Annotated in this window: 53 protein-coding genes (2 of these 53 running past the window's edge); 22 read left to right on the forward strand and 31 right to left on the reverse strand. The window is 63.6% G+C overall.

The window, feature by feature from the left end:
* The 6 genes from ACVWZ4_RS03205 to ACVWZ4_RS03230 all read right to left on the reverse strand — a co-directional run.
* Positions 1-1,400, reverse strand: the 5' portion of a protein-coding gene (locus ACVWZ4_RS03205; RefSeq protein ID WP_456739835.1) for an acyl-CoA dehydrogenase. Its footprint begins 868 nt before the window's first position; the window shows 1,400 of its 2,268 coding nt (coding positions 1-1,400); it begins with the start codon at positions 1,398-1,400; its stop codon lies beyond the left edge, outside the window.
* A 167-nt stretch (positions 1,401-1,567) separates the two neighbouring features.
* Positions 1,568-2,191, reverse strand: coding sequence for a flavin reductase family protein (locus ACVWZ4_RS03210; protein WP_456737828.1), 624 nt, complete (start codon positions 2,189-2,191; stop codon positions 1,568-1,570).
* A gap of 173 nt (positions 2,192-2,364) precedes the next feature.
* A complete protein-coding gene (locus tag ACVWZ4_RS03215; RefSeq protein ID WP_456702006.1) occupies positions 2,365-2,964 on the reverse strand; it encodes a TetR/AcrR family transcriptional regulator in 600 nt (199 codons plus the stop codon).
* Positions 2,965-2,997: 33 nt separating this feature from the next.
* Entirely contained in the window at positions 2,998-6,135 is a 3,138-nt protein-coding gene (locus ACVWZ4_RS03220; protein ID WP_456702005.1) for an efflux RND transporter permease subunit, read from the reverse strand.
* Positions 6,136-6,313: 178 nt separating this feature from the next.
* Entirely contained in the window at positions 6,314-7,420 is a 1,107-nt protein-coding gene (locus ACVWZ4_RS03225; protein ID WP_456737826.1) for an efflux RND transporter periplasmic adaptor subunit, read from the reverse strand.
* Between the two features lie 125 nt (positions 7,421-7,545).
* The gene (locus tag ACVWZ4_RS03230; RefSeq protein ID WP_456702003.1) at positions 7,546-8,883 is read right to left on the reverse strand and encodes an MFS transporter; all 1,338 of its coding nucleotides are present in this window, start codon (positions 8,881-8,883) and stop codon (positions 7,546-7,548) included.
* Between the two features lie 66 nt (positions 8,884-8,949).
* Between ACVWZ4_RS03230 and ACVWZ4_RS03235 the strand changes: the two genes are divergently transcribed.
* Positions 8,950-9,384 (forward strand): ribosomal maturation YjgA family protein, encoded by a 435-nt coding sequence (locus ACVWZ4_RS03235; RefSeq protein WP_456705192.1) that lies wholly within the window; start codon positions 8,950-8,952, stop codon positions 9,382-9,384.
* Between the two features lie 119 nt (positions 9,385-9,503).
* On the opposite strand, the gene ACVWZ4_RS03240 is transcribed toward ACVWZ4_RS03235, so the two are convergent.
* The 4 genes from ACVWZ4_RS03240 to ACVWZ4_RS03255 form a co-directional block, all read right to left on the reverse strand.
* The gene (locus ACVWZ4_RS03240) at positions 9,504-10,664 is read right to left on the reverse strand and encodes a winged helix-turn-helix domain-containing protein (RefSeq protein ID WP_456763573.1); all 1,161 of its coding nucleotides are present in this window, start codon (positions 10,662-10,664) and stop codon (positions 9,504-9,506) included.
* A gap of 116 nt (positions 10,665-10,780) precedes the next feature.
* Positions 10,781-11,008 carry a hypothetical protein gene (locus ACVWZ4_RS03245; protein WP_456739837.1) on the reverse strand — a complete coding sequence of 76 codons (228 nt, stop codon included), beginning with the start codon at positions 11,006-11,008 and terminating at the stop codon, positions 10,781-10,783.
* Between the two features lie 122 nt (positions 11,009-11,130).
* On the reverse strand, positions 11,131-11,376 hold the full coding sequence (locus ACVWZ4_RS03250) for a hypothetical protein (RefSeq protein ID WP_456705191.1): 246 nt from the start codon (positions 11,374-11,376) through the stop codon (positions 11,131-11,133).
* 256 nt (positions 11,377-11,632) lie between these two features.
* Positions 11,633-13,045 carry a caspase family protein gene (locus tag ACVWZ4_RS03255; protein WP_456763572.1) on the reverse strand — a complete coding sequence of 471 codons (1,413 nt, stop codon included), beginning with the start codon at positions 13,043-13,045 and terminating at the stop codon, positions 11,633-11,635.
* A 520-nt stretch (positions 13,046-13,565) separates the two neighbouring features.
* On the opposite strand from ACVWZ4_RS03255, the gene ACVWZ4_RS03260 reads away from it, so the two are divergent.
* Positions 13,566-14,207, forward strand: coding sequence for an OmpA family protein (locus ACVWZ4_RS03260; RefSeq protein WP_456701999.1), 642 nt, complete (start codon positions 13,566-13,568; stop codon positions 14,205-14,207).
* 60 nt (positions 14,208-14,267) lie between these two features.
* Here the strand turns inward: ACVWZ4_RS03260 and ACVWZ4_RS03265 are convergent, their stop codons facing one another.
* A complete protein-coding gene (locus ACVWZ4_RS03265) occupies positions 14,268-15,533 on the reverse strand; it encodes a phospholipid carrier-dependent glycosyltransferase (RefSeq protein ID WP_456739838.1) in 1,266 nt (421 codons plus the stop codon).
* 212 nt (positions 15,534-15,745) lie between these two features.
* On the opposite strand from ACVWZ4_RS03265, the gene ACVWZ4_RS03270 reads away from it, so the two are divergent.
* Together ACVWZ4_RS03270 and ACVWZ4_RS03275 are read left to right on the forward strand one after the other, a co-directional pair.
* Positions 15,746-16,444: a FecR family protein gene (locus ACVWZ4_RS03270; RefSeq protein ID WP_456739839.1), complete on the forward strand. Its 699-nt coding sequence runs from the start codon at positions 15,746-15,748 to the stop codon at positions 16,442-16,444.
* Positions 16,445-16,446: 2 nt separating this feature from the next.
* Positions 16,447-17,604, forward strand: coding sequence for a hypothetical protein (locus ACVWZ4_RS03275; RefSeq protein ID WP_456739840.1), 1,158 nt, complete (start codon positions 16,447-16,449; stop codon positions 17,602-17,604).
* Between the two features lie 138 nt (positions 17,605-17,742).
* Here ACVWZ4_RS03275 and ACVWZ4_RS03280 read toward each other — a convergent pair whose 3' ends face one another.
* The 3 genes from ACVWZ4_RS03280 to ACVWZ4_RS03290 all read right to left on the reverse strand — a co-directional run bounded on the left by ACVWZ4_RS03280 (position 17,743) and on the right by ACVWZ4_RS03290 (position 19,329).
* A complete protein-coding gene (locus tag ACVWZ4_RS03280) occupies positions 17,743-18,231 on the reverse strand; it encodes a VOC family protein (protein ID WP_456737818.1) in 489 nt (162 codons plus the stop codon).
* A 26-nt stretch (positions 18,232-18,257) separates the two neighbouring features.
* Complete coding sequence (locus ACVWZ4_RS03285; RefSeq protein ID WP_456739841.1) at positions 18,258-18,686, reverse strand: VOC family protein; 429 nt, start codon at positions 18,684-18,686, stop codon at positions 18,258-18,260.
* A 127-nt stretch (positions 18,687-18,813) separates the two neighbouring features.
* Positions 18,814-19,329, reverse strand: a complete 516-nt coding sequence (locus ACVWZ4_RS03290; protein WP_456701993.1) for a cupin domain-containing protein — start codon at positions 19,327-19,329, stop codon at positions 18,814-18,816.
* 127 nt (positions 19,330-19,456) lie between these two features.
* On the opposite strand from ACVWZ4_RS03290, the gene ACVWZ4_RS03295 reads away from it, so the two are divergent.
* Positions 19,457-19,675: a CsbD family protein gene (locus tag ACVWZ4_RS03295; RefSeq protein WP_456701992.1), complete on the forward strand. Its 219-nt coding sequence runs from the start codon at positions 19,457-19,459 to the stop codon at positions 19,673-19,675.
* A 66-nt stretch (positions 19,676-19,741) separates the two neighbouring features.
* On the opposite strand, the gene ACVWZ4_RS03300 is transcribed toward ACVWZ4_RS03295, so the two are convergent.
* The 5 genes from ACVWZ4_RS03300 to ggt form a co-directional block, all read right to left on the reverse strand.
* Positions 19,742-20,206 (reverse strand): FKBP-type peptidyl-prolyl cis-trans isomerase, encoded by a 465-nt coding sequence (locus tag ACVWZ4_RS03300; protein WP_092227328.1) that lies wholly within the window; start codon positions 20,204-20,206, stop codon positions 19,742-19,744.
* A 60-nt stretch (positions 20,207-20,266) separates the two neighbouring features.
* The gene (locus tag ACVWZ4_RS03305; RefSeq protein WP_456739842.1) at positions 20,267-22,558 is read right to left on the reverse strand and encodes a xanthine dehydrogenase family protein molybdopterin-binding subunit; all 2,292 of its coding nucleotides are present in this window, start codon (positions 22,556-22,558) and stop codon (positions 20,267-20,269) included.
* Positions 22,559-22,560: 2 nt separating this feature from the next.
* Entirely contained in the window at positions 22,561-23,577 is a 1,017-nt protein-coding gene (locus ACVWZ4_RS03310) for an FAD binding domain-containing protein (RefSeq protein WP_456739843.1), read from the reverse strand.
* Positions 23,578-23,580: 3 nt separating this feature from the next.
* Positions 23,581-24,144, reverse strand: a complete 564-nt coding sequence (locus ACVWZ4_RS03315; protein WP_456701989.1) for a (2Fe-2S)-binding protein — start codon at positions 24,142-24,144, stop codon at positions 23,581-23,583.
* Positions 24,145-24,360: 216 nt separating this feature from the next.
* Positions 24,361-25,947 (reverse strand): gamma-glutamyltransferase, encoded by a 1,587-nt coding sequence (gene ggt, locus ACVWZ4_RS03320; protein WP_456701988.1) that lies wholly within the window; start codon positions 25,945-25,947, stop codon positions 24,361-24,363.
* 184 nt (positions 25,948-26,131) lie between these two features.
* Here ggt and trhO point away from each other — a divergent pair, with 184 nt between their 5' ends.
* Both trhO and ACVWZ4_RS03330 read left to right on the forward strand, forming a co-directional pair.
* Positions 26,132-26,899: an oxygen-dependent tRNA uridine(34) hydroxylase TrhO gene (gene trhO, locus ACVWZ4_RS03325; RefSeq protein ID WP_456737814.1), complete on the forward strand. Its 768-nt coding sequence runs from the start codon at positions 26,132-26,134 to the stop codon at positions 26,897-26,899.
* A complete protein-coding gene (locus tag ACVWZ4_RS03330) occupies positions 26,889-27,107 on the forward strand; it encodes a SlyX family protein (RefSeq protein ID WP_456701986.1) in 219 nt (72 codons plus the stop codon). The genes trhO and ACVWZ4_RS03330 overlap by 11 nt, the downstream gene beginning before the upstream one ends.
* 24 nt (positions 27,108-27,131) lie before the next feature.
* Here ACVWZ4_RS03330 and ACVWZ4_RS03335 read toward each other — a convergent pair whose 3' ends face one another.
* On the reverse strand, positions 27,132-29,036 hold the full coding sequence (locus tag ACVWZ4_RS03335) for a diguanylate cyclase (RefSeq protein ID WP_456701985.1): 1,905 nt from the start codon (positions 29,034-29,036) through the stop codon (positions 27,132-27,134).
* Positions 29,037-29,201: 165 nt separating this feature from the next.
* The gene (locus ACVWZ4_RS03340; protein ID WP_456701984.1) at positions 29,202-29,417 is read right to left on the reverse strand and encodes a hypothetical protein; all 216 of its coding nucleotides are present in this window, start codon (positions 29,415-29,417) and stop codon (positions 29,202-29,204) included.
* A gap of 112 nt (positions 29,418-29,529) precedes the next feature.
* Here ACVWZ4_RS03340 and hemE point away from each other — a divergent pair, with 112 nt between their 5' ends.
* Complete coding sequence (gene hemE, locus ACVWZ4_RS03345; protein ID WP_456738454.1) at positions 29,530-30,564, forward strand: uroporphyrinogen decarboxylase; 1,035 nt, start codon at positions 29,530-29,532, stop codon at positions 30,562-30,564.
* Positions 30,565-30,730: 166 nt separating this feature from the next.
* Here the strand turns inward: hemE and hemC are convergent, their stop codons facing one another.
* The 3 genes from hemC to ACVWZ4_RS03360 are packed head-to-tail and all read right to left on the reverse strand — an operon-like array spanning position 30,731 to position 34,006.
* On the reverse strand, positions 30,731-31,711 hold the full coding sequence (gene hemC / locus ACVWZ4_RS03350; protein WP_456739845.1) for a hydroxymethylbilane synthase: 981 nt from the start codon (positions 31,709-31,711) through the stop codon (positions 30,731-30,733).
* Positions 31,712-31,736: 25 nt separating this feature from the next.
* A complete protein-coding gene (locus ACVWZ4_RS03355; protein ID WP_456737811.1) occupies positions 31,737-33,362 on the reverse strand; it encodes a GMC family oxidoreductase in 1,626 nt (541 codons plus the stop codon).
* Between the two features lie 53 nt (positions 33,363-33,415).
* Positions 33,416-34,006: a TetR/AcrR family transcriptional regulator gene (locus ACVWZ4_RS03360; RefSeq protein WP_456739846.1), complete on the reverse strand. Its 591-nt coding sequence runs from the start codon at positions 34,004-34,006 to the stop codon at positions 33,416-33,418.
* A gap of 201 nt (positions 34,007-34,207) precedes the next feature.
* Between ACVWZ4_RS03360 and ACVWZ4_RS03365 the strand changes: the two genes are divergently transcribed.
* Together ACVWZ4_RS03365 and ACVWZ4_RS03370 are read left to right on the forward strand one after the other, a co-directional pair.
* The gene (locus ACVWZ4_RS03365; RefSeq protein ID WP_456701979.1) at positions 34,208-34,573 is read left to right on the forward strand and encodes a YybH family protein; all 366 of its coding nucleotides are present in this window, start codon (positions 34,208-34,210) and stop codon (positions 34,571-34,573) included.
* Positions 34,574-34,886: 313 nt separating this feature from the next.
* Positions 34,887-36,848, forward strand: a complete 1,962-nt coding sequence (locus ACVWZ4_RS03370) for a putative bifunctional diguanylate cyclase/phosphodiesterase (RefSeq protein ID WP_456739847.1) — start codon at positions 34,887-34,889, stop codon at positions 36,846-36,848.
* A 160-nt stretch (positions 36,849-37,008) separates the two neighbouring features.
* On the opposite strand, the gene ACVWZ4_RS03375 is transcribed toward ACVWZ4_RS03370, so the two are convergent.
* The 4 genes from ACVWZ4_RS03375 to pgm all read right to left on the reverse strand — a co-directional run bounded on the left by ACVWZ4_RS03375 (position 37,009) and on the right by pgm (position 41,729).
* Complete coding sequence (locus ACVWZ4_RS03375) at positions 37,009-37,989, reverse strand: PDR/VanB family oxidoreductase (protein ID WP_456739848.1); 981 nt, start codon at positions 37,987-37,989, stop codon at positions 37,009-37,011.
* A gap of 7 nt (positions 37,990-37,996) precedes the next feature.
* Positions 37,997-38,743, reverse strand: coding sequence for a GntR family transcriptional regulator (locus ACVWZ4_RS03380; RefSeq protein ID WP_456701976.1), 747 nt, complete (start codon positions 38,741-38,743; stop codon positions 37,997-37,999).
* Between the two features lie 3 nt (positions 38,744-38,746).
* Positions 38,747-39,796 (reverse strand): aromatic ring-hydroxylating dioxygenase subunit alpha, encoded by a 1,050-nt coding sequence (locus ACVWZ4_RS03385; RefSeq protein WP_456701692.1) that lies wholly within the window; start codon positions 39,794-39,796, stop codon positions 38,747-38,749.
* 286 nt (positions 39,797-40,082) lie between these two features.
* Entirely contained in the window at positions 40,083-41,729 is a 1,647-nt protein-coding gene (gene pgm / locus ACVWZ4_RS03390) for a phosphoglucomutase (alpha-D-glucose-1,6-bisphosphate-dependent) (protein ID WP_456739849.1), read from the reverse strand.
* A gap of 303 nt (positions 41,730-42,032) precedes the next feature.
* Between pgm and ACVWZ4_RS03395 the strand changes: the two genes are divergently transcribed.
* Together ACVWZ4_RS03395 and ACVWZ4_RS03400 are read left to right on the forward strand one after the other, a co-directional pair.
* Positions 42,033-42,803, forward strand: coding sequence for a transglycosylase SLT domain-containing protein (locus tag ACVWZ4_RS03395; RefSeq protein ID WP_456789964.1), 771 nt, complete (start codon positions 42,033-42,035; stop codon positions 42,801-42,803).
* Between the two features lie 355 nt (positions 42,804-43,158).
* Positions 43,159-44,313: an acyltransferase family protein gene (locus ACVWZ4_RS03400; RefSeq protein ID WP_456789965.1), complete on the forward strand. Its 1,155-nt coding sequence runs from the start codon at positions 43,159-43,161 to the stop codon at positions 44,311-44,313.
* 68 nt (positions 44,314-44,381) lie between these two features.
* Here ACVWZ4_RS03400 and ACVWZ4_RS03405 read toward each other — a convergent pair whose 3' ends face one another.
* A complete protein-coding gene (locus tag ACVWZ4_RS03405; RefSeq protein ID WP_456739852.1) occupies positions 44,382-45,266 on the reverse strand; it encodes an aldose 1-epimerase family protein in 885 nt (294 codons plus the stop codon).
* A gap of 830 nt (positions 45,267-46,096) precedes the next feature.
* Here ACVWZ4_RS03405 and ACVWZ4_RS03410 point away from each other — a divergent pair.
* The 4 genes from ACVWZ4_RS03410 (at position 46,097) to terL (ending at position 50,317) form a co-directional block, all read left to right on the forward strand.
* Entirely contained in the window at positions 46,097-46,885 is a 789-nt protein-coding gene (locus tag ACVWZ4_RS03410; RefSeq protein ID WP_456789966.1) for a hypothetical protein, read from the forward strand.
* 190 nt (positions 46,886-47,075) lie between these two features.
* Complete coding sequence (locus tag ACVWZ4_RS03415) at positions 47,076-48,422, forward strand: DNA modification methylase (RefSeq protein ID WP_456789967.1); 1,347 nt, start codon at positions 47,076-47,078, stop codon at positions 48,420-48,422.
* Between the two features lie 12 nt (positions 48,423-48,434).
* On the forward strand, positions 48,435-48,887 hold the full coding sequence (locus tag ACVWZ4_RS03420; RefSeq protein WP_456701969.1) for a DUF5681 domain-containing protein: 453 nt from the start codon (positions 48,435-48,437) through the stop codon (positions 48,885-48,887).
* Positions 48,884-50,317 carry a phage terminase large subunit gene (terL, locus tag ACVWZ4_RS03425; RefSeq protein ID WP_456789968.1) on the forward strand — a complete coding sequence of 478 codons (1,434 nt, stop codon included), beginning with the start codon at positions 48,884-48,886 and terminating at the stop codon, positions 50,315-50,317. The genes ACVWZ4_RS03420 and terL overlap by 4 nt, the downstream gene beginning before the upstream one ends.
* Positions 50,318-50,589: 272 nt before the next feature.
* Here terL and ACVWZ4_RS03430 read toward each other — a convergent pair whose 3' ends face one another.
* Entirely contained in the window at positions 50,590-50,817 is a 228-nt protein-coding gene (locus tag ACVWZ4_RS03430; RefSeq protein ID WP_456701966.1) for a hypothetical protein, read from the reverse strand.
* Positions 50,818-50,918: 101 nt separating this feature from the next.
* The gene (locus tag ACVWZ4_RS03435; protein WP_456701965.1) at positions 50,919-51,314 is read right to left on the reverse strand and encodes a hypothetical protein; all 396 of its coding nucleotides are present in this window, start codon (positions 51,312-51,314) and stop codon (positions 50,919-50,921) included.
* Positions 51,315-51,545: 231 nt separating this feature from the next.
* Here ACVWZ4_RS03435 and ACVWZ4_RS03440 point away from each other — a divergent pair, with 231 nt between their 5' ends.
* The 6 genes from ACVWZ4_RS03440 to ACVWZ4_RS03465 all read left to right on the forward strand — a co-directional run.
* Positions 51,546-52,406, forward strand: coding sequence for a YqaJ viral recombinase family protein (locus ACVWZ4_RS03440; RefSeq protein WP_456789969.1), 861 nt, complete (start codon positions 51,546-51,548; stop codon positions 52,404-52,406).
* Complete coding sequence (locus ACVWZ4_RS03445; protein ID WP_456789970.1) at positions 52,390-53,424, forward strand: ERF family protein; 1,035 nt, start codon at positions 52,390-52,392, stop codon at positions 53,422-53,424. The genes ACVWZ4_RS03440 and ACVWZ4_RS03445 overlap by 17 nt, the downstream gene beginning before the upstream one ends.
* A 152-nt stretch (positions 53,425-53,576) precedes the next feature.
* Complete coding sequence (locus tag ACVWZ4_RS03450) at positions 53,577-53,930, forward strand: hypothetical protein (RefSeq protein WP_456789971.1); 354 nt, start codon at positions 53,577-53,579, stop codon at positions 53,928-53,930.
* Positions 53,931-54,193: 263 nt separating this feature from the next.
* Positions 54,194-54,541 carry a hypothetical protein gene (locus ACVWZ4_RS03455; RefSeq protein ID WP_456789972.1) on the forward strand — a complete coding sequence of 116 codons (348 nt, stop codon included), beginning with the start codon at positions 54,194-54,196 and terminating at the stop codon, positions 54,539-54,541.
* A 466-nt stretch (positions 54,542-55,007) separates the two neighbouring features.
* Complete coding sequence (locus ACVWZ4_RS03460) at positions 55,008-55,514, forward strand: NUDIX domain-containing protein (protein ID WP_456789973.1); 507 nt, start codon at positions 55,008-55,010, stop codon at positions 55,512-55,514.
* A gap of 652 nt (positions 55,515-56,166) precedes the next feature.
* On the forward strand, positions 56,167-56,407 hold the 5' portion of the coding sequence (locus tag ACVWZ4_RS03465; RefSeq protein ID WP_456789974.1) for a hypothetical protein. 77 nt of this gene lie beyond the right edge of the window; the window shows 241 of its 318 coding nt (coding positions 1-241); the start codon lies at positions 56,167-56,169; the stop codon falls past the right edge of the window.

Genomic DNA, 56,407 nt, shown 5'->3' on the forward strand with positions numbered 1-56,407 from the left:
AACGCATTCATCTCGTCGAGCAGATAGGGATGGGCGCGGATCGCGCCCTGGCCGAACACGATGAGATTGCGGGTGAGGATGTTGGCGCCCTCCACCGTGATGCCGACAGGCACGGCGCGGTGCAGATTGCCGAGATAGTTTTGCGGGCCGTCGATCACGGCCTTGCCGCCGTGGATGTCCATCGCGTCGTCGATCGCGATCCGCATCCGCTCGGTCGCATGCAGCTTCATGATGCCTGATATCACGGCGGGATGGACGCCGGCGTTCAGCGCCGCACAGGTGAGCCGGCGCGCCGCGTCGAGCTGGTAGGCAGTCGCCACGATGCGCGCGAGCGGCTCCTCGACGCCTTCGAACTTGGAGATGGAGATGCCGAACTGCTCGCGGATGCGGGCATAGGCGCCGGTGGTGCGGGCGGCATAGGCGGCGCCAGCGGCCGAGAGCGATGGCAGCGAGATGCCGCGGCCGGCGGCGAGCGCGGTCATCAGCATCTTCCAGCCTTGTCCCAAGCGATCCTGGCCGCCGATGACATAGTCGAGCGGGATGAAGACGTCGCGGCCCCAGTTCGGGCCGTTCTGGAACACCTGCATCGACGGCAGATGGCGGTGGCCGATCTCGACGCCGGGAAGATCGGTCGGGATCAGCGCCACCGTGATGCCGAGCTCTTCCTGCCGGCCCACGAGATGGTCGGGATCATAGGCCTTGAAGGCGAGGCCGAGCAGCGTGGCGACGGGACCAAGCGTGATGTAGCGCTTGTGCCAGTTGAGCTTGAGGCCCGTGACCTCGCGGCCCTCGAAGGTGCCCTTGCAGATGATGCCGGTGTCAACCATCGAGGCCGCATCGGAGCCGGCCTCCGGGCTGGTGAGACCGAAGCAGGGAATGTCGCGGCCATCGGCCAGGCGCGGCAGCCAGCGCTCCTGCTGTTCCCTGGTGCCGAAGCGCATCAGCAGTTCGCCGGGACCGAGCGAGTTCGGCACCATCACCGTGACGGCGGCCGCGATCGAACGCGTCGAGATTTTCCGCACCACTTCCGAATGCGCATAGGGCGAGAAGCCGAGGCCGCCAAATTCCTTCGGGATGATCATGCCGAAGAATTTTTCGCGCTTGATGAAGTGCCAGACATCGGGCGGCAGATCGCGCCATTCCCAAAAGATCTTCCATTCATCGAGCATGGCGCAGAGCTCGTCGACGGGACCGTCGAGGAAGGCCTGCTCCTCCTCGGTCAATGTCGCCTGCGGGATCTTCAGCAGCTTCGACCAATCAGGGTTGCCGGCGAAAAGATCGGCATCCCACCAGACGTCACCGGCCTCCAGCGCCTCGCGCTCGGTATCGGACATCGCCGGCAGCACGCCGCGCGCCCATGAGAAGATCGGCTTGGTCAGGGTGTCGCGGCGGAAGCTCATGGCGGACCTCATGCAACGGCGCTGATGTGGGCATTTTAGCGGAAAGTGGCCGGCGTGCGTGAACACTTCGCCTGAAAAATCATGCGAATTGACGCGGCCGGGCGGCCGCCCCGGCGCACATAACGGCCAGGGCGCGGTGGCAGTTCCGGGTTACGGGCTCGCCCGGTCTAATCCGGCCGGACCATCTCGAACATGTTTTCCGGCTTGATCTCGAAATAATCGCCACGGCGGCCGGCGCGCACGATCGGGCGGGCAGCGGCCGTCTGGTAGACGCCGTCCTTGATCATGGCCTTGTCGATGTGGACGGCGACGACCTCGCCGAGGGTCAGCCAGGCGTCGGCCTCCCTGCCGTCGGCGCCCTTGAGGCGGACGATGTCGGATACCTTGCACTCGAAGGCGACCGGGCTTTCGCCGACGCGTGGCACATTGACGAGCTTGCCGGGGACGGCGGTGAGGCCCGCGATCTCGAACTCGTCGACTTCGGAGGCGACATGCGCGGCGGTCGCGTTCATCTGCCTGGCCAAATCCATGGTGGCGAGATTCCAGACGAACTCGCCGGTCTGCTTGATGTTCTCGACCGAGTCCTTCCAGTTTGTGGAGGAAAAGCCGATGATCGGCGGCACATAGCAGAACGCGTTGAAGAAGCTGTAGGGCGCAAGGTTGACGTGGCCCTTGGCATCGCGCGACGAGATCCAGCCGATCGGTCGCGGCGCGATGATGGCATTGAAGGGATCGTGCCTGAGGCCGTGGCCTTTGGCGGGCTCATAGAAGTGCAGGTCTTTGTCGGTCACGCGCTGCTTCCCTTTCGTCATTTGCGCGCGAAGCAATCCAGAATCCCTCGTCGGAGACAAGTCAGGTTTGCTTCGCTTCGCTCGCCATGACGGAGTGCGTTGACGGGTCCTCGCTCGCCATCCGCCGTCGAGGGCGCCGCGAACCGGATTATAGGAGTAATCCCGCCGCCCGGTCAGTGGCGCGGCGACAGAGCCGCGATGACGAAATCTATCATCTGGTCGATCGAGGGGCCGGGCTTGGTGGCGCACTGCGCGATCATCTGGGGGTGGAAGAAACGCATCATGGCGGTGCAGGCACAGAGCGAGGCCAGTTGCAGGTCCGGTACCTCGAACTCGCCGGAGGCGGCGCCCTGCGCGATCATCTGGCCGATCACACCGGCAATGCACTCCATGTGGGTGACGCAGACCTCCCAGTCTTCCTGCATCGCGATCTCGACCATCTCGTGCAGCTTGTTGTCATCGACATAGCGCTCGGTATTCATGCGGTTGATGGTGGTGAGCAGTTCGCGGAAGCGCGGGATCACCGCACCGGGCCTTGCCAGGATGCGCCGGGCCTCGAGCTCGACCTCGCCCATCAGGCCCCGAGCCACCGATTGGTGGATCGCTTTCTTCGATTCGAAGAAGCGATAGACGTTGGCGGGACTCATCCGGAGCTCTTTGGCGATGTCCCCGACCGTGGTCTTCTGATAGCCGATCTGGCGGAACAGCCGCTCGGCCACCTCGAGAATACGATCCCGGGTGTCGCCTTCGATATGTTCCGAAACCAGTGTCATGCGTCAGGACTCGTCCATTGCTAGTTTTCTCATTTATTCAGCCGCTTCAGCAAGCGGAATTGCGTGCTCGTCATCGCTCCCATGCTGCGGCGCGGCAGGCTGTTCCGTCGTACCGCCCTCGTCGAGGCTCTTCCTGAACCAGAGGGCATAGAGGCCCGGCAGATACAGCAGCGTCAGGAAGGTCGCGACGAACAGGCCGCCCATGATGGTGATCGCCATGGGGCCCCAGAAGGCCGAACGCGACAGCGGGATCATGGCGAGGATGGCGGCGAGCGCCGTCAGCACCACCGGACGGGCGCGGCGGACGGTCGCCTCGACGATCGCCTCACGCCGGGTCAGACCATGCGAGACGTCGGTCTCGATCTGGTCGACCAGGATGACCGTGTTGCGCATGATCATGCCGGCGAGCGCGATCAGGCCCAGCAGCGCCACGAAGCCGAACGGGGCGTTGGCGACGTTGAGGCCGAGGGACGCGCCGACGATGCCGAGCGGCGCGGTCAGGAACACCAGGAACAGGCGCGAGAAGCTTTGCAGCTGGATCATCAGCAGCGTCAGCATCACCATGACCATGACAGGGAAGAGGATGAAGATCGAAGCGTTGCCCTTGGCAGATTCCTCGAACGCACCGCCCGCCTCGATCCGGTAAGCCGGCTCGAGATGATCCTGAATCTGCTTCAGCTTCGGCGCAATCTGGCCAGTGACGTCGGGCGCCTGCACGCCGTCGACGACGTCGGAGCGCACGGTGATCGCCATGTCGCGGTTGCGCCGCCACAGGATCGGCTCCTCGTGGGAATATTCGATCTTGGCGATCTGCTGCAGCGGGACCGCGACGCCATTCTTCGAGGTGATGGTAAGATCGCCGACACCGCCCAGATCGAGACGTTCGGACGGAATCGCGCGGGCGACCACGCCGACCTTCTCGATGCCGTCGCGCACGGTCGTGACCTGTGCGCCCGAGATCAGCATCGACAGCGCCTGCGACACGTCCTGCGGGGTGAGACCCATGGCGCGGGCGCGATCCTGATCGACGACCAGCTTGAGGTAAGGCGACTGCTCGTTCCAGTCGAGCTGGACGTCCTTGACGTTCTTGTTCTGCCGCATGACGTCGCGAACCTGGTAGGCGATCTCGCGCACCTTGTTGGCATCGGGGCCGATCACGCGGAACTGCACGGGGAAGCCGACGGGCGGGCCGAAATTGAAGCGGTCGACGCGGACGCGCGCCTCCGTCAGCATGCCGTCGGCAACTGCGCCCTCGATCTTGGCCTTGACCCGCTCGCGCGCCTCGACGCCCTTGGCGACGATGACGATCTCGGCAAAGGCCTCGTTCGGAAGCTGCGGGTTGAGGCCGAGCCAGAAGCGCGGCGAACCCTGGCCGACATAGGCGGTATAGGTCTCGATATCCTTGTCGTCCTTGAGCAACGTCTCGGCCTTCTTCACGGCCTTCTCGGTGACGTTGAAGGCGGTGCCTTCGGGCAGGCGCAGCTGCAGGAACAGTTCGGGCCGCTCCGACAGCGGGAAGAACTGCTGCTGCACATGGCCGAAGCCGACGATCGAAGCCACGAAGACACCCACGGTCGCGACCACCACCGTGATACGATGATTGACGCACCATTGCACGACGGCGCGCAAGCCGCGGTACATGCGGGTCTCATAGACCGCATGCGGGTCATGATTGCGGTGAACCTTGATCTCCGGCAACAACTTGACGCCGATGTAAGGCGTGAAGATCACCGCCACGAACCACGAGGCGACCAGCGCGATCGCCACGATCCAGAAGATGCTGCCGGCATATTCTCCGACCGCGGAATTGGCAAAGCCGATGGGGAGGAAGCCAGCGGCCGTAACCAGCGTTCCCGTGAGCATCGGAAACGCAGTCGATTCCCAGGCAAAGGACGCCGCGCGCATGCGGTCCCAGCCCTGCTCCATCTTCACCACCATCATCTCGACCGCGATGATGGCATCGTCCACCAGCAGGCCGAGCGCGATGATCAGCGCGCCGAGCGTGATGCGGTGCAGGTCGAGCGACATCACGTTCATGACGATGAAGACGATGCCGAGCACGAGCGGCACCGACATGGCGACCACGATGCCGGTGCGCCAGCCCAGCGCCAGGAAAGACACGAACAGCACGATGACGAGCGCTTCCATGAAGGAGTGCACGAACTCGCCGACGGCGTGCTCGACCACCTTCGGCTGATCGGCGATCAGGCTGACGTCGACGCCCTGCGGCACCGCCTTCATGAACTCGGCCGTTGCCTTCTCGACCTCCTTGCCGAGCTCGAGGATGTTGGCGCCCTTGGCCGTGACGACGCCGATGCCGATGGCGGGCTTGCCTTCCTGGCGAACGATGAAGCTCGGCGGATCGACATAGCCGTGGGTGACGGTGGCGATGTCGCCGAGGCGGAACACGCGGCCGTTGCTCTCGACCGGGGTCTCGGCCACGGCCTTTGCGCCGTCCAGTGCGCCGGTGACGCGCAGCGGCACACGCTGCGACGAGGTTTCGACCGTGCCGGCCGGCGTGACGTTGTTCTGCTTGGCGAGCGAATCGAACAGCGCCTGTGGCGTGATGCCCAGCGTCGCGAGCTTGGCGTGGCTGAACTCGACGTAGATGCGCTCATCCTGGTTGCCGTAGACGTCGACCTTGGTCACGCCAGGAACCTTGAGCAGGCGCTGGCGGAAGCCTTCGGAGACCTTCTTGAGCTGGGCGTAATCAGCGCCGTCGCCGGTCATCATGTAGAGGATGGAGTCCACGTCCGAGAATTCGTCATTGACGACGGGTCCCAGGATTCCGGCGGGCAGCTGCCCCTGCACATCGACCAGCTTCTTGCGCAGCAGATAGAAAAGGTAAGGCACGTCCTTCGGCGGCGTGGAATCGCGGAAGGTCACCTGCAGCGCGGTGAAGCCAGGCTTGGAATAGGTCTGCACCTTCTCGAAGTAAGGCAGCTCCTGGATCTTCTTCTCGATCGGATCGGCGACCTGGGTCTGGATTTCCTGCGCGGTCGCGCCCGGCCACATCACCGAGACGTTGACCACCTTCACCGTGAAGAACGGATCCTCGGCGCGGCCGAGCTTCTGATAGGAGAAGAAGCCGGCGACGCCGAGCACCAGCATCAGGAACAGAACCAGCGTCGGATGGCTGACGGCCCAGGCCGAAAGGTTGAAGCGCTTCATCGCTCTCTCCGAAAAGTCGATCCAATTGCCAAAAACGACAGCCGCCCTGTTCAAGGCGTCGTCGCGAGGCAGCGAAGCAATCCAGGGGGCTGGGCAGGTTCTGGATCGCTTCGCCGCTTCAGCCCGTGCATTTGCGCGTCGGGCCGAAACTCGCCTTGCAACAACGGACGCGTAAACTCTAGAAAGACAGTGACGACACGACCCGCACCTTCTGGCCGGGATCGAGCTTCTGGACGCCGAGGGCGACGATCTTGGCGCCCTCGTCGACGCCACCGGTGATGACGACGTCGTTGCTGTCGTAAGCCTTCACCGCAACCGGCTTCAGCGTGACCGCACCATTGTCATCGACGACGTAAAAGGACGGCTTGCCGCCTTCGTTGAACAGTGCCGACAGCGGCAGCCGCGCGACACGTTCGGTGGCGGCGTCCGACAACGTCAACGTCGCGGTCATGCCGAGCGAAACCTTGTCGTCGGCTTCAGGCAGCGAAAACTTTGCGAGATAGGTGCGCGTCGCCGGATCGGCGGTGGGCGCGATCTCGCGCAGCTTGGCCGTATATTTCTTGTCCGGCTCCGACCAAAGAGTGACGCTGGCGACGCCCGACTTGGCGCGTGCAACCAGCGTCTCAGGGATCGCGACGACCGCTTCCTTTTCAGCAAAGCGGGCGACACGGATCGAAGCTTGGCCTGCGGCGACCACCTGGCCGGGCTCGATCAGCGTTGCGGTGACGACGCCACGGGCGTCGGCATTGAGCGTCGCGTAGGAAAGAGAATTCCTGGTCAGTTCGACCGAACGGATGGCGCGGTCGAGGCGCGCACGGGCCTCGTCGGCGGCAGCGCGGCTCGAATCCATCGCGGCATCCGTGGTCCAGCCCTTGGCCTTCAATTCCTTGGCGCGCTGCTCGGCGGCGGCGGCCTGGGCCAGCACGCCGGTGGCGGCGGTCTGCTCGGCGACGGCCTGCTCGGCCTGGAGCTTCAGATCGACCTCATCGAGGGTCGCGAGGGCCTGACCGACTTCGACGGTCTGTCCGACCTCGACCAGTCGCTTGTCGACTTTGCCCGCGACGCGGAAACCAAGATCGCTCTCGATCCGGGGCCTGATCGTGCCGACGAAGCTGCGCTCCGGGGTCTCGGCATCAAAATGGGCAGTTGCGACCAGAACCGGCCGCGGAGGCTCGGCCTTTTCGGCGACGGTGTCATTGCACCCGGCCAGCGCAGCGGCCATCAAGGCCAGCGAGACACCAGCCAAGAGCCTGGAATAGCTGGACAAAACGGACCGAACGAACATCGGAGGACACTCCTGCGTCTGCAATGAGAGGAATGTCGACTAATCACTGATGAAAGTCAATAATCATCAGTCATCAGGAAACCGTGATCGTTGAGGGGACCTCTGCCCGTGGCCGGCGATGTTTGCTACTGGCGTTCGGCGAACTCGTGCTTGCTCTCGTGGCCGCCGATGAAGACCAGGATGCCGGCGATCAGGGGCAGCACCGCGAGCACGAGCAAGCCGGTCGAGGTCTGCCCCGTCGCTTCCTTGACCCAGCCGATGAGATAGGGGCCGCCGAAGCCTGCGAGGTTGCCGACCGAGTTGATCAGCGCGATGGCGCCGGCAGCAGCGGTGCCCGAGAGCCAGGCCGTCGGCAGCGTCCAGAACACACCGAAGCAGCAGAATACGCCGATCGCGGCGAAGGTCAGCACCACCATCGTCATCGTGGGATCGGTGAGGTAGCTGGAGACGGCGAGCGCGACGGCGGTCAGCAGCAGCGGCGCGCCGACATGCATCACGCGCTCGCGCGTCGCGTCCGAATGCCGCGCCCACAGGATCATCGCGATGGTGCCGAACAGATACGGGATCGCCGTGACGAAGCCGGTCTGGGCGTTGGTGAGACCGAACGCCTTGACGATCTGCGGCAGCCAGAACTGCATGCCATAGAGCGCGCCCACGAAGCCGAAATAGACCAGGCTCAGCATGATCACCTTCGGCGAGGACAGCGCTTCGCCGAGGGACAGATGCTTGACCGCCTGCTTGGCGGCAATCTCGGAATCGAGTCGAGCCTTGAGCCACGCCTTCTGCTCGGCCGAGAGCCAGTCAGCCTTCTCCGGCCTGTCGGTGAGGTAGAACCAGGTGACGATGCCGAGCAGCACGGAAGGGATGCCTTCGAGGATGAACAGCCACTGCCAACCCTTCAGACCCATCGCGCCGTCGAGGCCGAGCAGCAGGCCCGAGATCGGCGCACCGATCACGGTCGAAACCGGCACGGCGATCGCGAAGGCCGCAAGGAACCGGGCGCGATATTCGGCCGGATACCAATAGGTGAGATAGAGGATGATGCCGGGGAAAAAGCCGGCCTCGGCCACCCCGAGCAGGAAGCGCAGAACGTAGAAGCTGGTGACGCCGCCCGTGAGCGCCATCAGGGCCGAGATGATGCCCCAGGTCACCATGATGCGGGCGATCCAGCGGCTAGCCCCGAACTTTTCCAGCGCGAGGTTGCTCGGCACCTCGAAGATGAAATAGCCGATGAAGAAGATGCCGGCGCCCCAGGAGAAGATCAGCGGCGTGAACTTCAGCTCCGCGTTCATGGTCAGCGCGGCGAAGCCGAGATTGACGCGGTCGAGATAGGAGAAGAAGTAGGCCAGCACCAGGAACGGGATCAGGCGCCAGGAGATGGCACGGATCGTCGAGGTCTCGATGTCCGACCTGTTGGTATTCTTGGCTCCCGTGGAACCGGTATAGGCTGTGGTCTGGCTCATGGCGTCCCCCCCTATTGTTGCTTTTGTGAGCTAAAGGCGGTTTTGAGCATCGCGGGTAAAGAGTCAATGGAAGCAATGCAGCCAGTCAACACCCTTGCGCTGCGGCAGACGTCGCTGATCCGCGTCGCCCTGGCGCTGGTCGTGATTGCCTGCGGGCTGTCTCTCCGCCGGTACGGCTTTCCGCTCGGCCTTCCCGCCTTCGTGGTGAAGTATGGCGGCTCGCTGCTGTGGGCGACGATGGTGTTCTTGCTCGTCGGGCTGTTGCTGCCGCGGCTGCCCCGGAGCCAGCTCGCGGTGATCGCGATGGCGGTCGCGGCGGTGGTCGAGTTTTCCCGGCTGGTGCATACGCCATGGCTCGATGCGTTCCGCCTCACCACCGCCGGCGCCTTGCTGTTGGGCCGCATCTTCTCGCTTTGGAATCTGGCGGCTTATGCGGTTGGAATCGGGTTCGGTATCTGGCTGGATCGGCTCATGGAGATACGCAGGGTAACTGAAGGCTAGTCTCGTCGAGGCCGGTGATCGACAAGGCATTTGAGCAAGCAAAGGATGCCCTCGGCTATCTTGCAAAAGGCAGGGCCAAGGGAAAAGTCGTTGTCCAGATGAGGTGAGTCGCCCCACGCTCACTCCGCCAATTGAAACCGCTCGAACCGATCGAGTTCGTCCTCGATCTCCTGCTTCAGTTCCTTGCGCCCGGCGGTTTTCTTCCCCTGCCCGAGCCAGGTCCATTTCTGCATCAACAGCTTCCTGGCCTGCCGGTCGGTCTTGAGGTCGAGCGCCGCGACGATCTCGTCGCCGACCAGCACGGGCAGCGCGAAATAGCCGAGCTTGCGCTTGGCCTTCGGCACATAGGCCTCGAACAGATGATTGTAACCGAAAATGAGATTGGTGCGCTTGCGCTGGATGATCAGCGGATCGAACGGCGAGAGGATGTGGACGAGATCCGGCGACAATTCATGCGGCTCCAGCGCCGCCGGCATGGCCCAATGCTCCTGCTTTCCCGCGCCTTCGACCGCGACAGGCAGGAGCTCGCCGCGGCGGACGCGCGAGGCGATCAGGCCCGCGACGACCTTCTTGCTGGGCGCATCGAGATAGCAGATCGAATCGAGGCTGACCACGCCTTGCGAGCGCAACGCGCGGTCAAGCAGATAGGCCGTTATCTCTTTCGCCGAAGCGGGTTTCGGCAGCTTGTCCCAGCCAAAATGGCGCGTCATCAGATCATAGGTCTTGAGCATGCCCTGGCGCGCGCTGATGGTCGCGACACCGGTATAGAAGGCAAGCTGAAGTGCCCGCTTCGAAGGCTTGCGGCTCTGCCACAGATGCTCCTTCTCGGTGAGCACGTCGTCCTCGATGTCGCGGATCGTTAGTGGGCCGGCGCGGAGCAGCCGCATCACCTTGCGCGAGTCGGCCGGCTTGACCGAGGCGTACCATTTGTGACCCTCGCGCTTGTGCTCGCGCATCGCCGGCAGGAAGAAGCGAAAATCATCTGACGGAACGTAGGACAGCGCATGGGTCCAATACTCGAACACGCTTTTGTCGACGCTCTGGGCATGACGCAGATCGGCGCGGCGGTAGGACGGGATGCGGCTGAACAGGATGTGGTGGTGACACCGCTCGATCACGTTGATGGTGTCGATCTGCACATAGCCAAGATGGGCGACCGCATCGGCAACCGCCTGCGCGCCCTCCCCGAACGGCTCGCGCGTATCGAGCCGCTGGGCGCGCAGCCAGATCTGCCGGGCCTGTCTCGTCGAGAGCGGGAGGGGTTTTGGTGGGCGGGACATTGCGGGAGGCAATGTAGCGGGATTCGCGAGGGGAGAAAGAAGCGGCAGATGAATCGCAAAATAAAAAACCGCGCCGTCATCTGCCGACAGCGCGGCGGAAATGATGCGGCCGAAGCCTACTTCATCGACATGGCCTTCTGCGCCTTCATGTAGTGCATGCAGCCGCTCTTCATCTTGCCCATGCTCATGTCCGTGTTGGCCATGGCCATTTCCTTGTTCGCCGCCATCTTGGCGGGCGTGTCGGCGGGACCGGACATCGCGGCCGTCGACTTCATCAGATTATCGCTGGTGCACGGCATCATCGCGGCGGACGCCAAAGCTGCCGCGGTAAGCAAGGTCTTCAACGAAAAGTCTCCTGAAGTAAAACGAAGCCGGCGTCATGCCGGCCTTCGCAACTACGTAGTCTCTGGCGAGAACGTTTCGTGGAGAAGGCAATTGTCTTGCTGCAGCGCAAAGCGAGACGGCGTTAGCGGCCGTCCTTCGGCACCTTGGGCCGGTTGCTGAGGCTGCCAGTGGCGATATCAGGCTCGCAGGAGGCCCTGCCGCGCCCTTCCGACTCGCAACGATAGACGCTGCCGGTGAGGCGATCGACCAGCCACACGGTCTCGTCGGTCGGAGCTTGGAGGCCGGTATACCGGGAGGTCACTCCCGTGATCAGCGTGGAGAGCAGGATCGCGACCGCGATCATCGCCGCGCCGATGTAGATGGGCATGGCATTCAGAGACACGGCCCGATCCGGCGGGCCACTGCGATGGTAGTCACGCTGATAGTCACTTGGCCTCGGCACTGGATGGAACTCGGCTCCCCTCGCCTGCGATGTCGGATGAAGGTGTCTGCTAGGCGCGCATCTGGCCGAAAACTTGTTCGCAGCCAGGCGGTCACGCGACGGCTTTGCGACGAACGATGAGCGCAGGTTTCCGACAGCGAAGACGGTCCCGATCGAGCCGCTCCCCGTCGCCCTTTGCCTCTCAGCGGCGGCCGAACAATCCACCCATCATGCCGCCAAACAGACCGCCGGGGCCGCCCGTCGGGGCGCCGACGCCACTACTATGATGGCGCCGGCCACCACCGCCGAAAGACCGGCGACGCACCGGCTCATCGTCTGCCTGCTCGGAGGCGGCCGCGCGGGCCGAAACGATCTCCGACAGCAGAGCCTTGTGCTGGAGCTTGTTGAGGTAACCCGTGGCGGGATAGCCACGTGCCGCCTGCCATCGCTTCATCACGGAACGGGTGTCGTCGTCGAACTTCCCGGTCACCTTGACGTCGAAGCCGAGCCCGGTGAGGCGACGCTGCACGTCTCGGCGCTGTCCCTTGTCGAGACCGATCTGGTCTTCGGAGATCTGGCTGGCCTCTTCGGTGAAAGTCGCGGGATCGATCCCGGCCGACAGGTTGCGGGTGGTGTTGGACGGCCCATCCTGCAGCGCCGCGATGCGGGCGAGTGCGATCGATTTGAACGTGCCGTTCGGATAGTTGGTGAGATAGGCGTTGAGCTCTTCCACCTTGTTGGTGTCCTTGATCGAGCGCCAGAACTCGAGCTCGATGTCGGCGCCTTGCCTGGTCGCGGCCGATACGGGCGCGTTCGACGGATCGATTGTGGCCGCAGCCGGCGCGCCAACCGGATTGAGATAGACGTTGCCGGTGAGGTTGGTGTGCCCCCGAGGCAATTGGCCCTTGCTGGTCTCGTCACTGACCTGGGCACGAACCTTGGTCATGGCCTCTTGGATCTCGACTCCCGGCTGGGCAATGTTGGCGACGAGGGCGCGGGTGAACGGGCTGTTGGTGCCGGCCTCGCCGTCGAGCGCGGTCTGGCCGGGGCCTGTGGCAAAGGCAATCAGCGTGCCCTCGCCCGACTTCATCTCGGCGAGGCCAGTCTGCACATTGACGGAGCGGGTGGCCTTGGCCGACCGGATCTTTGCTGCGAACGGGTTATCACGGCAGGCGTCCAGGAATACGAGCTTCACCTTCGCATCCGCCATGGTCTGATCGAGCGTGATGTCGACATTGATCGCAGCACCGAGCTTGACGTCCATCTCGGATTTGAGGTCGGCATCAATAGGCAGCAGATAGTTGATACCATTCACGGCAATCCCGTGGCCGGCATAGAAAAACACGGCGACATCGGCGCCTTCGCTCTTCTTGCCAAACTCCAAGAGCTTTGCAGTCATGGCGTCGCGCGTGAGGTTGGAGCCCTCGACGACATCGAAGCCGACATTGCGCAGCACCCTCGCCATCGCCTTGGAATCGATCGCCGGGTTGGGGAGCTGCGGGACATTCTTGTAAGCGGCGTTGCCGACTACGAAGGCGACGCGCTTGTCGGCAAAAGCTGCGTTGCCGCTGACGAGAAATGCTGCGATTGAAATTGCTGCGATCAAGAAGCGCATGATCATTCTCCCCTGATCCAAACTTCTTCGATGCTCTCGGATCAGCCAGAGCCGATCCGATGAGAGCAATCCGATCCAGTTCACAGCGACGCACTGTGATCTGAATCACCCGGGGATTTCTGCTGCTCCAACCGAGCTGCGAGACGCTGCGAGGGCTACTTTTCGGCGGGGCTGACGCAACGGGCAGTAACCGCGGTCACGAGCAATGCAGGGAGATTGTACCCGCAGCGGCCCGAAGTCCAGCAAGCCGCGGAACGCCAAATCGAAAAGACGTGAAGGATTTGCACGCTGCTTTCGAGCATCGAAAGACGGAGTTACTTCCTGACGCAGGCCCTATGCTGCCCCGGTGGTAGGCGGCTGCCGCTGGCTGAATGCCGTGTATACCGGCCGGCTCGGCTGCTAAGATACGAACCGAATTTCGGTTCCTCCTGAATGTGATCCGCATCACATCCGAGCCTTTGAACCTTCTCTATCCTGGGAGCATCAAATCGCCATCAAGCGTTACACCGAGGATACGACAATGACCCATTTCAACAAGTCTTTCGGACTGAAGGCGATCACGCTTACCGCGGCGCTGTCGATGGCGGCGGGCCTCGCTTTCGCCGGCGACGCCAATGTTTCCACCAACCAGATCCTGGATGCATTGAGGCCGAAGCCGGTGACCCGCGGGTTGTCGGTCGGTCCGCAGGCCGACCCGACGGCGCAAGCCAAGGAAGCGACCTTCCTCGATACACTGCGCAACCGGCAGACCCGTTCGCTCTCGATGGGCGAGCGCGATCAGATCGCCGAGCTCGCGTCGACCAAGCCCAACATCGATCTGGAAATCCAGTTCGACTACAACTCGGCCGACATCGCCAAGACCTCGCTGCCATCGGTGCAGGCGCTCGGAAAGGCGCTGTCCGATCCATCGCTCAAGGGATCGACTTTCGTGGTTGCCGGCCACACCGACGCGATCGGCACTGAAGAGTACAATCAGGGCCTCTCTGAGCGTCGTGCCGACACGATCAAGAAGTACCTGGTGCAGAACTACGGTCTCAACGGCGGCGATCTCGTCACCGTCGGCTATGGCAAGACCAAGCTGAAGGACACCGCCAACGGCGCCGACCCGATCAACCGCCGCGTCCAGGTTGTGAACATGGACACGAAGACGGCGTCCAAATGATTTGAGACGTCGCGGCAGCAACAGCCGCCTGCCACGAAAGTGGCGGGCGACGTCCTCTTGTCAGATCCAGCTCTGGAACAACATCAGCCGGCTGAACATCCGCATCGACGTGCCGATGAAAGCGGCTGAAATCGGCAGCATGACCGCAAAGCCGATCGCCGCAATCCCGACATAGGCCCACAGCACCCAGCGCGGCAGGCCGTCTCTGCGCAGCGCATAGACCAGCGCGAGCGAGGCCGCGGTTGCGGCCGGCAGATAATAATAGATGAAGCCGAGCGTGCGCGGCAGCAGCGCCCAGGCGAGCCAGGGGCCGAAATAAAACGAAGCAATCAGGAACGCATCCCAGCGACGCGCAACGATGAAGTCGCGCAACACCATGACAAGGGCCAGCAACGCCGGCCATAGCACCAGGGGATTACCGAGGAAGACGATCGCCGCGACGTCGTCGTCCGTCGTCTTGTCGAACAGGAACCACACCGGCCGCACCAGCAACGGCCAGGACGGCCAGGAGCTCATATACGTATGGCCGGCGATCGCGCTGGTGGTGTTGTCGGCGAAGATCCGGCGCTGCGCTTCGATCAGATCAGGCAATGACAGGCCATAGAGCGGAACGAAGGCAGCGATATAAGTCACGGCGGGCAGCAGCGCAAAACAGAGGGCGGCATGATGGGCCTTGAAGGCGGGCCAGAGATCGGGCCGGTACCAGTCGCTCGGCTTCGCATCGGCAAACAGCGTGTGCCAGCCCTGCATCAGTCGGACCATCGCCACGATGACGATGCAGACGCCGAGCGGAAACAGGCCGCTCCATTTGCAGGCCGCCGCAAAGCCGAACAAGCTGCCGGCGAGCGCGAACAGAGCCTGCGGACGTTCCCGTCGAAAGCCGTGCATGAAGGCGGCAATTGCGAGCAGGCCGAGACCGAGCGCAAAGATGTCGAGCATCGCGATGCGCGCTTGCACGTAAACCATCTGGTTGAACGCCGCGATCAGCGCTGCCGCGATTGCAGGTCCCTGCGATCCGAACACGGCGAGGCCGCAGAAATAGATCGCGACGATCGCAAGCGCGCCGAACAACGTTGCCGGATAGCGCCAGCCCAGCGCATTGTCGCCGAATGCCGAGATCGAGACAGCGATCAGCTCCTTTGCCAGCGGCGGATGCATCGGATTGAGCATCGGCTCCGACACCGTGGTGCCCAGCATCTGCCGCGCAGCCGGCACGTAATGCACCTCGTCGAAGACGAATTTTTCCGGCGTCGTCAGCCCGACCAGCAGCGCGAGATGCGCAGCTAGGAAGATCGCGACAGCGATCACTGCGCTTCGCGACGTCATCGGAGCCGCATGTGCTTTGCGCGACGGCTCTAGGGCTATTTTGCGTGGCAAATCTGCGTCACCGCGAATAAAAAACTACTCGGACGATCCATTGAACGCATTCCGCCGCAACTGTCACTAAGCTAGCGCTTGTCTCATGCCGCTTGTGATAATTCTGCCACAACACGAGTGCGCGCGATCCAGTACGATCAGGGGCCTCGATCGGTTACGACATGAATTTGCGTTTTCTGCTTTTCCCAACTCTGCTGTCCATGACACTCTGCGCTGCGCCTTGCGCGCAAGCCCAGACGCGCGTCGGCGAAGCCGTTCTCGTCCAGAACGAGGTGGTCCGCGTCGCTGCAGGTACGACACCGATCAATGTCGGCGACAGCATGTTGCGCGACGAGACCGTACACACCGGCGCGGAGAGTGCGGCGCGCTTCGTCATGGCCGACAGCACCAATCTGTCGCTCGGGCCGAGCGCGACGCTGAAGCTCGACCGCACCGTGTTCAATGACGAGCACAGCTATCGCGACGTGGCCATCAGCATGGCCACCGGCGCCTTCCGCTTCGTCACCGGACATTCGGCGAAGACCGCCTACAAGATCACAACACCGCTTGCGACCATCGGCGTTCGCGGCACGACGCTCGACATCCTGTCGCAGCGCGGCCGCTCGGTCGTCGTGCTCCAGGAGGGCGCGGCGAACGTCTGCACCCTGAGCTTCCAGTGCATTCAGCTCACCCAGCCCGGCGACACCGCGGTCATTACCTCGACCGGCGGGAGGGTCACCATCACCAAGACCAACACGCCGCCCTGGACCTTTGCCGCCAACTGCACCGCCAATGCCGGACTTTGCGCCGTCAACCAATACGCCGATGCCTCGCCGGCCACTCCCGCCGTTCATGACGACGGCATGCTGTGCGGGCGCTGACGATGGCAAAGCCCGGCTTCAAACGTCTCGCCTCGGCCTGCGCGCTCGGCGCAGCCGCCGCGCTCACGCTGTTCGCGCTCGACGCCCGTCCCGCGACGGCCGCGACATTCTGCGAATCCGGGTGCGGTCATCCAACGCCCACCCCGTCACCGACATATTCGCCGTCCCCGACGCCAGCCGCGTCGCCCTCCCCGAGCCCGTCTCCATCGCCAAGCCCGTCTCCGTCGCCAAGCCAGTCTCCGTCGCTGCCGAGCCCGACGCCGACCGGCTCCGATTCCAGCGGCAACTCGGTCAACGGCCTCGCCAACCAGCGCTTCAACCAGATGATCACCAACCGGGTGCTCGGGACGGTGCTGCTTGGCGTCAACGAGCAGGTCAATTGCAGTGACTGCATCAGCGCGTTCGGTTCGGCTGGCTCGTTCTCGGCCGGCGTCCACGGCCGCAAGGAGCTGACGCCCAATCTGTCGCTGCTGGCCGGCCTCGCCTACACGCAATACAGCGAGGGCGGCTACCACGTCACCAGCGCGCCGATCGGCGCCGTCGCGCTGCGCTATGACCTCACCGATTGGGGTTCATCGCGTCCGTTCTTCGACGTCGGCACGATCCTGACGCCCTGGGAGAAGGTGCGATACACCCGCAGCTACAACACCAGCCTCGGCGCGGTGAGCGTGACGGGGTCGAGTGACGCTTCCAACTACGCAGTCTATGGTCGCGCCGGCTGGATGAGCCGCCTGTCACCTCGTGATGAGGTTGCGGCCTCGATCGAGGTCTGGCAACTCTGGCAGCGCGTGTCGGGCTACGCGGACAATGCGGTCGCGTTCAACCCGTTCGACGCGAGCATCGCCGACGGCACCGACCGCACCAGCCTGGTCAAGATCGGCGGCCAGTGGACGCATCTCGTCGCCGGCAATATCGAGACCAACATCAATGGGGGCTGGGTGCAGTCATTCGCCAGTCACAGCGGCATCGTTGCCACCGTGACCGGCGACGGCGTGGCGGCGCCGACGATGGGCAACCAGGGCTGGTTCGAATATGGCGGACGCCTCGGCTTCCGTCTGCAGAAGGATTGGGTCGTGGACCTCTTTGCCAACGGCACGCTCGGCCCCCAGCCAGTAGGCAACACGATCCATGGCGGCGTGGGGCTGAGGATCAATTATTAGCGTGGTTGGCGTAAGCGCCAGGCGCAAGCCTCGCAGGGTGGGCAAAGCGCAACCGTGCCCACCATCCGTCTGATAGCAAAGGGACCGTGGCCATGGTGCTTTCGCGCCTTTGCCCACCCTGCGGCACCTGGGTTGACGTCACGCCGCCGACTTGCCCTCGAACGCACGGCGCAGAACGTCCACGTCCAGCTTCACCATCTTCATCATGGCCTGCATCGCGCGCGCGGCGGCGGCCCTGTCCGGACTCGAGAGAAACTCGAACATCACCTTGGGCACCACCTGCCAGGACACGCCATAGCGGTCACTGATCCAGCCACACTGCTGCTCCTTGCCACCGTTGGCCAGGAATGCACTCCACACGCTGTCGACCTGGGCCTGATCGTCGCAATGAATCATCAACGACAGCGCGTGGGTGTATTCGACCTTCATCCCGCCATTGAGCGCGACCAGGGGCTGGCCGGCGACCGTGAACTCGACGACGAGCACCGAGCCCTCCTTGCCGGACGGGTTATCCGAGACGTTGCGCTGGACGTGCGTGATCCCTGAATCCGGAACCAGCGAGACGTAGAACCTGGCGGCCTCCTCGGCATCGCCGTTAAACCACATGCAAGGCACGAGCTTGGACATCGCGAATGCTCCTCTTCCGGTTCCAATCAGGCGCTCGCCATGGCGGGCTTCGCCGGGACGGCCGCCATGTCCAGCCAGTTCACACCCCACATGTGACCATCCGGATCCTCAAAGCTGCGGCCGTACATGAAGTCGTACTCGTCAACAGGACCGGGATCGGCGATCCCGCCTGCGGCCTCGGCCTTGCCGACGATATCGTCGACCTCGTTGCGGCCATCGGCGGACAGGCAGAACAGCGCCTGGTTCGAGGTCTTGGCATCCGCGATCGGCTTCGGCGTGAACTGACGGAATTTGTCGTGGATCGTCAGCATCACGTGGATGGTCTCGGAAAACACCATGCAGCTCGCCGTGTCGTCACTGAATTGCGGATTCCTGGTCGCGCCGATCGCCTCGTAAAAGGCAGTCGCGCGCTTGAGGTCGGTCACGGGCAGATTGAGGAAGATCATCCTGGCCATCGAAAGCTCCTTGGGGCGGGTTCTGCCCAAGGACGGATGGCCCGGCGCCCATCCGACACGCCTTCCGAGACTTTTTTGGCCATTTTTGCGCTGGGAGGTCTGTCGGACCGCCGGCCGGCCGCCAGCATTACTTCTTCTCGTTGGGATCCCGGTGGATCGGATCGACCCACAGCACGGTCTCGGGTTTCTCGACCGGCTCGATGTCGAGATTGATCGCGACCGCCTCGCCGTCGCTGCGGACCAGCACGCATTCCAGCACCTCGTCGGGGCTGGCATTGATCTCCTGGTGCGGCACGTAGGGCGGCACGAAGATGAAATCGCCGGGGCCGGCTTCGGCGGTGAATTGCAGGCTCTCGCCCCAGCGCATCCGCGCCTTGCCCTTGACCACGTAGATGACACTTTCCAGATGCCCGTGGTGATGTGCGCCGGTCTTGGCAGCGGGCTTGATGCTGACGGTGCCCGCCCACAATTTCTGCGCGCCAACGCGCGCGAAATTGATCGCAGCTGCGCGGTCCATGCCTGCGGTCGAGGGCACATTGGTATCGAGCTGGTTACCGGGAATGACGCGCACGCCGTCATGTTTCCAGCGATCGTCATGATGATCGTGGTCATGGTGGGAATGCGAATGGTCATGGCCGGTCATGGGCTTTTCTTTCTGTTGGTTCCGTGCCGGCGAAACTAACCAATGCCTCGGCTGCAGGCCATAGCAAATTCGGAACTCTCATGGCCGCCGGGCGTTGTTCTCGCGAGCAATCTGCAAGGAGAGTTTCATGGGCAGCACTAGTGACAAGATCAAGGGCAACGCCAACGAGGCCATCGGCAAGGCCAAGCAGGGCATCGGTGAAGCCACCGGTTCCGAGCGTCTGCAAGGCGAAGGCGCGGTCCAGGAAGTGAAGGGCAAGGGCCAGAAGGCGATGGGTGATGCCAAGGACGCAGCGAAGGATGCAATCGATCGCGCGGCGGCGTCAGCACGTCGCTCGACTGAATAACACGCACTGAACCGAAATGAAAAGACCGGCCGCAAGGCCGGTCTTTTTGTTTGCGGCGATCTTGGCTCACTTCACCGCAAGCAATTCCACGTCGAACATCAACGTCGCGTTCGGCGGGATCACGCCGCCGGCACCGCGCGCGCCGTAGCCGAGCTGCGGCGGGATGATCAGCGTGCGCTTGCCGCCGACCTTCATCGTGGCGACGCCCTCGTCCCAGCCGGCGATGACGCGGCCCTTGCCGATGGGGAATTCGAACGGCTCGTTGCGATCGACGGAGCTATCGAACTTCTTGCCCTTTTGGCCATTCTCGTAGAGCCAGCCGGTATAGTGCATCACGCAGATCTGGCCGGGCTTCGGCGAAGCGCCGGTGCCGACGACATGGTCGATGGTTTGCAAGCCTGAAGCTGTTGTCATGGGTTTTCCTGCGGTCTGGGCCGATGCCGTGGTGGAGACGAACGTCGACACGCTACCGATCAGGGTGATCGCGAGTGCCGAGATGATGGCGAGGAGTGCGCGTTGAAAACGCTGCATAGAACACCTTCCGTTTGAGGCGGAAGGTGTCTACCGCAAGCCCGACGCCGTTTCCACCCCTCAAACCTCGATATTTTCCAGCCGCACCGGCAGCTTGCGGATGCGCTGGCCGGTGGCGTGATAGATCGCGTTGCAGATGGCCGCATTGGTCCCGACATTGGCGAGTTCGCCAAGTCCCTTCGCCCCTGCCGGATTGATGTGATCGTCCTGCTCGGAGAGCAGGATCACCTCGACACCTTCGACGTCGGCATTCACGGGCACGAGGTAGTCGGCAAGATTGTCGTTGACGTAACGCGCATTACGCTGGTCGATCTCGGTCGCTTCCAGCAGCGCCGACGACATGCCCCAGATCAGGCCTCCCATCAGCTGGCTGCGGGCCGTGCGCGGATTCATGATACGGCCGGCTGCGAAGGCGCCGACCAGGCGTGGCGCGCGGATCTCGTGCGTGAATCGGTTGACGCGGACTTCGACGAACTCCGCCCCGAAGGCGTAAGCGATCTTGTCCTTCATCGCGGCGCCGCCGACGAGCCGCGCATGTCCAGCGTGCATGGCCTTGAAGGAATCCGGCGGGGCACCCTCCGGTTTCCACTCGCCATATTCCTCGACAACGCCGACACCAAGTGCGTTGAAGGCCTTCTCCAGATCGAGAGGACGGTCGCTCTTCGTCGCCTGCACCGTCGGCGTCCGGCCGATGCCAACCGTTTCCTTGGCCTTATCGGTGAGACTCTCCTTTGGCATCACCGCCTTGAACAGGCGCTGGCGGATCTGGTCACACACCATCATCACTGCCGAGCAGGTGCTGGCCGTCGAGTTGGAGCCGCCCGCGACAGGAGCCGGCGGCAGGTCGCTGTCGCCGACAAAGACGGCCACCTTGTCCAGGGGAACGCCGAGCCGCTCCGCCGCTGTCTGTGCGATGACTGTGTAGGCGCCCGTGCCGATCTCGTGGCCGGCGATCTCGACGCGGGTGCGGCCATCACGCTGGAGGCGCACGCGCGCCGCCGATGGCGCCATCTGCGTCGGGTAGCAGGCCGCCGCGCAGCCATAGCCGATAAGCCAGTCGCCATCTGACATCGATTTCGGCGCCGCCGAGCGCTGCGACCAGCCGAAAGCTTTCGCAGCCTCGTCGAAACACTCCATCAGCGATCGGGAGGTATAGGGCTTGCCACCGATCGGCTCGCTGGTCGTGTCGTTGACGCGACGGAGCTCGATCGGGTCCATGTCGAGCTTGACGGCGAGCTCATCCATCGCGCTCTCCAGCGCGAACATATAGGGCACCTCCGGCGGCGAGCGCATGAAGCCGGGCGTGTTGCGGTCGGCACGCACGATCGACACCAGGCTGTCGACATTCGGGCAGGCATAGAGACGTGTCGTGGTCTTGGTGCCGCCGACGCAATAGGGATCGGCGCGGGAGGACACTTCGGCGCCCTCGTGCCTGAGGGCGACCAGCTTCCCATCCCGGCTCGCGCCGAGCTTGATCCCATGCCGCGTCTCGGCGCGATAGGTCACGATAGTAAAGCCCTGGTCGCGGGTCGGGACAAGCTTGATCGGCCGGTTCAGCCGCTTCGCTATGCCGGCGATGATGGCGGTCCGCGGCGTCATGGAGCCGCGCGAGCCAAAGCCGCCGCCGACATAGGGATTGACCACCCTCACCTTGTCAGCGTCGATGCCAAGCTGCTCGGCCACGCCGTTCTTCAGACCGTAGACGTATTGGCTGGGCTCATAGATGACGAGATCGTCGCCCATCCAGACACAGCTCGTCGAAAACAGCTCCATCGGATTGTGGTGCTGCGTCGGCGTCTCGTAGGCAGCATCGACCTTCACCTCGGCCTCGTCGAACGCCTTCGCGAAGTCGCCGACTTGCGGGTCTTCCTTGAATTGCGCATTCTGCCCCTTCGCAGCGGCTTTCGTCGTTCCCGGCGAGTCGAAGCTCGCGCTCGGGGTGGCCGCGGTGTAGCTGACCTTGACACGGTTGGCGGCCTCACGCGCCGCCTCGTAGGTCTCTGCAATGACCACGGCGACGATCTCGCCGTCATGCGCGATGTCGGTCGATTTCAGCGGCTGGATCGTGGTACCTGCATAGCCGCCATTGCTGAAGAGTTTCGACTCCTTCAGATCAGGGGCGTTCTCGTGCGTGATGATGTCGATCACGTCACGGACGCGTTTGGCATCGTCGAGGTCAAGACTATTGATCCGGCCTCTGGCAATTGCGCTCGTGACCAGGAACGCATACGCCGGATTGTCCAGCGGCATATCGGACCCGTACGTGGCGCGCCCCGTAACCTTTGCGACCGCATCATAGCGCGGCACGGGCTGGCCCATATTCGCCTTGGGCTCGGGAGCAGCTGCGGTCATGGTCAGATCTCCATCGTTGCGGCCTGCTGGAGCGCGCGCGCCACCACGCGCTTGCCGAGCGCGATCTTGAAATCGTTGTATTGGCGCCCCCGGGCGTCCGCGAAGGCAGCCTCGGCGGCGCGCTCTGCGAGACCATCATCGAAGGTCTGTCCCTTCAGCAGCGCCTCCGCCTCGCGCGACCGCCACGGCACCGTCGCGACACCGCCCAGCGCGACACGCGCATCCTTGATCGCGCCGTCCTGCACATCGAGTGCGACCGCGGCTGACGAGAGCGCGAACTCGTACGATTGCCGATCGCGCGCCTTGAGGTAGACCGAGCGCGGCCAGCGGCCGGGAACGACGAAGGCTGAAATCAGCTCGCCCGATTGTAGTGTGGTCTCGATCTCGGGCGTGTTGCCGGGTGCCTTGTGCAGCTCTGCAAAGGGCATGCTGCGGGTGCCGGACCTGTCGGTAATCTCGACCGTGGCATCCAGCGCGATCAGCGCCTGAGCGAAATCGCCGGGATAGGTGGCGATGCACTGATCCGAAACGCCGAGCACCGCATGCATGCGGTTGACGCCGTGCATCGCGGCACAGCCGGAGCCGGGATTGCGCTTGTTGCAATTCTCGTAGGAGACATCGCGGAAATAAGGGCAACGCGTCCGCTGCAAGACGTTACCGCCGAGCGTCGCCATGTTGCGCAGCTGGGCGCTGGCCGCAAGCTTCAATGAGTTGGCGATGACCGGATAGTTGCGCTGGATCTCGCCGTTCGCGGCGACGTCAGACATTTTTGCGAGCGCGCCAAGCCGCAGGTCCGCAGCGCCCGGATCGATCGCCGACCAGCCCTGCGCGAGCGGATTGATATCGACGATTGCGGCAGGCCGCATGACGTCGAGCTTCATCAAGTCGATCAGCGTGGTGCCGCCGGCGAGCGGCTGGACCATGGCTCGGGTCAGCGGATTGTCGACGGCCGCAGCGGCGCCGAGCGCCTTCACGGCCATATCGGGGTCCGTCGCTCTCTGATAAGAAAACGGTCGCATCGCCTAGCCTTTCATGATCTCGGGCGCGGCCTGCTTCACGGCGGCGACGATGTTCGGGTAAGCGGCGCAGCGGCAGATGTTGCCGCTCATATATTCGCGGATGTCGGCATCGCTGCTCGCGTGTCCCTCCTTGACGCAAGCGACGGCAGACATGATCTGGCCGGGCGTGCAATAGCCGCACTGGAACGCATCGTTATCGATAAAAGCCTGCTGCATCGGGTGCAGCTGATCGCCGGTGGCAAGTCCTTCGATCGTCGCGATCTCCTGCCCTTCGGCCGCCAGTGCGAGCGTCAGGCACGACACCACGCGCCGCTCACCGATCAGCACTGTGCACGCGCCGCACTGCCCGTGGTCGCAACCCTTCTTGCTGCCGGTGAGCTTGAGATGTTCGCGCAGCGCGTCCAGCACGGTGGTGCGCGGGTCGAGGCTCAGGCGCTTGTCCTGGCCGTTCACCCGCAGCGTGACCTCAACGTGGAGCGCCGGATCCTGCGCCACGGGCGCCGGCGCGTCCAGCGCGCCCGCTCGCGCGGTCATCGGAACAAGCGCGCTGCCTGCGGCGCCGGCCATGAACGCGCGCCGATCGAATCCCGGTAGCCGGGAACTTGAATTGTCGGACATGGACGGCCTCCGCTGCTTCGAAGACAAAGCAGCGCACGCCTGCGCCGCCGCCGGTCAACGAGGGGCCATGAGCTCCGTTCCGAACGGAAAAGGGGGGCACAGCGAATGCCGCGTCGCCCTCCGTCAACTTTTCCTGATCTGCTTGCGAAGGAACCTCGCGCGGGATCAATAGCCGAGCGCGCAGCCGTCCTTGCGCGGGTCGGAACCGCCAGTCAACGTACCCTTGTCCCAGTCGATCCAGATCGCCTGGGCCCCGCCGAGCGGGCCGACCACGCTGGCGGTGTTGTGGCCGAGCTTCTTCAAGCCCTGGACGATATCGGCCGGGACGCTGTCCTCGAGCTGATACTGGCCCTCGTAATGCAGGCCCCGCGGCATATCGATCGCCTCCTGCACGTCGCATCCATAATCGAGAATGTTGGTCACGACGTGGGTTTGGCCGACGGGCTGGTACTGACCACCCATCACGGCGAACGGCATGACCGAGCGGCCCCCCTTTGTCATGAGGCTCGGCATGATCGTGTGCAGCGGCCGCTTGCCGCCGGCGATGCAATTGGGATGGCCGGGCTGGATGCGGAAGCCGCCGGCACGATTCTGGAACAGCACGCCTGTCTTGTTCGAGACGATCGCGGAGCCGAAGGAATGCGCGATTGAATTGATGAACGAGCAGACGTTACGGTCCTTGTCCACGACCGTGATGTAGATGGTCGAGGGGTTCATCGGGGGCGCGACGTTTGGCAGGTCGAGCATGCCGTCCATGCGGATCTTCGCGATGTGCTCGTCGCAGAATTCCCTGGCGAGGATCTTCGATACTTCGACCTGCATATGATCGGGATCGGCGACGTGCAGCTCGCGATGCATATAGGCGATGCGCGCGGCTTCCGCCTCGAGATGGAAGCGTTCGATACTGAGCGGTGCATACTTCGTCAGGTCGAACCGCGACAGGATGTTGAGCATCAGCAGCGCAGTGAGGCCTGGGCCGTTCGGCGGGCACTGCCAGACGTCGTAGCCCTTGTACATGGTGCCGATCGGCGTCGTCGTCTCGGTGCTGTGCGCGGCGAAATCGTCGAGGGTGTGCAGGCCGCCAATTCCGCGCAGGGTCTCGACCATGTCCTCCGCGATCGGCCCCTTGTAAAAGGCGTCGCGGCCGTCCTTCGCGATCGCGCGCAGCGTGTTGCCGAGCTCGGCCTGACGAATGACGTCGCCGGCGACCGGCGGCTTGCCGCCCGGCAGCAGGTAACGCACGGTGTTGGTGCCACCCTTCAGCTTCTCGAACTGGTTCTTCCAATCGAATGCGATGCGAGGCGCGACGACGTAGCCCTCTTCCGCCGCCTTGATCGCGGGCTGGAGCAGCCGGTCGAAGCCGAACTTGCCGTGGTCACGCAGTACGGTCGCGAACGCATCGATCACGCCGGGGATCGAAACGGCATGCGCCGACGTCAACGGCACGGAGTTGATCTTGCGCTCGAGATACCAGTCGGCGCTGGCCGCCTGCGGCGCGCGGCCGGAGCCGTTATAGGCGATGATCCTGCCCTCGCCGCGCGGCTGGATCAGCGCAAAACAGTCGCCGCCGATGCCGGTCGATTGCGGCTCGATCACGCCGAGCAACGCCGAGCCCGCGACGGCCGCGTCGACCGCCGTGCCGCCCTCGCGCAGCACCTCGATCGCCGCAAGGGATGCCTGCGGATGCGAGGTCGCCACCATCGCGTTGGTGGCGTGGACCGTGGACCTGCCGGGGAAATGGAAATTTCTCATCGAATTCCTGCTCTCTCAGACCGTGGGCGCGGATGGCACGCCATCCCGGAAAAACCGGGGTTACATGACACATTCGGGCCCATCCGGGCAATGCTGGCATACCAGGAAGATGGCTGCCATCCGCTGGGAATAGGCCTGCTCATTGCGGGTTTTCTGAGCGTGGGCCGCCTGATAAACGGGCGTCATGACTTACAAGGTCTGCGCCTTCTACCAATTCGCCGCCCTCCCCGATTACCGCGAGCTGCGCGAGCCGCTGCGCGCGTTCTGTGCCGGTCTGTCGCTCAAGGGCAGCGTGCTCCTGGCCCAGGAGGGCATCAACGGCACCATCGCGGGCGCGAGCGACGCCATTGACGCCTTCGCCCAGGAGCTAGCGCAAGGGGCGATGTTTGGCGGCAGGCTGAACAATCTCGAATTGAAGTGCTCGACCGCGGAAGCAATGCCGTTCGGCCGGCTTAAGGTGCGGCTGAAGAGGGAGATCGTCACGCTGGGCGATGCGGCCGCTGATCCGACCCGGCGGGTCGGCACCTATGTCGAGGCGACGGAGTGGAACGCGCTGATCGCCTCACCCGACATGCTGGTGCTCGACACCCGCAACGCCTTCGAGGTGGCAATGGGGACATTCGAGGGCGCAGTCGACCCCGAGATCAAGAGCTTCGGCCAATTCAAGGATTTTGCCGCCGAGAAACTCGATCCGGCAAAACACCGGCGTATCGCGATGTTCTGCACAGGCGGCATCCGCTGCGAGAAGGCGAGCGCACATCTGCTGGCTCGCGGCTTTGCCGAGGTCTACCACCTCAAGGGCGGGATCCTGAAATATCTCGAACAGGTGCCTGAGGCGCAAAGCCGCTGGCGCGGCGAATGCTTCGTATTCGACGAGCGCGTGTCGCTCGGCCATGGCCTGCGGGAAACTGGTCTGCGCGAACGGGACAAGGACGCGACACGTGACAAATGAGATCAAGGCCCTCGCCGAGCGCATCGACACGCTGGAGACGCGTCTTGCGTATCAGGACGATACCATCGAGACCCTGAACCAGACCATCACCGCGCAATGGAAGCAGATCGACGGGCTGACGCGACAACTGGCGCAACTCAGCGAGCGACTGCAAGAGGCCGAGGCGAATGCGCCGGGCCCGACCAACGAGCGCCCGCCACATTATTGAGCACGCCTACCGACCGGATGCCTTCTACTCGCCGGAAGCCTTGGCCATCAGGTTCATGACCTCGCCCGACATCATCAGCCTGTTGCGGCCGGCGTCCTTGGCGGCGTAGAGCGCGCGGTCGGCGGCCTCGACCAGCGCTCCCGTGCCCGCGGTGCGTTCGAAGGCCGGCCGGCAGGCCGCACCGCCGACCGAGACGGTGACGCAAGCCGCCGCCGGATTGGAGGCATGAACGAGGCCCGCACCGTGGACGGCGCTGCGGATCCGCTCGCCGATCCGGGCACCGCCGGCGGCATCGGTATTCGGCAGCAGCATGGCGAACTCCTCGCCGCCATAGCGGGCCGCGAGATCGCCGGCCCGCTGCATCTCGGCCGCGATGATCTTGGCAACCACGCGTAGGCAGGCGTCGCCCGCAGGGTGGCCATATTCGTCGTTGTAGGCCTTGAAGTGATCGACATCGATCATCAGGAGTCCAAGGCTCGTGCGGTCGCGATAGGCGCGCGCCCATTCCTCCTTCAGCCGCTCGTCGAACCGGCGCCGGTTGGCGAGGCCGGTGAGGCTGTCCTCGATCGCGAGCGTCTCGAGTCGTGTCTCCAGGTTCTTCTGCTCGGTGATGTCGCGCGAGATCGAGACCACGCCGTCGACATTGCCGTTGTCCTTGCGCGTGACGCGCATGGTCGATTCCAGCCAGACCTCGGATTTCTGCCGGTGCGCGTTGCGATAAGTGATGCGCGCTTCTTCTGCGTCGCCTCGCTTCATGGCGTCGACGATGGCCTGGACGTGCGGCCTGTCCTCCGGATGAATTCCGGCGAGCGCGTCGGTGCCGATGAGCTGATTGGGACGCCAGCCGACAACGCGGTTGGACGACGGAGACACGTAGCGCAGCCGCTCGTCGAGCCCGATGCGGGTGACCATATCGCTGGACCCTTCCGCGAGCAGGCGGAAATGCGCCTCCTTCTCGACCAGTGCCGCCGCCATGCGCTGGCCGCGCTGCAATTGCCGCACGAGTACAGCGCCGATGATCGCAATCAGCAACACCAGCGCGAGCACGTAGAGCATGCGAGAGATCGCAGCAGCCCGCCACGGCGCGAGCAGCTCCTCTCTGTCGACGGTCGCGAGCAGCACGAGCGGATAACGGCCGCTGCGCTTGAAGAAGCTGACGCGCTCCGCGCCATCCAGCGGCGAGGTGAAATGATAGGCGCCGCTCGGCCATTGCAGGCTGGCGTCGCGGAACAGCGGCGCATCGCCGAGATTGCGGCCGACGAACTTCTCGTTGTTCGGGTTGCGCGCGATGATCGAGCCGTCGCCGTACAGCAGCGTGACGGAGCTGTTGCGGCCGATCTCGAACTGCTCGTAGAAATGCGACAGATAGCGCGAGCCGATGGCCGCGAGCACCACGCCGCCAAAGCTGCCGTCCGGCTTGTTGAAGCGGCGCGACAGGGTCACGACCCATTCGCCGTCGACGAGGCTCTTCACGGGGTGGCCGACATAGGCCTCGCGCTTGGGCGAGAGCTGGTGGTGACGGAAGAAGGCGTCGTCGCTGAGCGTCGAGGCGATTGTCCCGGGCGAGGTCAGCCAGTTGCCCTGGTCATCGATGATGGCGAGGCTGTGGACGCGGTCGATCGCCTTCTTGCGGGCCTCGAGCAGGTTGCGCAGCTTGCCGATCGTGACGGCATCGGCGCCATCCATCTCAAGACGGCTGACGACGCCGACGACGCCGGAGTCCAGCAGATCAAGGCTGTCTTCGGCATGCTGTGTCAGGGAGCGGGCGACGTTCGCCCTCTCGGTCTCGGCGCCCTTGAGCACCGCGTCCCGCGCGGCCCATTCACGCCAGCCGCTGACACCGAGGATCGCCACGCAGGTGAGCACGACGAACGCGGCCGCCCGCAACGGCAGGCGGCTCCATCCGGCTCTCTGTGAGACGACGTTCATGCGACAGGAATCTCCAACAGAGGGAAACTCTGCCGCTTGTCTTAGTGAACCCTGAAGCGCGCGCCGGGATTCGCACTGATCTACGGGTTTTTCCGTACTCCTACGGACCGGGGCCTCGGCGGATCACTAACAAGGTGTTAGCAAGCCTATCGGAAACCGGCCGATCTAGCTGAAGATCGACTTGACCTTGTCCCAGAGCGAGGGATTGTCGGCATCGGCGTCAGCCTTCGACGGTGTCGGCTGGGTGGCGCTGACGGGATCGGAAGCGGGGAAAGTATCTTCCAGCCCGGTGTCGAGCTTGGCGTGGCGATCTGCGGCGAGCGCTTCGCGCAAGTCGTCAGCGTGCTTGTCGTGCGGCGCGGGATTGAATGTCTGGGCCATGGAATTCTTCCTCCATTGGCGGGATCAACGCGGCGCATTTGCGCTGGTTCCCCTGTTCCGCTCCAGCCTCTGGCGGTGTATCAGGAACTCCAAATCTGCATCAGGATTGCCAGTGCCACAGTCTGCGACAAAGCCGTTCATCGACGTGCTCTCCGGCCAGCGCCAAGCCGTCCCGCCCCTCTGGATGATGCGGCAGGCCGGCCGCTACCTGCCTGAATATCGCGAGTTGCGCGCCAAGGCCGGCGGCTTCCTCGATCTCTGCTTCAATCCGGCGCTCGCCGCCGAAGTCACGCTGCAGCCGATCCGCCGGTTCGGCTTCGATGCCGCGATCATCTTCTCCGACATTCTCGTGATCCCGTACGCGCTGGGCCGTTCCGTGCGCTTCGAGGTCGGCGAGGGTCCGCGGCTCGAGCCGCTGGATGAACCCGCCAAGGTCGCAAGCCTCGCCGCGCAGGCCGATTTCGGCAAGCTCGCGCCGGTGTTCGAGGCGCTGCAGATCGTGCGCGGCGCGCTTGATCCGAACATTGCGCTGATCGGCTTCTGCGGCGCGCCGTGGACGGTTGCGACCTACATGGTCGCGGGCCACGGTACGCCCGACCAGGCGCCGGCGCGCATGATGGCCTATCGGCATCCGGAGGCGTTCGCGAAGATCATCGACGTGCTGGTCGAGAACTCGATCCGCTACCTGCTGGCACAGCTCGGGGCCGGCGCCAACGCGCTGCAGATCTTCGACACCTGGGCCGGCATGCTGCCTCCGGCCGAGTTCGCGCGCTGGTCGACCGAGCCGACGCGGCGCATCGTCGAAGGCGTGCGCGCGAAAGTGCCTGACGCGAAGATCATCGGCTTCCCGCGCGGTGCCGGCGCGCAATTGCCTGGTTACGTCGAGGCGACCGGCGTCAATGCGGTCAGCATCGACTGGACGGCCGAGCCCGCCTTCATCCGCGAGCGCGTACAGAGCAAGGTCGCCGTACAGGGCAATCTCGATCCGCTGGCGCTGATCACGGGCGGCGCGGCGCTCGACCGCGCGGTCGACGACGTGCTGGCGAACTTTGCGCAAGGGCGCTTCATCTTCAATCTCGGCCACGGCATCCAGCCGGAGACGCCGATCGCCCATGTCGAGCAGATGATCAGGCGCGTGCGCGGATAATTTGTGCCGCCCTTGAGTCCGCACACGAACGCGAAAACAACCCCATGCACAGTACAAATCGTTGAGGAATTCGCTTCGGGCTCTCATAAGCCCTGCAGAGACGACGTTTGACTCGTCGGGCAAAACAGGCGCACGATGGCATCATCGGCGACAGTGACTTCACGCCCTATCGCGGCCGGCTGCGCTCGATGATCTCGGCGGCGCCCTTGTCCAGTAGATCCAGTCCGACGCTACGACCGAGTTCGCGCGGCCGATTGGCGGGGCCCGTGCGCGAGGCTTCGATGATGGTGTTGCCGGAGAGGTCGAGCACGGAGGCCGTCAGCGACATCTGGTCGCCTGCGATGGTCGAGAAGCCCGCCACCGGCGAATTGCAGTGACCGTTCAGCACCCACAGCACTTCGCGCTCCGCATCGGCGCAGGCGTGCGCAGCGGGATCGTCGATCGATGACAGGATTTGCCGCGTCTCCCAGTCCCGCGCGGCACATTCGACGGCGACGATGCCCTGCCCTGCCGCCGGCAACATCTCCGCGGCGGTGAACTCATAGGCGATGCGGCTGGATAAGCCGACGCGATCGAGGCCGGAGCGCGCCATGATCAACGCATCCGCTGGCCCGACCGCACCGCCGTCCGGCAGCTTCTGCAGCTCGCTGTTATCGAGCTTTCGCACGCGCGTATCGGCTGCGCCGCGGAAGTGGATCACTTCGACCTCGGGAAACAACCGCCGCGCGTACGCCGCACGGCGCACGGCGTTGGTGCCGATCTTGAAACCCTTGCCGCCGGACCGGCGTAGCGCGTCCAGCGTCACGCCCTCGCGCAGCACCAGGGCATCGCCGGGCGGATCGCGTGACAACGTGGCGCCGATGACGAGGCCGGGCGTGTCTTCATTGCCCGGCATGTCCTTCAGCGAATGCATCGCGGCCTGGAGCTCGCCCGACAGCACCGCGGCGCGGATCTGCGCCACGAAGGCGCCGCCCTTGCCGCCATGGGGCAGCAGCTTGCTGGTCTGGTCCAGATCGCCCGTAGTGTCGAACTTGACGATCTCGACGTCGAGACCTGATACGGCTGATGTCAGGCGCCGCGCGATCTCTTCCGTCTGGGCCAGCGCCATCGCGCTCTTGCGGGTGCCGATCTTGAAAGGCGTAGCCACGTCCATTCCTCTTCAGACGCGGGTTTTACCGCGCATCCTGCAATATCATGTCCGACGCCTTTTCCGCGATCATGATGATCGGCGCGTTGGTGTTCCCCGACACGAGGTCCGGCATGACAGAGCCGTCGACGACGCGAAGGCCCTCGAGCCCCCTCACCTTCAGCCGCTGGTCCACCACCGCGAGCGCATCGTTGCCCATACGACAGGTCGAGGTCGGATGGTAGATGGTGCTGCCACGCTCGCGGCAATAATCCAGGATCTCCGCGTCCGTGGATACCTTCGCCCCGGGATCGTACTCGCTGACCACGAACGGCTTCAGCGCCGGCGCGTTCAGGATCTTGCGCAGGATCTTGATGCCTTCGACATTGGTGGTGCGGTCGGTTTCGGTCGACATGTAGTTGATGCGGATTTCCGGGGGCACGGTCGGGTCCGCGCTTTTGATGCGCAAAGAGCCGCGGCTCTCGGGCCGGAGCTGGCACACCGAGGCCGTGAATCCGGAAAAATCATGCAGCCGCTCGCCCATCTTGTCGGTCGAGAACGGCAGGAAGTGAACCTGGATGTCGGGCGAGGCCAGCCGCGGATTGGTCTTGAAGAAGGCGCCCGCAGTTCCGGCTGCGATCGTCAGCCAGCCTTTGCGGAACAGCGCATAGCGCGCGCCGGCGAGAGTGCGGCGGAGCGGATGATTGACGGTGTCGTTGAGCGTGATCTTCCGCGAGCAGCGCATCACGATGCGGACCTGCATGTGGTCCTGGAGATCGTGGCCGACGCCCTGCGCATCCAGCACCACGTCAATGCCATGCTTGCGCAGGAGATCGGCGGGGCCGACGCCGGAGAGCTGCAACAGCTGCGGCGAATTGTAGGCCCCGCTCGACAGCACGACCTCTTTCCGCGCCCGCGCGCGGCGCACGTTCGCACCTTGCCGGTATTCGACGCCGACCGCGCGGCGGCCCTCGAACAGCACGCGCTGGCCGAGCGCCTCGGTTTCGATCCTGAGATTGCCGCGCGTCTTCGCGGGGCCGAGATAGGCCACCGCCGTCGAGGCGCGGCGGCCGTTGCGCGTGGTGGTCTGAAACAGGCCGACGCCCTCCTGCGTGGCGCCATTGAAGTCAGGGTTGTAGGGCAGTCCGGTTTCGACCGCGGCGTCGATGAAGGCTTTCGACAGCGGATCGGTCACGATCATGTTGGAGACCGGCAGCGGACCGCCGGTGCCGTGATATTGATCGGCGCCGCGCGTCTGGTTCTCCGCTTTCTTGAAATAGGGCAGCACGTCGTCATAGCCCCAGCCGGCATTGCCGTGCTGGCGCCAGCGATCGTAATCCTCGTGCTGGCCGCGCACATAGAGCAGCCCGTTGATCGAGCTCGATCCGCCCAGCGTCTTGCCGCGCGGCTGGAACACCTGACGCCCCTTCAGCTCGGGCTCCGGCTCGGTCTGGTACATCCAGTTGACGGTCTTCTCCTTGAACAGCTTGCCGTAGCCGAGCGGCACGTGGATCCAGATGTTGGAATCCCTTGGTCCGGCTTCCAGCAGCAGCACGCTGTGCTTGCCGTTCGCCGACAGGCGGTTTGCAAGCACGCAACCGGCCGAGCCGGCACCGACGATGATGTAGTCGAATTCAGGATCAGATGGTGCGAGGGCGGAATTTGCGTTCATGCGCTATTGTTCTTCTTGTTGATGTGGGCGTTTCCGGCTTATCACTAGCACAATCATGCAGCGACACGCAGCGCCTCGACCAGCGACTTGAACGCACGGGCGTATTCCGCGCCGGGCCTTGCGATATCGGCGTGGCCGGCGCAGGCCACCGCGGCCTCCGTCACTGCGCCGAGCAGCAGCCGTGCCAGCGGCTCGACCGGCTGCTTTGCGATCAGGCCGGCCTCCATCGCGGCCGACAACGCGCGCGGCATCTTGCCGCCGAAGTGCTTGGCGTCAATCTCGCGCCAACGCTCCCAGCCGAGCACGGCGGGTCCATCGCGCAGGATGATCTGGCCGGTCGGGCCCTTGGCGGTCGCGGCAAAATAATGCTGGGTGCCGGCGACCATCGCGGCGAGCACGTCCTTCTCGGCCCGCGCGGCGCTGTCGATCTCGATCACGAGATCACGCGAGACGAGGTCGAACACCGCTTCGAACACCGCCTCCTTGGTCTTGAAGTGATGATAGACCGCGCCCTTGGCGATGCCGGCGCCTCCCGCAATCTCGTCCATCGTGGTCGCGGCAAAGCCCCGCGTCCCGAACAGCCTTCGCGCCGCCGCCAGGATCGCCTCCGAGGTCGCCGCCCGCCGTTCCGCCTGCTTTGCCATGCTGTTCCTGTCTCGCGCAGATCGGGCCGCAGGCTCGCTCAACCTCTCCCGCTTGCGGGGGAGGGAGCCGACCTCCTTCGCGGTCGCACGTCGATCTGATCTGATGATTCCCTAATCCAATTCGCCCCGCGCCACCAGTTGACTTTTCGACCACTGGTCGGTATTTACCGACCAACAGTCGGTTTTATCAAGAGGTGCCGCATGCCGAGCCGTGAGATCGTCGAAGCCTTTGCGCAGCGTCTGGAGGTCGGGGATTTCGTCGGCGCGATCGAGCAATTCTATGCGCCCGACGCCGTCACCTACGAGAACAACACCGCGCCGACGGTCGGCCGCGACAACCTCGTCGCCAAGGAGCGCGGCGTGCTGGCGGCGTCGAAGCAGGTCAAAGCGGTCCGCATCGGGCCGAGCCTGATCGAGGGCGACAATGTCGCCTCGCGCTGGATCTTCAGCTTCACCAATGCCGAAGGCGTCACGCGCACGCTTGAAGAGATCGCCTGGCAGACCTGGCGGGGCGATGAGCTGATCGAGGAGCGGTTCTTCTACGATCCGAAGCAGCTGGGGCGCTGAGTCAGGCCGAGCACCGAAACCTCCCCAGCGTCATCAGGCTCGACCCGGCCGTCCACGCGCTCCCTTCGCGATACAAACTCCGTGGATGCCCGGGACAGCCCGGGCATGACGACTTCCTGTAAAAAGGCGGAGAGCAAGTTCCATCCCGTCGCCTGCACCGCATTTGTATCGATTTGTTATCGATACGATGACCCGAACACACCGAAGTGGTCACGGAGCCCGTGGCAAGCGGGGATAATTCACATTTCGTCAAAGGTTTGCGGAGAACTCTCGGGACCGAGCCGGACAAACGGCCCTTGCTGCAGGCCCTGGAATGCGGACTCACCTCACCAATTATGTGGCGCGGCTGTTTGCCGGCGATCTGTCAGCCTTCGGCGGTCCCGCAACCGACGAAACCGTTGCCGGGCATATCCGCGCCGAACAGATGTCGCTGGTGCTGGGCTATTCGCGCGGAATCATGCTGGCCAACGCCTGCAATGCCATCGTACTCGCGATTGCGCTGTGGCCGTCGCCCGACCGGACCTTCGTGTTGGTCTGGGCCGTCATCGTCGCGGGCGCCGCGATCGCGTTCGGCGTGCAGTCGCATGCTTCGCGCAGGATCACAAAACCGCAATTCGTCTCCCGCCGCGCCATCCATCGGCTGGTGCGCAACGCCTTCGTGCTTGGCATCGCCTGGGGCATCGTGCCCGCCGCCTTCTTCGCGGATGCGTCCAGCGGCGGCCAGCTCGTCATTACGTGCCTGTGCGCAGGCATGCTGGCCGGCGGCGCGCTCGCCTTTGCCACCATCCCGATCGCGGCCATCGCGTTCACCGCGCCCATCTTCGTCGGCATCGCCATTTGCCTCAGCCGAAACGGCGACCTCGCCTTCCTGCTGATCGCCTTCCTCGTCGTGGTCTATGGCAGCGTGCTGCTGCGCGGCGTTTTCGTCAATTCGTTCACCTTCGCCCGGCGCGTGATGCGGCAGATCGAGGCCGAGCGCACGGTGCGGCAGGACCCGCTGACGCAACTGTCCAACCGCGTCGCCTTCAACGAGACGCTCGATGCCGCCTTGAAGCGGCTCGCGCTGTCAGGCGAGGAATTTGCGGTGCTGCTGCTCGACCTCGACCGCTTCAAGGAGGTCAACGACCGCTTCGGACATCCCGCCGGCGACGAATTCCTGGTCCAGGTCGCAAATCGCCTGCAACGCTGCACGCGCGCGGCCGAGCATGTCGCGCGGATCGGCGGCGACGAGTTCGCGCTGGTGATGGCCAACATGACGCGGCCCGAGGATGCGCTCGAGATCGCCGAGCGCTTCGTCGCGGCCTTCAACGAACCGTTCCCGATCGAGGGCTGCGAGATATCAGGTGCAACCAGCGTCGGCATCGTGCTGGCACCGCGCGACGGCAACACGCCGCTCGACATCATGAAGAATGCCGACGCCGCGCTCTATCGCGCCAAGAAGGCGGGCCCCGCCACCATCTGCTTCTTCGAGGAGGCCGACGACAAGGTCTCGCGCGACCGCAAGGCGTTGCAGGCGGACCTCGCCGGCGCCGTCGCGCGCGACGAGCTGTTTCTGGTGTTCCAGCCGTTCCTCGATCTCGGCAAGAACCGCATCACCGGTTTCGAGGCGCTATTGCGCTGGCAGCATCCCACGCGCGGCCTGGTGCCGCCGAGCGAGTTCATCCCGATCGCGGAAGAAACCGGTCTGATCCACGAAATCGGCGAATGGGTGATCAGGCGCGCCTGCGCGACGCTTGCAGACTGGCCGGAAGACATCCGCGTTGCCGTCAACTTCTCGGCGGCGCAGTTTCACAACACCGGCATTCTCCAGACCATCGTTCAGGCACTGGCAGATGCCAGGGTCGCGCCTGACAGGCTCGAGATCGAGATCACGGAATCGATGCTGCTGTCGAAATACGGCTCGGTCGCCTCGGTCCTGAACGCGCTGCTGGAGCTCGGCGCCACGGTGGCGCTGGATGATTTCGGCACCGGCTTCTCCTCGCTGACCTATTTGCGCAAGCTGCCGTTCAGCCGCATCAAGATCGACCAGTCCTTCATCCGCGACATGCTGGTGCAGCCGGACTGCGCGGCGATCGTCAAGTCGGTGATCTCGCTGGCGCGCGACCTCAACATCGGCGTGGTCGCGGAGGGCGTCGAGACCGCCGACCAGCTCGACTATCTCAGGCAGTTCGCTTGCGACGAGGTGCAGGGCTATCTGATCGGCCGGCCGGTGTCGGCCGATGCCGTGCAGGCGCTGCTTGCCGCGAGGAAGCTCCGGGCGATTTTCGCGGCGTAGGTAATGATGAGACGAGTCCATCTCGGACGAAGGTGCGTTCCCTCCCCCCCTTGTGCGGGAGGGCTAGGTGTGGTCTCTCAAGAGGTTGTCCATCTGGTCTGAACGGAGAGAGCGTCGCTGCTAGCTGAATCCATTTGGTTTCAAGACATCACGCTCCGTCTCACACCGCATCGGCCCGCAGCAGCGTGTCCACCGTGATCGTGCCCCTCGCCCGCGAGACGCAGGCGCAGATCTTCGCGTTGCTTTGCTTCTGGTGATCGCTGAAGAAGACGTCGCGATGGTCGATCTCGCCGTCGACGGCGACGACGTCGATGGCGCAGAGGCCGCATTCGCCCCGCTTGCAGTCGGATATCACCTCAAAGCCGCTGGCGTTGAGCACGTCGAGCATCGAACGCTCGCGCGGAATCTCGAGCTCCACATCGGTGTCCTTCAGGCGCACGCGAAAGGCCTCGGTCGGCAGCGAGCCGCTGGAGCCGAAGGTCTCGTAGCGCAGATCTGACAGCGGATGGCCGGCGCCGATCCAGGCGTGGCGGGCGGCATCGAGCATGCGCATCGGGCCGCAGAACAGCGCAAGCGTGCCCTTCGGCAGCGAGGCGAACAGCGCCTCGAGATCGAGCCGCTTGCCTTCGTCGCTGGCATGGACCACCAGCCGATCACCCAGCAGGCTTGCGAGGTCATCGAGATAGGCGCCATCCGCACGCCCGCGCACGGCATAGTGCAGCGCGACCTTCGATCCACGGCGCGCCAGCGCCTGCGCAGCGCCGAGGATCGGGGTGATGCCGATGCCGCCGGCGATCAGGCAATAGTTTTCGCGCTCCCAGTCGACCGCGACGAGCGACGCCGGCCGCGTGATGTCGAGCCGCGCGCCCGGCGCCAGCTGCCACATGTAGCGCGAGCCGCCACGGGAATCCTCGGCGCGGCGCACCGCGATCCTGTAGCCTTGCGGGCTCGCTTCACCGACCAGTGAATAGGACCGCGTCTCCGGCTGGCCGTGGATGGTGACGCTGACATTGATGTGGCTGCCGACCGGATAGGCGGCGCCATCAAACTGGTCGGGCCTGATCAGGAATTCGCGGATGCCGGGCGACAGATCGCGCGTCGAGACCAGCGTTGCGGGAATCCAGGTTTCGATGAAGCGCATGGTGCCCTCAATCGGTTGTGGTCTTGATCAGTGCGAGCGCCGGCAAGAGGTCGAGATGGGTGCGATTGCGCAGTGCGAGGCGGAGATTGCGCACCGCAAGCCGGGCGTGCTCGCGCATGATCGCTTCGGCCCGCGCACCCTCACGGTTCTCGATCGCATCGATCACGACGCGGTGGTGTTCCTGCCCGATGATCAAGATCTGCTGCGCCTCCGGCAGCGCCGACTGGGCCATCACGAAGCCAGAGGGCGAGGCAAACGGCAGCGCGGAGGCGCGGTCGATCTGCCGGATCAGCGGCGGACTGCGCGAGAGCTCGGTCAGCAGCGCGTGGAAGCGCGCGTTCAGCGTGACATAGGCCGAGAAGGCCTCGATCGAGATCGGGACCTGACGCAGGAGATCATCGATCGCGAGATGGCATTCCTTCAAGGGCTCCAGCTCGCGCGCGGTGACGCCGCGCTCGGCGGCGAAGCGTGCGGCGAGGCCCTCCAGCGTGCCGCGGAGCTCGATGGAATCGGAGATGTCGCGTTCGGAGAACGCCTTCACCATGAAGCCGCCGGAGGGGATCGCCTCCAGCAGCCCCTCCTCCTCCAGCCGCACCAATGCCATGCGCACCGGGGTGCGCGAGGCACCCGTGGTCTCCACCGCCTGGAGCTCGGAGATGCGCTCGCCCGGCCGCAACGATCCGGACAATATCTGGTCGCGCAGCGCGAGCTGCGCCTTCACGGTCTGCGAGACGGAGCGGTCGACCTCGGCCATGCCCTACTCCGCGGCCTGCAGATGCTGCGGTCCGTTTTCCTTCGCCACCATCTTGTCGATCAGCTTGCGCATCCACATCGCGCCGGCATCGATGTTGAGATTGTAGAAGATGCGATCCGGGTTCTCGTCCATGGCGCGCTGCTGCGCCTCGAGGATCAGCTCGTCCTCGCGGAAGATGCTGGAGACGCCTTCGCGGAGCTCGGTGGTGAGGCGCTGTTCGCCGAGCCGGTAATTGCGGACGAAGGCCCAGAAATAATGGCAGGTCTTCTCTGTCTCGGGCGTGATGGTGTTCAGCACGAAGCCGTTGACGCCCTGCGAGCGGTCGCCCTCGGGCGCGCCGGTACCTGCCGGCGCGACGCCGACGTCGATGGCGATGGTACAGGGCGCCTCGAAACGGATGATCTGCCAGCGGTCGACCAGACCAGGCTTGCCGAGCTGCTTGGCCCAGAACGGCGGCGCCTCGATGCCGCGCATCCAGCGCGTCACGGTGACCGTCTTCTCGCCATGGGTGACGTCGAACGGCGCTTCGGCCACGGCGTCGTTTCCAATCGAGGAGCCGTGCACGAAGGTCTCGTGGGTGAGGTCCATGAGATTGTCGAGCACGAGACGGTAGTCGCAGTTCACGCGGATGGTCTTGCCGTCGCCGGCCCAGGCTGGATCGTGATTCCAATGCATGTCGGGCACCAGCGCGGGATCAGCCAACGCAGGATCGCCCATCCAGAGCCAGATGTAGCGGTGACGCTCGACCACGGGATAGGCGCGGACGCAGGCCGACGGGTTGATGGTCTCCTGCGAGGGCATGAAGGTGCAGCGCCCCTGCGCATTGTATTTCAGGCCGTGATAGCCGCAGACGACGGTGTCGCCTTCGAGCCGGCCCTTCGACAACGGCACCAGGCGATGCCAGCAGGCATCCTCCAGCGCAGTCACCGAGCCGTCGGCCTTCCGATACATCACGACATGCTTGCCGCAGATCGTCCGGGGCAACAGCGCCGGCTTCACCTCGGCATCCCACGCGGCGGCGTACCAGGCGTTCATGGGGAAGGGTTTCGTCATGGGCGATCTCCCAAGGCTGTTGTATGCGTTGTGTATACAATAGCGGAGGAAGAAATTCGTTCAAGGCTTATTTAGCCTACCATAATACCTAATCATGGCAAGTTGTATACAGAATCGGGATCGCTGTCATTCCCCGCGAAAGCGGGGAATCCAGTACTCCGCGGCAGACATTGCGTTCACGTAACGGCGGCCGCGGCGTACTGGATCACCCGCTTTCGCGGGTGATGACAGCGGAGAATGCGGCAAACGCTCTCTCGAAGGGGCGTCTTGGGCTCCGCCCCGGCAGTTACCCCCCGAACACCTTCGCGAGCCCGGCCTGGGCTTCTTCCTGAATCCGCTTCAGATGCTCGGTGCTGCGGAAACTCTCGGCGTAGATCTTGTACACATCCTCGGTGCCCGACGGCCGCGCCGCGAACCAGCCGAAATCGGTCTCGACCTTGATGCCGCCGAACGGCTGGCCGTTGCCGGGCGCCTTGCTCAGCGTTGCGCGAACGGGGTCGCCGGCGAGATCCTTCAGGCCGAGTTGCTCGGGCGTGACGGATTTCAGGATATTCTTCTGTGGGCCGGTCGCGGCAACATCGATGCGCGCGTAATGCGGGACGCCGAACTCGGCGGTGAGATCATTAAAGAGCTGGCTCGGATCGCGGCCGGTCTTCGCCATGATCTCGGCGGCCAGCAGGCCGAGGATGATGCCATCCTTGTCGGTGGTCCACACCGTGCCGTCGCGGCGCAGGAACGAGGCCCCTGCACTCTCCTCGCCGCCGAAGCCGAAGCTCCCCGTGACGAGGCCGTCGACGAACCATTTGAAGCCGACCGGCGTCTCGACCAGCTTGCGGCCGAGCTTCTTGGCGACGCGGTCGATGATCGAGCTCGATACCACGGTCTTGCCGATTGCCGCGTCCTTGCGCCAGTTCGGCCGGTGCGCGAACAGATAGGAGATCGCGGTCGCCAGATAATGGTTCGGGTTCATCAACCCGCCGGTGCGGGTGACGATGCCGTGACGGTCGGCGTCGGTATCGTTGGCAAAGGCGACGTCGAAACGGTCGCGCATCGCGATCAGGCTCGCCATCGCGTAAGGCGAGGAGCAGTCCATGCGGATCTTGCCGTCCCAGTCGACCGTCATGAAGCGGAAGGTCGCGTCGATCGCCTCGTTGACCACGGTGGCCTTGAGGCCGTAGCGCTCGATGATCGGATGCCAGTAATGCACGGCCGCGCCGCCGAGCGGATCGATGCCGATAGCGATGCCGGCGGATTTGACGAGCTCGAGATCGACGACGTTGCCGAGATCGGCGACGTAGGGGGTCATGTAGTCGTAGGCATGGACGGTCGAGGATTTCAGGGCCTTGGCATAGTCCATGCGCTTCACGCCTTTCAACCCATCGGCGAGATAGGCGTTGGCGCGCTTCTCGACGACACCTGTGACATCGGTGTCGGCCGGGCCGCCATGCGGCGGATTGTATTTGTAGCCGCCATCCTCAGGCGGATTGTGCGAGGGCGTGACGACGACGCCGTCGGCGAGACCGCTGGCGCGACCCTTGTTGTAGGTCAGGATCGCGTGCGAGATGACAGGCGTCGGCGTGTAGCCGTGATCCCTGTCGATCATCAGCTCGACGCCGTTCGCCGCGAACACCTCCACGGCACTCACGAGCGCCGGTTCGGCCAGCGCATGGGTGTCGATGCCGATGAAGAGCGGACCGGTCAGCCCCTTTTCCTGCCGGTAGTCGCAGATCGCCTGCGTCGTCGCGAGGATGTGCCCCTCGTTGAAACTGTTCTTGAGCGAGGTGCCGCGATGGCCCGAAGTGCCGAACGCCACCCGCTGCGCCGGGTCTGCCGCGTCCGGATTGCCGGCGAAATAGGCCGTCACGAGCCGCGGAATGTTGGCGAGCGCGTTCGGCGAAGCCGGCTTGCCCGCCGCGGGATGAACATCAGCCACTGAAATATCCTCGTCCTGTCATCGGAGATTGCGGTCCACCATAGCATCGGCCGGGCTGGCGCCAAACCACAACAGGTATGATCGGTGGCCGTTCCCGATGCCGGAGGCCGGGCCGCAGGACTGGAGGCGTCTCTGGCTCGCCCCGCGGGGACCAGCCGCTATCCCTTGGCGCTGTGCGTCTAGTCCAGCAATGATTCCTATTTCGGCCCCGATCCGGCGCGCCGGTTCTATGACGGCGTCCGGACCGGCGGACGGCCCCGGCGGCACATCGGAGGTTAACGCCAATGCGGTACGACGGGCTCCATGCGGCGGGGTCCGAAACAAGCAGGTCTCAACGCGACGTGGAAGCACGTCGTGACGGCCGTGCTGCTGTCGGCATCAACCTGTGCCCAGGCCGGGGATGCCGACCTGGGCGCGGCCGAAACAACGACATCGAGAATCGAGATCCGAAAGATCATCGAACGCGAGACGGCGCGGACCAATCTGCCGGCCGACGTTGCCGAGGCCGTCGTCTTCGTCGAAAGCGGCTACAACTCGGCCGTGGTCGGCAGCGCCGGCGAGCTCGGCCTGATGCAGCTGCGGCTCGAGACCGCCGCGAGGTTCGGGTTCAAGGGAAATGCCGGCGAGCTCGCAGAACCCGACCTCAACATTCATTACGGCGTGCTTTATCTCAGCCGCGCATGGCGTCTGGCCGGCGGCGACCTCTGTCGCGCGTTGGTGAAATATCGCTCGGGCCACGACGACGAGGAGATGACCCCTTCGTCCCAGGTCTATTGCAATCGCGCCCGCAACCGGCTTCACGCCACGAGGTCGGCGGCCGAGGTCAGCCAGGTTGCAGCAACGCCGGCATCGGCGACCACGCCGGAGACAGCGGTGGCGGTGCATGCGAGGAAACCAGCACGAACTGAAAGACCGCAGACGCAGCCCGAGATGGCGAGGCCCGAGGACGTCTATGCCCACTTCCGCCGAGGCACGGCGGCCGCGAGCCGCGCATACTGGGCCGCGCATGAGATCAGGATCAGCCGCATCAAGGCCCGCATCGAAGCAAGGTGGAAACAGGCGGCCTCGCGTTGACAGTCGTTCACTGCGGAACCGCGGCACCGGCGGGGATGTCGTGTGTGCCTGCGGCCGGGCTCGATAATTCGAGTCGCCGCGTGATGCGCTGCCCTGCCGTGTTGTGTCGCCCAAACAGTGTAGACCCCGGTCATGCAGTGTTAACTATGAATTGTCTCACTCTTCTCACTGGGCGCATCGACCGTTGGCGAGATCAGCTTCGGCGGCTCGCCGGCACTACCAATCCCGCTCGTCCGAATCCGGATTCAACCGATGGTTAACGCAAGAAGAGGCTTCCGCTTCGGTTCGGCCGGCACCGCCTCTATGCTTTCAGCTCGCAAGCGCGACAGACGCGCAAGACCACGGAGCAAGCGTGATGCAGGGGCAGGCCTGGTTGGCCGGTCGAACCGATACAGGCGCGGCGTCGTTCGGCCGTTCGCACACGCTCGACGTCCTGCGCGGCATCGCCATCGCCGCGGTGATCGCGATCCACGTTTCGCAATCCTTTCCGTCGCATATCCACGCGCTCGACGACGCCCTCCTGTACGGTTGGACCGGCGTCAACATATTCTACTTCGTCAGCGCCATCACGATGTGCCTGATGTGGACACAACGCACCGAGGCAGATGCGACGCGCAAATTCTATATCCGCCGCTTCCTGCGCATTGCGCCGCTGTTCTGGCTCGCGATCCCGGTCTATCTTTTCATCAACGGCACCGGGCCGAGCTACAACGCGCCTGATGGCATCGGACCGCTCCAGGTGATCCTGACCGCGACATTCCTGCACGGCTTCTGGCCGGACAGCGTCAACAGCGTCGTGCCGGGCGACTGGTCGATTGCCGCCGAAATGACCTTCTATCTCGTCTTCCCGCTCGTGATCACGGCATTCGGATCGCGTCGCAATCTCTATCTGCTGCTCGCGATCGTGCTGCACCTGGTCAATGTCGGTTTGTTCAAGACATGGGCGTTCGAGCAGTTCCTGGCCTATTACGGGCCCGGCCAGGAATCCTTCGTCTGGACCACGCTGCACATCAGCTTCCTGAACCAGCTGCCGGTCTTCCTGGTCGGCTGTGCGCTGTTCTTCGCGCTGCGCGACGGCTTCACCAATTCGGACGCCGCGATCCTCGCCGGCTCCATCGCGCTTTCCTTTGTCGCCAACCGCGCAAGCGGGGCACACGAGTTCAACTATCTCCTGATCAACCTCGTGATCGGCGCGCTCGTGTTCTGGTGCATTCGTCTTGCACTCCGTTTCGCGCCGCTCGAGGCGCTCGGCCGCAACTCCTATTCGATGTACCTGTCGCATTTCGCGGTGATCTACGGCCTGCATCGGGTCTGGCCGTTCGCCGATGGATTGGCATCGCTGCTGCTCGTCTATGTCACCACCACCGCTTCGAGCTATCTCGTCGCGCGCGCCACCTGGCATCTGATCGAACGGCGCGCGCAGGATCTCGCGCGCCGCCTGACGTCCGCGGGATCGAGCCGCTCCACCCTCCAACCGATCATCGCGGCTCCCGCGGCAGGCATGCGCTGAGCGCTTAGGCCCGGTGCGGCTTGCCGCGCGCCATTTCGATCACATCGGCGACCTCAACGATGTGATGCTCAGGCCACTCCGACCTCGATCCGGAACAACAACTGCTCTTCGGCCCCTGGTACGATGTGCATCAGGCCGGGCTTGTCGACGAATTCGCCCTCGAAGCCGATGGGGCTCGCATAACCGCGCCAGGGCTCGATGCAGAGGAACGGCGCGCCTGACGTTTTTGACCAAACGCCGAGCTCACGAAAACCGCGCCAGGACATTGCGAGCCAGGGCCCGCCGCCATCCCCGGAAGCGTAGCGGACCGCAGTGCTGTTGATCTGATCGAAAATCACGGCATCATCGACGAACAGAGATTCGGACAAGGGCAACACCGTGCCTTGGACAGGGCTCGGCTCCGCGGCTACGCGCATCAACCCACCCTCGACACGACGGATAGGCGACGGCTCCGCCTGAGCGAAGGTGAGCGCATAACTCTCCTTCGTCACGCCTGCCTGAAGCGGCCAGTTGAAGGCGGGATGACCACCGACCGATGCCGGCAATGTCTCCTTGCCTGTATTGGTGACCGTGAGCGTGAGATCGAGACCCGTGTCGTCGAGCGCATAGGTTGCCGTCAGGCGGAATGCGAACGGATAGAGCGCGCGCGTCGCCTCGCTGTCCTCGAGCACCAGCACGCAGCGGCTGTCGCCGCGCTCCGCCCAGACGAAACGGTTGTCGCGCGCAAAACCGTGCTGGGTGAGCCGGTACGTCTTGCCCCGGTGCCGCAACTCGTCATTGGCGAGACGCCCGACGATCGGAAACAGCAGGGGCGCGTGACGCGGCCAGGCCGGACCTGCCTGCCAGACGAATTCAGTGCCGTCATCGTGCCTCAGCGAGCACATCTCGGCGCCTTGCGCCTTGATGGTGGCGCAGAGGCCGCCACTGCGGATCGTGTGCGTATCATCGGTCATGACAACTCCAGGGCACGCCGGCCTCATGCGAACCGACGAGCCAAAAGCCGGGAAAGTTTCGGCTCAACCGTGCTCCCGTGCTGGTGGCCTTTCTCGGCCAGATCGGCGCCGGGGGTCAACCCCAAACCGGCCAAACGTGGGGCTAGATCACGGTCGGACCAACCTTCATTAAATTGCCTGCTAACAGGGAATTCTACAGGGAAAACTCCGAGCCCCAGTGCCGTGGTCGCCAAGAAAATGCCGGAAGTGCCTTGAACCCTCGAAGTCGCGATCGGAAACCTCAAAATTCAAACAGGGAATTGTTCGGTGTGGAACAGGGACTTTGGCCGTCCGAAACAGGGACATGCATTTCGGAGCGCCTTTGTTTGATGACGTTGGGCACGGCCGGGGATTGAGTGTGGACGCGCGCCGCAACGGACTAGAGGGGCGGGGGAAGGGCACGACAGCCGGAAGGTTGGGCGCCGATCGTCGCGAGCCGCACCGCACGTTTGGAACGCAGCAAGACTGCAGAATCACCGTCGCTCCGCACCTTGAAAATGCGAACCGGAGCCGAGGTGCCCAGCCTCGTCGCAACCACGTAGGCGCGCCTGCCAACGCAGCACTGACCAAATATCGCCTCAGCGAGACAGCTCCTGACCAAACGCGGCTCCTGCTCGCGCGCATCTTGCCCGCCGCCTTCGGATTGATTGGCCACTTGCGGTTGCCGCGGTTGGCGTCGATCTGCCCGGACTAAGGTCATCGGTCCCCGCTTGGTGCCAACGGCGATAGTGGCGACGCCCCTCGAGCTTCAGGCAACTGACAAAACAAGCGACTCGCCGGGAGATCGGGCGTTGGCGATTCCCGAATGGAGCGGCCATTGCTTCACCGCGTCCTCCGTGCTCGTACCACATGCCGCGGAATGGTATCCCAATATGGGCGAGAGCAGGCCAAAGGCACCGATTCGCCTACAGAACGTTAACACTCCGATACACATCAAGCGGAATAACCGTTTCGCTTGTCATTGGATTGGGGGTTTTGCTGTGACCTATACATCTAAATGGGAAACGCTGTCTGCTGCGGCTGATCGGCTGGCAAAAGCGTCCGGCTGCTCGCAAGAGCAAGCCCGATCGGATGTCTGTTGCGCCTTGTCGGATGGCGTCATTGCCTTGCGCGCCAAGCTGGCACGCCATCCGATCCGACTACTCACATCAACCGAAGTTATCTGCGGCAAGCAACTTGAAATTCCGACTGACCTCAAGCCAAACGACATTGATTGGCAGGATTCGCGGCCGGAAAAGCCATGGTGTCTTCGCGACCATCCGCGCCTTCATCACGGACCGTGGTATTTGGAGCGCATCGAGCTTTCCACGGCTGACGTGACCGCGAAACTGTTGCCCGAGGTCGGCCCCACCGCAAGCCCGAGCGCTCCTGAAACCGACAAGCGACCGAAGCGAAAACAACGCGAATCCACCCAATTGAAGAATACCCAAGATGCGATTAACAACCTTTGGAAAGACGTACCTCCCCAGCACGTTCTCCCAAATGCTCTATTGGACCGCCGCGTCAACGCATGGCTGAAGGAACACGGCCGGCGCGAAGTGTCGCGTGACACCATTTTGAGAGCCGCGGGTCGTCGCTAAGCAAGCAAGTGCCGCTAGCGCACGCCACGCCGGCCGGCGCGGCAAGCCCGCCGACCGCTCCTCCCACGCCGCCCGAAGCGGCGCGAACTCCGGCAACTAGCGCATCAATGGCATTGCCATACTTGCTTCGCCGCGATGCATTCCTCCGACCTAATCTCGCGATGATTGATAGCGATGATTGGAGGAGCGAATGCCGACCGCAAACCAAGCTAGCGCAGAAGCGCCCCACGAGCCCTTCCGCGATCTAAAGTTTTCGCGCGAGTTGCTTGCTAAGCTAAAGCGCCCGCTTGGACACAAAATCCGAGACCATTCACTAACACAAATCCGCAAGATCAAGGTGAGCCTGCAGACCTTTGGGCCGGTGGCGCCGATTCTCATCGATCCTGGCGGAACGGTGATCGATGGGTGGGCTGTAGTGGTCGCCGCACGAGAGCTTGGATGGCGCAAATTTCCGGTCGTCTACATCTCTGATCTGTCCGAGGCCCAACAGCGCACCCTTCGAGTGACGCTGAACAAAATACCAGAATACGCCACCTGGGACCTGGACGAGCTCAGACTCGAGCTATCCGAAATCCTCATTCTAGATTCGCAGATCTCGTTGGAGGACACCGGCTTTGACGTGCCTCAACTTGACAAGCTTCTCGACGACAACGGCCTCGATCAGGAGGACGAGTTACCGCCCGCCATTGAACAAACCGTGGCCATCTGCCAGCTCGGCGACCAATTCAACTGCGGCGATCACGTTATTCAATGTGGCGATGCGCTCAATCCGGAGAGTTACCCCAAACTACTCGGATCAGAGCAAGCCGGCATGGTATTCACGGATCCGCCCTACAACGTGGCGATCGAAGGACATGTGACGCGCGCGAAGTCCGCAGGGCGACATGATTTTCCGATGGGCAAAGGCGAGCTTTCGCCGCCTGAGTTTCGTGCCTTCCTGGCAACGACCTTGGGAAACGCGGCGAAGGCCTCCCGCGACGGTGCGATCCACTTCGTCTGCATGGATTGGCGCCATACGCCCGACTTGCTGGCGGCCGGCGCCGCCGTCTTTTCCGAACTCAAAAATATCTGCGTCTGGAACAAGAGCAACGCCGGGATGGGCTCGCTGTACCGGTCGCAACATGAGTTCATCTTCGTCTACAAGTTCGGCACCGCCCCGCACATCAACAACATCGCGCTCGGCCGTCATGGCCGCAACCGCACCAATGTCTGGAACTACGTCAGCCAGAGCGCGCTGAGCGGGACCGCGAAAAGCAAGCTCGCGCTGCACCCGACCGTCAAGCCGGTCGCCATGGTCGCGGATGCCATCCGCGACTGCTCCAAACCTCGCGACATCATTCTGGATCCGTTCGGCGGCGCCGGCACCACCATGATTGCGGCTGAAAAGACCGGCCGTCGCGCCCGGCTGCTCGAACTCAATCCGCTCTATGTCGACGTCGCAATCCAACGCTGGCAGCGCCTCACAGGCCAAGCGGCCTATCACGCCGAAACCGGCCGCCCCTTTTCAGGCGGCGCGGCAGCAACAAATTCAAACTGACTGGAGACACACATGGTCGAGCGCATACGTCTGAACCCGAACAAGAACCCGGGCGCGACCGAACGGATCGTCACCGAGGTGCCGCCCACCAACGCATCCGCCGACACGGTGGGCTACGGCAAACCACCCAAACATTCCCAGTTCAAGCCGGGACAATCCGGCAATTCCAAGGGTCGCCCGAAGGGCAGCCGCAATTTCAAGACCGATGTGCAGGAGACCCTGCAGAGCCCGGTGAACATTACCAAAAATGGGCGCCCCAAAAAGATCACCACCCAGCGGGCCGTCCTCGAGAGGCTGCGTCTAGAGGCGCTTCAAGGCAACCCGCGTGCCAACGAGCAATTCATCCGCCTTGGAGAAAAATACAGTCGCCCGGATATCGCGGTCGACGCGCCGCTTGAAGCGAGAGATCAAGCAATTCTTGATGCCTATGTTCAACGGCGGCTGCGAGCTGAGGATGGTTCATGAGCGCGAGCGTTTTATCGGCCGTCCTGCGCACCGATTTCTGTTCTTTTGTTTGGAAATGCTTCGACACCATCGCGCGTGATGCGACCTACGTCGACAATTGGCACATCGAGGCCCTGGTCTACCATCTGATGCAGGTGCAGGAGGGCAAAATCCAGCGCCTGCTCGTCAATATGCCGCCGCGGGCGCTGAAATCGGTTTGCGTGTCGGTCGCCTATGTCGCCTGGCTGCTCGGCCATGATCCGCGGCGCCGCATCATCGTCGTTAGTTACTCTAACGAACTGGCCCTTGAACTGCACCGGCAATTCAAAATGGTCATCGAGTCCGATTGGTACCAACGAATCTTTCCAGCGATGCGGCTCGCCAAGGACACCGGCCTTGAGGCGGTGACCACGCAAGGCGGCTGCCGCTACGCCACCTCCGTTGAGGGCACATTGACCGGCCGAGGCGCCAACCTCATCATCATTGATGACCCCCACAAGCCAGATGAGGCCCTTTCGGCCAAGCAGCGCATCAAGGTCATCAATTGGCACCAAGGCACGTTGGTGTCGCGTCTGGACGATAAGCAAACGGGCCAGATCATCGTAGTCATGCAACGCTTGCACCCCGACGACTTATCCGGCCACCTGCTCCACTCCGGCAATTGGCACCACCTGAGTTTGCCCGCCATCGCGCCGGACGATTGCACGATCCCAATCGGACCGGACCGGGTCAAGCAGTGGCGCTGCGGCGAGCCGCTGCAGCCCGAGCGGGAGGGCGCAGCAGTCCTGGAACGGCTCAAGCGCGAGATGGGTAGTCAGCGATTCTTCGCGCAATATCTACAGGAGCCAGTTCCCGACGGCGGCAACGCGCTCAAACGCGCCTGGTTTCCAGCTTATCTTGGCGCTCCGGAGCAGCAGCCCGGCGACCGCATCGTGCAGAGTTGGGATGTGGCGGCGGGAATTGGCGAGAACAACGATTATTCGGTATGCATCACCTTTCTGAAGCGCAAGACCAAATACTATGTGCTCGATGTCTTTCGCGACCGCATGGTCTATCCGGATTTGCGCCGCAAAATCCCCGAGCTGGCGCGCCGGTTTGGCGCCGATACGATCTTGATCGAGAAAGCCAGCTTTGGTTTGTCGCTGTGGCAGGATCTCCGGAACGATCCACCGGACGGGATGCCCGAGCCGATCGGCATCCTGCCCAAAGGCGACAAGCAGGACCGGCTCGCGGCGCAGTCGGCGAAGATCGAGGCCGGCCAGGTTTTGCTACCAGGCGAGGCGCCATGGCTGGCCGATTTTCTCACCGAGATCCTCGCCTTCCCCAACGGCCGGCACGACGATCAGGTCGATAGCCTCAGCCAATTCCTGTACTGGGCATCAGATCCCTGGTCCGACCCCGCCATCGAAGTGGGGCTGCCGATTTTCGGCGGCGGTAGCGACGCCTCCTGAGCGCTAGCCATATCGCGCGTGCCGGCGCCGGGTGATCAGGCGTCGATCTCGACCGTCTTCTCATAGCGCCGCAATTGAATGTGGCCGGAGCGGGTCAAGCTCACCAGCCGCTGCGCACATTTGATCTGACGGCGCACCAAAGAACAAAGGCCGGTACTAATGGCCGCACGCGTCCGGCGTGGCCATGGCGAAATCAAATCCACGTTGTGATTCAGAAGCCGTCGTCCCAGCGCCGCAAGCGCTACGACCACAAAGCCATAAGGAAGATAAAACTAGATGGCTTCTTGGCCGGGGCACTTTGGCGAATAGCGCACCACGTCGTAAGAGCTGAACAAAATCGCCTTGAGCTCGATCACGACCGGCGGCACGGTTTGCCGCGACATCAGAACATCGATCTGAAACGCGTATTGCTCGCGCGTCGGACAGCATGTCGCTCGGCGTCTTCCCTCTTGATGCGCATTGCCGCCATCCTCACCTGCCGACATATTGGCCTGCTGCATCTCCGCCCATCCCAACCGCGGCGGCCATGCAGAAGTCGCTGTAATCGATGGAATACGCCCGCGCGCATAATCCGGAACGAAGCCAATTCGGTCGCAGCACGTCAGCCGCCCGTCGTTCTTTGGCACCGAAGCGCCCGCTTCTGTCTGACCAGGGCGGCGCGCTCGTACCGGTCCAGGCCCTTGAGACGTGCGACGCCGGCCGCGATCGGGCATCGCAAAATGGCGACCAGCATCGCATGTCGGATCGCGCGTACGCGTGACAGCTCCAACTTGGCGCGAGCAATCTCGATCACGATGTCCGACGCGACTTCAGGCCCGAGGCCAGAGCGGATCGCCCCGGCAAGGCCTTCGATCGCCGCGTCGTCACGCTGCTCGCGCCTCGCCAGGCCGTGGTGCAAGGCATTGCGACAGCACCGGCGTTTCCCGGCAGCGGTTTTGGGCCCCGTACTGCTCGTCGCGTTCCTACGATTGGCTTCGATTTGTCGTTGTGACGCCATGCCGCAGGCCTCTGCTGCTCGCGGCAGAAACCGTCGCTCCAAAGCGCCGATGCATCAAGGATTTAGGCGCAAAAGAGCAAGAATCTTGCTGCAGAATTGACTGGCATTCCCGCGCAAAAGGAGCGTTACTTAAGGGGACCGGGCGCAACCGATGGCCCTGGTATCTCACCTCGCGGTAGCGGGGCTTTTGCTGGTGCGGCGGCAAGCCGCATCAACCCAAGGGAGATACCGGTGGCCACGATCTCAGCTGACGGCGCCGAGGCGCCGCGTTCCGTCATCAAATTCACCCCCAGCGACCGCCGCGCCTTTGTCGGCGGCTCGGATGCGCGCATCATCATGGGCGATGACCAGAAGAGTCTCACGCGGCTGTGGCGGGAAAAGCGCGGTGAGATCGCGCCGCAAGATTTTTCAGAAAACCTGGTGGTGCAGCTCGGCACCGTCACCGAGGAGCTGAACCGGGCCTGGTACCAGCGCTGCACCGGACAGGCCATCATCGATATTCAGAAGCGGGTGCGGCATCCCGTGCACGGCTGGATGGCCGCCACGCTCGACGGTGTGGTTGCAGAGACCGGCGCGGTGTTCGAGGCCAAGTTCATGCTGCCCTGGGCCTTCACTGAAGAAGCCGCCGTCGAAAAACATATGGCCCAACTGCAGCACAACATGTGGGTCGTCGCGTCACGTTCCGCCGCGCTCTCCATCATCACCGGCGGCGGCAAATGGGTCGAGATCACCGTGCATGCCGACCCGCTGTACCAGCACCTGCTGCTGACCGCCGAAAAGAAGTTCTGGCGCTGCGTCCAGAGCGGCGAGCCGCCGGCCCTGTTTGGCATTGAGACGCCGCGACCACGATTGGCCGCCGTCAAGGTGGTCGACATGACCTCCTCCAATCTCTGGGCCGACTGTGCCGCCACCTATTTGCGCACCCGCGCCGCCCATGGTGAGCACGAGCTCGTCAAGGTCGAGCTCAAAAAGCTCATGCCCGAGGACGCCAAGGAGGCGATCGGCCACGGCGTTCGCGCCAAGCGGGCCAAATCCGGCGCGATCAGCTTTGATCCGGTTCAGATGGAGCACATCCATGCACCAGGCCAGTGAACATATCGGGGCGATCGCAGCCGCGCTGGCGCGCGCGCAGGCCGAATTGACCAACCCGGAAAAGACCCTGACTGCTCAGATCCGCTCGCCGTTTCTGCGCGACGACGACCGGACCTTCCGCTACGCCTCGTTGGCCTCCGGCCTCGACATCGTGCGCAAAACGTTGAGCCGGCACGAGATCGCCATTATCCAGACCACCCGGACCGACGTCACGACGGGCACCATCCACCTCACCACTTTGCTCGCCCATGCCTCCGGCGAATGGATCTCCTCGGAGTGGCCGGTCTGTGCCAGCAAGGATGTCGAGGCGCCGCACCGCATGGGCGCGGCGCTGACCTATGCTCGGCGCTATGCCCTGTTCGCGCTGGTCGGGATTGCCGGCGAGGATGATCTCGACGCGCCGGACGCGCTGGCCGGCCCGCCGTCCGCGGAGTCGCAAGCGCCGCCGAGCGCGAAGCCCAAGCCGGCCAAAGGCGTCTTGCATCACCCGCCGGTGCTGGGGCCGCTGCAATCCGCGGAGCTTCGGGATCAGCTGCTGCGCCAGCTCGTAGCGCTGCCTAGCGGCAGCGAGCTGCTCGTTTGGGCCAAGGCCGCCATTCCGCGCAAGAATACGCTGCTGGAGCCGGACGCCCGGATCGTCGAGGCCGCCTATCAGAGCAAGCTGGAGGACGCCGCTCGTGCTACAGCCCACCCCTCCGATTCAAAGGCCGGCTTGGAACGAGCGCAAAACAACACGCCTGAGCCGCTCGGGGCAGCTCCTGCAAGCACCGAGACCGCACTGCAGGCATCCCAGCCGCCCGCACGTCAGCCTGAGCTCGCTTATCCCAAGGATCCACCCCGCAAGCGCAGCAAGGCCCACCTGTTGTTCGTCCGGGAGCAGCGCTGCCTCGTTTGCCAGCGCACCCCGTGCGATCCGCACCACCTCAAATTCGCTCAACCCAGGACCCTCGGCCGCAAGGTCAGCGACGAGTTCACGGTTCCATTATGCCGCGCTCATCACCACGAGCTGCATCGGTAAGGCAACGAGCGCGCGTGGTGGGCCAATCTGCAGATCTCTCCCCTGCCCATCGCACAGGAGCTGTGGGCGGCAAGTCCCGCGCACGATCCAACCAACGCCGGACTCGCCAGCGCGGCTCTGCCGACACATCTTGGATCGGAGGCCTCGCCACGATGAACAGGCCACTGTCGCCCTCGCACCAGTTCACCGCGCTGCCGGTCGAGTTCGAGGCCTTGGCACCTCCGCCTTTGCTATTGCCAGGTGAGAGTCTCGAACACTACGAACTGCTGCGGCAGACGATCTTTGCCGACCTCGCGCCGCGCTCGGCGATCGAATGGCTGCTCGCCATCGACGTCGCCGAACTCTCCTGGGAGATTCAACGGTACCGCGTGTTGCGCCATAAACTGCTTGCTTACGACGGATCGACTTGGCTGGAATCGTCTCCAAATGCCAAGCCGAGGCCGAATGCTATACGCTGCAAAACGCCCTCAGTTGGCGGATTGACCCGGTCGCCACGACAGAAATAGACACGCGCCTTGCGGCCTACGGATTCGATCAACACGCCATTACCGCGGAGTCTACGTCCGGGCGCGCGAGATGTTGGTCCTGTTCGAAAGTCTGCTCAACGCCGCACAAACAAAACGCGTGCTGCTGTTTTGCGAAATTCGGAACGGGCGCCTCGCGATTGGATCGATACGTTTGCGGCGCTGAAAGATCAAAACGGGCGCTCCTGACCCGACCGCCCCCGGACGAGAGCGTTTCCTCTGCATCCGGAGCGATATGCGTCAAAATGGGCTTGTCGCTGAAATTGCCGCCAGGTATCGGATCGGAGCCAAAGAATTTTTCGGCCGATCAGCCCATGCTAATTAACGATTTTCATTCTGCTTTTTCCGGCAAGACCATCGTCCGTTGGGAGGATAGAGTCATGTCGAAAACGACGCAGTTGCTTACATCCGATCACGACATCGAACATCGGCGAATTGCCCGATTCGATTGGAGAAAAGGGACGCTGCTAGGGTTGGTAGAGCTGGCAGCGCTTCCGTTCGCACCTGCTGAGGTGGTCGCGCTGGATGTGCCGGCCGTCGCTGGTCGCGGGAGAGCCAAGACACCACACCTGTTTGATGACGGAAGGGGGTAATTCGGACGACAATTGGAGCCGTCCGGCGTGCAAGCAACGCCGGGCAATGCGCGGATCGATGCCGACGACGTGGATCATGTCGCCGTCACCATAGGACCTTCCGCTGTCCTTGTAACGCGACCAAAGAGCAGACATTGAGAAGAGAGTTTGTCAGAACCGGTCAATGTCCGTTTGGGTCAAACTGGGAAGAACTCACGTTGAGCAGAACGAGTCCGCTCTTTCCTTGATTGCCGAGGTGCGAGTGGACTTGGATTTCGGTCGCTGAAGGACCAGATGCAGACTCATGCTCCGCGGCAGGCAGGTGCACTCGATCACCTTGGTCGGCGCACCAATATGAAGGTGGGCATCGTCCGGATTTCGGGGGCTCGGCTTCCGGGACAACAAAAGATGTAGCTGGGACAACAGCCCGAGACCCAGTACAGGCGAAAAGCTGCCCCTCTGCCGGCAAGGTTGAAGAGGTTGATCCATGTCAGACCTTAGACAAACTCGACACTCCACGCTTCTCGACGCTGCCTGGCGGACAGCATACCGCGTCGGTTTCCCGCTTGCCCGCATCTGGTGGCGACTGCGACACCAGCAGCATGAAGGGGCCCTCGTGGCTGTCTACGTCGGTCAGGCGCTGCTGCTGGTGCGCTCGTCCTATAGGAGCGAGTGGAACCTCCCCGGCGGCAGTGTGCGGCCGGGTGAGACCCCTGAAGTAGCGGCTCGCCGCGAGCTGGCAGAAGAGATCGGCCTCGCCGGAGCACTCCCGCTGGTCGCGATGGGCGACGCCAGGGGCCTCTGGGAAGGGCGAAAAGATAAAGTACATTTCTTTGAACTACGACTGGATCGGCTACCCGAGTTACAGCTCGACAACCGCGAGATCATCGACGCACGGCTGATATCGCCGAGCGAGTTGCGCGGCATGGCGCTGACCGGGCCGGTCGCCGTCTATCTTGGCAGGACGGTTGCGCCGGGCTGCAATTCAGAGTGATCGCGCACTGCAATGTTCACGATCCTCGAAGGCCGAAAGCTTCCGATCGACGCGAGCGGATGGCGACCGACGGCACGAAATGTCATTGGCACGGCTTTAGGAGCGACAGCCATACCCTTACCAGATCATTTGCATGGCGGACCCATCCGCTCCGCGAGCAGGCACATCAATCGAACCATGATACGCTGCGGAAGCTCACCTTTTAGCTAATCGCGCATAGTGGGCGCATGCAGCTGCCGCTCGCAGCAAGAAACAAAATCCATGTCTTCAGTTGCCGCTGGCTACAAGGCTCTCCGGAACAATCGCGTCAGAAGCAAGTGCCGACCGCGCCATCACTCAATATTTTCAGCCTGACGCTCGGGATCGGTAACATCACAATCGTCCGCTCTTGCACCGACAAGAGAACCCCGCGGCCATTTCTGTAAACCCGCCCATTAAGAACCGCTCACGAACAAAATTCCCGCTTCGACACGACCGTAAAGCTACGGACTATCATGTTAAGTCGGGGTCATATCAGACTAGGCGCGGTCAGGGGGATCCGGATGACGCATCAAGGCTAGTCGAGTTATCCGGAAATGACGGAGGTGCCACCAGATCTCTCATCCAAGGAGTGCCCAACTTGCCGAGACAGTTGCCTCGAATACTCAGACCAATGCCCCTCGAAGAGCTTGCGGTCGACTTGCTGTTCGAAGCATTCGGTGAGCATCGGTACGATCGATCCCAGCGGGAATATGAGCATCTGATCTCGCTCATTCCCCCGCTCAAGGAAGCTATTTATCTGGTCAATCGACGCCTGCAAGAGCTCAACGAAAAGGGCCAGCAACGATTCAGCGTCATCTGCTATTTCCGACCTGGCGATCTGGCGCCGCGCTATATGCCGTTTCCGAGCAAAA

Source organism: Bradyrhizobium sp. USDA 4472 (assembly GCF_054058595.1).

Excerpts from the sequence above, each read along its gene's own strand:
- ACVWZ4_RS03460 (WP_456789973.1), top strand. The coding sequence starts at position 55,008 with ATGTCAGACCTTAGACAAACTCGACACTCCACGCTTCTCGACGCTGCC.
- ACVWZ4_RS03435 (WP_456701965.1), bottom strand. The coding sequence starts at position 51,314 with ATGGCGTCACAACGACAAATCGAAGCCAATCGTAGGAACGCGACGAGC.
- ACVWZ4_RS03370 (WP_456739847.1), top strand. The coding sequence starts at position 34,887 with ATGCGGACTCACCTCACCAATTATGTGGCGCGGCTGTTTGCCGGCGAT.
- terL (WP_456789968.1), top strand. The coding sequence starts at position 48,884 with ATGAGCGCGAGCGTTTTATCGGCCGTCCTGCGCACCGATTTCTGTTCT.
- ACVWZ4_RS03290 (WP_456701993.1), bottom strand. The coding sequence starts at position 19,329 with ATGACCGGCCATGACCATTCGCATTCCCACCATGACCACGATCATCAT.
- ACVWZ4_RS03380 (WP_456701976.1), bottom strand. The coding sequence starts at position 38,743 with ATGGCCGAGGTCGACCGCTCCGTCTCGCAGACCGTGAAGGCGCAGCTC.
- ACVWZ4_RS03315 (WP_456701989.1), bottom strand. The coding sequence starts at position 24,144 with ATGGCCGGCGCCGCAGGCAGCGCGCTTGTTCCGATGACCGCGCGAGCG.
- ACVWZ4_RS03295 (WP_456701992.1), top strand. The coding sequence starts at position 19,457 with ATGGGCAGCACTAGTGACAAGATCAAGGGCAACGCCAACGAGGCCATC.
- ACVWZ4_RS03360 (WP_456739846.1), bottom strand. The coding sequence starts at position 34,006 with ATGGCAAAGCAGGCGGAACGGCGGGCGGCGACCTCGGAGGCGATCCTG.
- ACVWZ4_RS03455 (WP_456789972.1), top strand. The coding sequence starts at position 54,194 with ATGGGCTTGTCGCTGAAATTGCCGCCAGGTATCGGATCGGAGCCAAAG.
- ACVWZ4_RS03365 (WP_456701979.1), top strand. The coding sequence starts at position 34,208 with ATGCCGAGCCGTGAGATCGTCGAAGCCTTTGCGCAGCGTCTGGAGGTC.
- ACVWZ4_RS03300 (WP_092227328.1), bottom strand. The coding sequence starts at position 20,206 with ATGCAGCGTTTTCAACGCGCACTCCTCGCCATCATCTCGGCACTCGCG.
- ACVWZ4_RS03250 (WP_456705191.1), bottom strand. The coding sequence starts at position 11,376 with ATGCCCATCTACATCGGCGCGGCGATGATCGCGGTCGCGATCCTGCTC.
- ACVWZ4_RS03400 (WP_456789965.1), top strand. The coding sequence starts at position 43,159 with ATGCAGGGGCAGGCCTGGTTGGCCGGTCGAACCGATACAGGCGCGGCG.
- ACVWZ4_RS03305 (WP_456739842.1), bottom strand. The coding sequence starts at position 22,558 with ATGACCGCAGCTGCTCCCGAGCCCAAGGCGAATATGGGCCAGCCCGTG.
- ACVWZ4_RS03225 (WP_456737826.1), bottom strand. The coding sequence starts at position 7,420 with ATGTTCGTTCGGTCCGTTTTGTCCAGCTATTCCAGGCTCTTGGCTGGT.
- ACVWZ4_RS03240 (WP_456763573.1), bottom strand. The coding sequence starts at position 10,664 with ATGTCCCGCCCACCAAAACCCCTCCCGCTCTCGACGAGACAGGCCCGG.
- ACVWZ4_RS03280 (WP_456737818.1), bottom strand. The coding sequence starts at position 18,231 with ATGTCCAAGCTCGTGCCTTGCATGTGGTTTAACGGCGATGCCGAGGAG.
- ACVWZ4_RS03265 (WP_456739838.1), bottom strand. The coding sequence starts at position 15,533 with ATGACGTCGCGAAGCGCAGTGATCGCTGTCGCGATCTTCCTAGCTGCG.
- ACVWZ4_RS03270 (WP_456739839.1), top strand. The coding sequence starts at position 15,746 with ATGAATTTGCGTTTTCTGCTTTTCCCAACTCTGCTGTCCATGACACTC.
- ACVWZ4_RS03375 (WP_456739848.1), bottom strand. The coding sequence starts at position 37,989 with ATGCGCTTCATCGAAACCTGGATTCCCGCAACGCTGGTCTCGACGCGC.
- ACVWZ4_RS03450 (WP_456789971.1), top strand. The coding sequence starts at position 53,577 with ATGAACAGGCCACTGTCGCCCTCGCACCAGTTCACCGCGCTGCCGGTC.
- ACVWZ4_RS03445 (WP_456789970.1), top strand. The coding sequence starts at position 52,390 with ATGCACCAGGCCAGTGAACATATCGGGGCGATCGCAGCCGCGCTGGCG.
- ACVWZ4_RS03215 (WP_456702006.1), bottom strand. The coding sequence starts at position 2,964 with ATGACACTGGTTTCGGAACATATCGAAGGCGACACCCGGGATCGTATT.
- ACVWZ4_RS03430 (WP_456701966.1), bottom strand. The coding sequence starts at position 50,817 with ATGCAGCAGGCCAATATGTCGGCAGGTGAGGATGGCGGCAATGCGCAT.
- ACVWZ4_RS03405 (WP_456739852.1), bottom strand. The coding sequence starts at position 45,266 with ATGACCGATGATACGCACACGATCCGCAGTGGCGGCCTCTGCGCCACC.
- ACVWZ4_RS03385 (WP_456701692.1), bottom strand. The coding sequence starts at position 39,796 with ATGACGAAACCCTTCCCCATGAACGCCTGGTACGCCGCCGCGTGGGAT.
- ggt (WP_456701988.1), bottom strand. The coding sequence starts at position 25,947 with ATGAGAAATTTCCATTTCCCCGGCAGGTCCACGGTCCACGCCACCAAC.
- ACVWZ4_RS03220 (WP_456702005.1), bottom strand. The coding sequence starts at position 6,135 with ATGAAGCGCTTCAACCTTTCGGCCTGGGCCGTCAGCCATCCGACGCTG.
- ACVWZ4_RS03420 (WP_456701969.1), top strand. The coding sequence starts at position 48,435 with ATGGTCGAGCGCATACGTCTGAACCCGAACAAGAACCCGGGCGCGACC.
- ACVWZ4_RS03260 (WP_456701999.1), top strand. The coding sequence starts at position 13,566 with ATGACCCATTTCAACAAGTCTTTCGGACTGAAGGCGATCACGCTTACC.
- ACVWZ4_RS03335 (WP_456701985.1), bottom strand. The coding sequence starts at position 29,036 with ATGAACGTCGTCTCACAGAGAGCCGGATGGAGCCGCCTGCCGTTGCGG.
- ACVWZ4_RS03415 (WP_456789967.1), top strand. The coding sequence starts at position 47,076 with ATGCCGACCGCAAACCAAGCTAGCGCAGAAGCGCCCCACGAGCCCTTC.
- ACVWZ4_RS03340 (WP_456701984.1), bottom strand. The coding sequence starts at position 29,417 with ATGGCCCAGACATTCAATCCCGCGCCGCACGACAAGCACGCTGACGAC.
- ACVWZ4_RS03275 (WP_456739840.1), top strand. The coding sequence starts at position 16,447 with ATGGCAAAGCCCGGCTTCAAACGTCTCGCCTCGGCCTGCGCGCTCGGC.
- ACVWZ4_RS03255 (WP_456763572.1), bottom strand. The coding sequence starts at position 13,045 with ATGCGCTTCTTGATCGCAGCAATTTCAATCGCAGCATTTCTCGTCAGC.
- trhO (WP_456737814.1), top strand. The coding sequence starts at position 26,132 with ATGACTTACAAGGTCTGCGCCTTCTACCAATTCGCCGCCCTCCCCGAT.
- ACVWZ4_RS03285 (WP_456739841.1), bottom strand. The coding sequence starts at position 18,686 with ATGGCCAGGATGATCTTCCTCAATCTGCCCGTGACCGACCTCAAGCGC.
- ACVWZ4_RS03355 (WP_456737811.1), bottom strand. The coding sequence starts at position 33,362 with ATGAACGCAAATTCCGCCCTCGCACCATCTGATCCTGAATTCGACTAC.
- ACVWZ4_RS03230 (WP_456702003.1), bottom strand. The coding sequence starts at position 8,883 with ATGAGCCAGACCACAGCCTATACCGGTTCCACGGGAGCCAAGAATACC.
- ACVWZ4_RS03395 (WP_456789964.1), top strand. The coding sequence starts at position 42,033 with ATGCGGCGGGGTCCGAAACAAGCAGGTCTCAACGCGACGTGGAAGCAC.
- ACVWZ4_RS03235 (WP_456705192.1), top strand. The coding sequence starts at position 8,950 with ATGGAAGCAATGCAGCCAGTCAACACCCTTGCGCTGCGGCAGACGTCG.
- ACVWZ4_RS03310 (WP_456739843.1), bottom strand. The coding sequence starts at position 23,577 with ATGCGACCGTTTTCTTATCAGAGAGCGACGGACCCCGATATGGCCGTG.